Here is a 57,671-nt window from a genome sequence, read left to right on the forward strand (position 1 = left end):
TATTAACCCTGTCCATATAAAAACAAATAAAACCAGTAAGAAGTAAGTTTAAATGACTTAAGCCACAGTCAATTACAGCTAAATATGAAGTCGTGATAGTTTATACCACTCAGATACCCTATAAATAGTGGTTTAAACCTCGTTAAAAACTCCATTAACCTTTAAATATTAAAGCATTAAAAATACCTAGCACTTTAGTGCTAACTGACAAAGTTGGCAAATGATATCCTGTTGATTTATATTTAAATAGGTGTTTTATTTTAGTTAATTATGTTTTATGTTGGCTCGGTAAATAAATTATTAATATTAATTTAAACTCAATACCGAGATAAATAACGGAGAACATAAATGCAAAAAAAACTATTAGTATCTTTAGCAGTTACCGCTGCACTCTCAGCCTCTTCAATACAAGCAACTGAACAAGCAACCTTAGTCGCTGTAGATAAAAGCAGAGTGATTCAAGATAGCTATATTGTTGTATTTAAAACACCGAGCATCTTAGACTTATCTAATCCCATGTCTATTGCAGACTTTGCTAAGTCACAGGCAAATACAATAGCGACAAAATTTGGCATTAATATTAAAAAGGATTTTGGTAGCGTATTAAACGGAGTATTAGTTAATGCAACACCAGAACAATTAAAAGACCTACTTAATGATCCAAGCGTTGATTTTATTGAGCAAGACCAAATCATGTCGGTTTCACCACAAATAGGGGCTTCTGCTGTTCAAGCTGGCGCGACTTGGGGATTAGATCGTCTCGATCAGCGTGCTTTGCCCTTAAGCGGTGATTATAACTACAACTACGATGGTTCGGGTGTCACAGCCTACGTTGTTGATACCGGTGTATCTGCTCACTCTGATTTTGGTGGTCGTCAATCTCACGGTTGGGATTTTGTTGATAATGATGCTGATGCTACAGATTGTCACGGCCATGGTACTCATGTAGCAGGTACCATAGGTGGTGCAGCTTACGGCGTAGCAAAGAATGCCAACATCGTCGGCATCAGAGTACTCGATTGCCAAGGTTCAGGTACAAATTCAGGTGTGATTGCTGGCGTTGACTGGATCACCCAAAATGCCACAGGCCCTTCAGTTGCTAACATGAGCTTAGGCGGCGGTGCTTCGCAAGCCTTAGATAATGCAGTCAGTAACGCAGTTGCTGCCGGCATTACTTTTGTTGTGGCTGCGGGTAATGACAACCAAGATGCGTGTAATTACTCTCCAGCAAGAGAAGCCAGTGCCATTAATGTTGGTTCAACTGACGACAATGATTCGCGCTCAAGCTTTTCTAACTTCGGTACATGTTTAGATATTTTTGCGCCGGGTAGAAATATCACCTCAACCTGGATAAATGGTGGCATCAATACCATCAGCGGGACTTCAATGGCCTCCCCTCATGTTGCCGGTGTTGCAGCGGTATATTTAAGCGAAGACGGCACTCGTACTCCAACTCAAATAGAAACCTTGCTAAGTGACCGTTCAACCAAAGATGTGGTCACAAGTCCAGGTCCTCTGTCGGTGAACAAACTGGCTTATTCATTAACCGACAACGGCGGCCCAGGTGGAGAACCCGTTTGTGGTGATGTTTGTATGGAAAATGGCGTCGCTAAAACGGACCTAAGTGCTGGATTTTTTGGTGCAACCCACAATTATCAAATCGATGTGCCAGCAGGGAAAACACTTACCATTACTGTCAACGGCAGCTCAAGCAGTGCCATCGCATATGCAAATGCAGGCTCTACACCGACAAGTTCGGTATACGATTGTAAAACAAGCAGTAGCGGCAACCCTAAAACATGTACTGTCACTAACACTCAAGCTGCAACTTACCACGTTCAGCTCACCAGCAGCTGGTTCGGTAGCTACAGCGGAGCATCATTAACAGCAAGCTTTTAAACGCTGATTGTTTAAACAGCTATAGATAGCAAAAAGCCCGCATTGCGGGCTTTTTAATTCAATGAGTCCAGTGTGTTAACAATGCTATCACTTCTATATTCGAAGTTCTTGTATGTGAGTTTATGTTCACCATAGAGATAACCCCTTCTTATACTGATTGGTATTATAATTTTGTGCCGCAGCAACTTCATTGAACCTCATTGCTTACATTATATATAGTGGGTATTTTTTTACCCTTAACCTGATAAATTTAGCCATAAAGAGTAAAAGAGTACCCGTTAAGCAAAACCTAGATAGTTGTAATTAATGAGTATATAATTACCCTATAAAGCCATAATTGTCATTAAAGGTTACTTTTATGCCCATTAACAATATTTATGCGATGACCGACGAAGGCATCGCCCAAGAGCTTGGCGCCCGCATTGAACAGATGCGTCTTGAGGCGAACATTAGCCAAGAGCAACTCGCAGAAGAAGTTGGGATCACCCGCAAAACCTATAGGAATCTGATCAATGGCAATGGCAAATTCCAATCGGTGATCGCCGTACTTCGGGCCTTAAAACAACTGCAACTTGTTGATGAGTTCATCCCAGAAAAAACATATAGCCCGATGGCGTTACTTAAGCAACAGGGCAAAAAGCGTAAAAGGGCCTCAACATCAAACCGCAGTTCCACTGCTGACATGAGTCGACACAGTCCTATTAAGGAAGAAGATCAATGGTAAACAAGAGTCCTACCGTTGCGCGAGTCAACATTGCTGATGAACTTGTTGGCGCACTCTCTATCGATAAAGACATATGCTCTTTTCAATACGCTGATGCTTGGCTCAATAAGGGCATCGAAATATCCCCTATTCACTTACCCCTAAGCGATAAGATTTATTCCTTTGCGCGGCTTAACACCGAGACTTTCAAAGGACTTCCTGGAGCATTTGCTGATACCTTACCTGATGATTTTGGTAACGCTGTGATTGATGCTTGGTTGGCGCGACAAGGTCGTACCAAAGAAAACTTTTCGGCGTTGGATCGTCTACTCTACACAGGTAATCGAGGCATGGGGGCCTTAGAATACGCCCCAAGTTATGGTACCGACAAGAGTAAATCTTCAACACCGTTAGCGATCCAATCATTAATGGAGATGGCGCAAACGGTACTGGATCAACGAGCAGGTATTGAACTTGCTTTCGATCAAGACAAGGAAGCCGCATTAACTGAAATGATGCAAGTCGGTACTTCAGCGGGCGGAGCTCGCGCTAAAGCCGTTATCGGCATCAACCAAAACAGAACCGAGATCAGGAGTGGCCAAGTAGCCCTGCCCCAAGGTTTTGAGCATTGGTTGGTAAAATTTGATGGTGTGAGTGAGTCCCAGTCGAGTAAAGAAACATTCGGCGATCCCAAAGGATATGGGAGAATGGAATTCGCTTATTACTTGATGGCAATCGATGCCGGCATTGAGATGCAGCCCTGTGAATTATTGCATGACGGGGATCGCGCTCATTTCATGACCAAACGATTTGACCGTGATCATAATAACAAGTTTCACTATCAATCCCTCTGTGCAATGGCGCATGCAGATTACAAAATACCGGGCGGCTATAGCTACGAACAGCTTTTTTCGCTGATGCGACAGTTGGGTCTTCCTCGGTCTCAGGCTGTGCAGATGTTCAGACGAATGGTGTTTAACATCGTCAGTCGCAATAACGATGATCACACCAAAAACTTCGGCTTTATGCTCAACCACGACAATGATTGGAGCATCGCGCCCGCTTTTGACATCGCTTATTCCTACAGACCAGACTCCTATTGGGTCAGTCAGAGCCAGTTAACGCTTAATGGCAAGCGTGATCACTTTGACATCAATGATCTGATGATCATCGGCAAGTTATTCCCCAAAGAAGCCACTCTGGTGATAGAACAAGTCATCGACTCCGTTTCAAGGTGGAACCACTTCGCCAAAGAGGCTGGATTCTTTACGGATTTTCAAACAATCATTGGCAAACACCACCGCCTTGATATTTAATGCCAATAGGTATAGGGCTAAGAAGGACGGGCTTCGCCCTGCGAGGTCGGTACTTCGTACCTACTAGGACGCTTTGCTGCTAAGTTCTAGGTTAAGAGCCAGAGCCGCTACAAACGGATAATTCCCATTGCCGTCATCCCGGGCATGTTCCGGGATCCATTGTTATTGAACTTTGGTTGTCAGTTACGAGTAGCGAGTAAGCAGTGAACAGAAGTTCTTATTTTGGTATTTTGCTTTTCTCCGTGGCCCTCCGTGTTCTCTGTAGTGGTTGGCTTTATCTTAGTGTAATCCGTCTACCTAAGACTATACCAACGAGCATGCTGAATCCTGCATCTTGAAGTGGTTTGGGTATAAATATGAGTATCAAGATCGAAAGCAGTGCCAAGGTCCCGTTATGCCATAGTGGTGAAAGATTGAATTCAACCAGAGCGATGCTAGGTCCAAATTTAGTCAGTAATATCCAGCCAATTAACCAACCGCACACAGTCAACAACATAGCACCGGTTTTCTCGATATGACACAGACAAAAAATGTGATTGATAAATGCATAATTATCTTGAATACAACAAGAGAAAAAATGATACTAAATAGATGATAATTTTCTTTTTAGTTGATAGTTCAATTCACAATCAGGCCTCAATATATGGGGCCTAATCATACGACTCAGTTCAGTAAATATTTCAGCTATCAAGATTTAATCGAATGTAGTGCAAGCCTTGCACGGCATAAAATCACCAACCTCCCTATTCAAGACGAATCTTGGGAAGCTCTCGAACAGCTTGCTGTTCAACTGCTCGATCCAATAGTCGATCACTTTGGGCCTATCACTCTCACTTATGGTTTCTGCTCGTCTGAGTTAGCAAAAACTATTAGCAAGAATACTAATCCTCATATCGCCCCGAGTCTTGATCAACACGCTTGCCATGAGCTCAATAGCAAAGGTAAATTGATATGCACTCGCTTGGGTGCTGCAGTAGATTTCTATGTCAACGCGATGTCAGATCGTATGGATGAGGTTGTTGTTTGGATTACCGAGAACTTAATGTTTGATCGTATCTACTATTACGGTAAGTCGCGCCCGCTACATATAAGTTATGGGCCCGAGATGAATCAGTTTATTCAGCTAATGAATACCAATGAAGTGACAGGACGAAGAACCCCAGGTAAAAGGGCTTCGGGGATCGAGACATTAAAGCTTGTCAAACAACTAGAGTGAACGGGGAAATGTTGCAGCCAAACATTGTTACGTTTGACTACAGCTGTAACAATCCAAATACTATTGAAAGCAAATGAATCACATGCTAACCACAATGTAGCTATCATGCTCTGCACTTCTGACAGTAAAGTTATTAGATAGGTGCTCTTCCACTTGGGAGTTTTCATCATTGTAGAAGCTGAACCTCTCTCTAGAGTAATAGAACCGCTTACCCCAATAGCCCATCCCTTGATCAAAGGTAACTTTTATCTCCTCACCATTTTTTAAAGTAATAATCAAAAAACGACCATGATTCATGTTAACTGCTTCATCTAGGTCACAATAAATTTCAATACCTAGCTTATGACCTATATTTTCAATAAAAGCTGGTTGTGTACCATTATCTAGAAAGTTATCTGCTATACAGTTAGGCGTCCTCCCTCTGTTATCCTGCTGGGGATACGAAGTTTCTAAGGTTGTTGGAAAACGGCCAAAACGACAATTTAACTCTGCAATAAAGCGAGTAATTAAATGAATAGAAATTGGGCTAACAAGATATTTATCATGATAGGTCACTGTCTCAATATTATTTTTAAGTGATGTAGAAACATCTTCGGCATATTCTTCAATTAGTGATAGCAATTTAGTACCAAAACTAGAAATATTTACATCTAACTTTTTACCTATATCATCAATAAACACAGCACTACCTTTAGTAATACTTGATTCTTTTGCTATTGCCTCAACATCAAACGTTCCCAAATTAAACATTGGTTCTTTGCATTCAGGGGAAATAACTAAGACATCATCAATTTGTGCCCACTTTTCATTTGCTGCAGTGCTTTCTTTAGACAAGGTAGCACAATGAATAGCTTTATCTGCAATATGCATTGTCATAACAGGAGTAGCCTTGCCATCAACAATAAGTTCTTCACCTGCTACCAACCATTTTACTTTATCAGTGAATTTACGTTGAATATCCCATGCTAAATCAGGGTCTATCGACTTAGCAACGTCCTCACTCATAATTACACGAGGTCGCTTATTATCATTAGCTAGTTCATTTATTATCTTAACAAGAGACCAGTCGGCTAAATTCCAATCAGATAAAGTCAAATAAAAATCAACTCCTGAAACATCATTCATTTTATCTAATAACAATTCTTTAGCAGGAAGCATTGATGCTTTAGAACCCAATCCAAAAAACTCTAAATCTTTAGGTAAAGAGGACTTCTCTACAAAATTTGATTGTTCTAAAAATGATAGAAGATTTAACCTATCTAACTCTTTCATATGATGTTGCGTATCGTAATCCAGTAAACACGCATGGCAAGCCGAATTACAATTTTGAGAGCAACTTTCAAGGTATGCTTTTAACTTTTGAATCAAAACTTCAAATAACTCAGGTACTGAAGTTGAAAACCCAGCTCCTTGAGATGCTTGATCATATAAAAACAAGCTTGTTAAGGGTAAACCTGTTTCGCTCACTCGCTCTTTAACCGTAACTCCAACCTCTGAAGTTGTTATACCTTTCGCCTCACACAAAAGCTGTCGTAAGGCGGCACCAAACGTATAAACGAGTTTTTTATCGGTTAACCACGTGCCATCTCTAGGGTCTTTTAACTGTAATTCAAATATCCCTGTACTTTGAGGGTAGCCTAGAATAAATGGAGTACTTACAATGTTGTCAGTACCACTTACTTGTGATTGTTTGATACTCCAAGCTTGATGCTCACTCTCACAAAATAGTGAATCTTTTATTTTGGTACCCTGAATCCTACGGTGCCTCTTGGCAATACTTGCAACCCCTTTAACCTTAATTTTATTATGGTTACCGCATTTTTCCGTATGTAATGCTTCTGCCTTACCACAACACCAACATAGTGCGTAACCTGCTCCCTCTCCATCATTGTAATGAAACAAACTTCCATTGGCTGAAGCTTTGAACCTACCTAACTTTGGATTAGATAAATACTGCCAATCACTATCCATGATAGCTATCTTACCCTCCTTGTATCGCGACACATTGGGTTGGCTATAGTTATTATGTAAAGGTGTGTTGTAATCAACGACAAAACCCGTTGGGACTATATACTCACTCCAAGATAGTTTTTGTGAATTACAATCGGTACAGGTTTGAGTCTTTCTGTCTAACGTATGCTTTGCATAACCAATGTTTGCACAGATATCACATTCCCAAAAGTAAGATAGTAGTTGATCTTCCTTTATGTCATTCTCTCCAAAAGGCATTTTCCAATTTAATTGAAGACCTTGTGATTTATATACTGCTCCATCAACAACAATCTCGGACCCTGGAGCATATTCACGTAAAGCAACATCTAAGCTTCTGCTTGGATAGGACTTTCTCTTATCTTTTGGTTTTTTTCCATTTATAACATTTTCACGTTTTTCATATCTGTTATTAGTTATAAGCGATACAACCCCTGTAGGAAAACCATAGCCTGGTAAGTAAGATGTAGCGGCGAGTTCCGATAATAAATAGTTTTTCTCTAATCGTTGCAATTGCTTTTCTAGCTTACCTTTAGCACCATCTCTATCATTACTCGTGATGTCTAATTGTTGTGACAAGGCATCATATTCATCAAGCCAATGTTTAGCCGAGAATTCCATGGCCTCAACCGTGTTTTCTATTAAAACTATATTTGAATATTCTGCATATGCACTTTTATATTTCAGTGAGTTTATACCTAAGACTATGGTAGGTAGTGATTCAGCTTCTGTTTTACACCACTTTATATATCGATCAGATCTTGCTATATCCTCTTCAGGTTTAAAAAATGCTGCTGCTTGCATTTTTAATACCCCCTTACCACCTAACTTATTTATATTTTTTAGGTAGTTAGCTAATAGAAATGCATTAATATGCCTTTGGACAATGGAGAAACTATCTAATGAAACTTTTGGTACACTAATTGGCGTTTCGAATGGCCATCTAGGATTTTCAAATACACGTTCACCATGAGGAGTAGCTTTACAAAATGTTAAAGCCATCGAAGTAGCTTCTTTACGACGCCCCGCACGACCCGCACGCTGTAAGTAATTGGCTGGGCCTGGTGGTACATTATTCATTGCAACCATGCTAAGAGAGCCGATATCAACCCCCATTTCCATTGTTGTTGAACAACTCAATACGTTTAAATAATCTTTTTTAAATGCTTTCTCAAATGCCTGTAACTTACTAGAATCCTGTTGTGCTGAATGTTCACTTGCTCTTATTAACGGTGTGCCTTTTACAACAGTATCGTTAATGTCCGTCCATGTTCCTTCCTTACGCAAGGTATTAACTTGTTCACTTTGCTCAAGCCAATCAACTAAACTTAACTTGGTCTCATCTTGATATAATTCACTTGGTGGAACAGTCAACTTAACAGGCGTACAAATGCCCTCTTCTGCTGTGGCATTATTAGGTAAATATGGACTTAACCCTTTGAAACTTGTATCTAACCAACGATGTGTAATTGGGCATAACCAAGCATCTTCAATTAATGAAAACTCAACATTATCTGTAAACACAAACTTATAACCAGTCAATTTTTCGCCTGTTACTTTTGCTTCTTTTTCAAAAGGAATTAATAAGTTTAACTTTTTAGTCAATGTGTCCCAAGCTGCTGATAAAATAGTTGTATATAGGGCGCTATTCTCTTTTGCTAAACGCTTTGAGGAAACCTCAAGTAAACGAACTAACCTGCCCTGGCTGCCTTTATTAACGGTTGGCCATTTCCTTATCGCTTTTTTCTCTTCATCAGTATCTAGCTTATAACTCGCCGACTGGACTAACCGTGGCATTATCTTTGCCCCCATCCATTGGCTATAAGAGTCATTTATTTCAATGTAGGTGTTTTCTCTAATAAAAAAATCTATGCTTATTTTTAAATAATCTTGCCAGTCCTGTAATGAAAAGCCTAGTTCGTTCCAATCAGCCGGTAAATCATCAATAGTAAGCGCTTTAATTTTTGGGTAGCTTAATGCTATAAGGCCCATAGACTCCATACTATTTTGCATTTTTGGTCGGCGAGAAAACTCTCTGAATAAAAATAGCTCTGCTAGTTTGATTGGATCAGATAAAACTAGATTTCTATGTTTATATTCACTCGGTAACTTTTCAGCTTCGCGTTCATAAGCATGCTCGCTTAAACCTTCTAATACTTGACCCGATAATAATTGAACATTATAAGTTTTAGCTAAAAGATCACATAAACCAGTCCATGTGATTTTTTTAGGTATCAAACTAGCTAACTCTTTATCAACTAGATCTTGAATTGATTGAATAGCAAATTTATTTAACTCCTCACCACCTTCTTTAAGTATGTTTATTGTGTTTAAATTCGTTTTAACACTTGCTGGGATATCCATTTTATCAGCTTGCTCAAGTACACTTCTATAGACAAAACCACGAACAAAGTTTCGCTCTGAATCAAGTTGTAATTTTGCGGAGAATCTGGCTGTTCCCTGCCGACTATCAGTAAATGTAATTAGCCTCTTGCCTTTCATATCATAAGGGTTATCGCTGGGGATATGACGTAACATTGCAGGAACGATAGAACCCATTAGAAATGGAGAGCCTAGCATTGCTCGCCTAAAAGATGTTCCTGGTACATTTTCTACTTTATTACAACACGCACAACGAGTGCCATCCTGTCTATCATTTTGTATGTAATAGACTTTTAAGGTATTTTCTACTTGATCAAGATGCAACCTATTTTTCTTTTTCTCTATAAAAGCAGGGGTACAGCCATACTCATTATGGTTATTTTCTTTAGATGTTTTTTCACTAAATAATTGGATGTAAGCTTCTATATCAGTTTCTATTGGTGTGTCATCATCTTCTACGTCATTATCAACCTCATCAGCGTAATCATCTAATAAGTCGACATTACGATTAACGATAAACTTTATACCTTTGTCACCTGTAGTTTTCATCGCTGCTAATGTGGGTGTATTACAATCCGAGCAATGGGTTAATTCAAAAACAGGTGCGCCACACTTCTCATCACAGATTGTTTTTTCTTGGTGATAAACTATACCAAATTCCCAACCATTTTCTAGTTGGGTATCTTTTTTATAACAACATTCGGGGTCTATACACGCCCACAAGCCTTTTTGAGCTCGGTGAAAAACATGAGCTCTTACAGGTAAAAATGCTTGTTGATTGTCCTCATCCCCATCTAAATATGCTGTAGTTGCTAGATCAATAAGCTTTAATGCTTGTTCTTGATCTTTTATCGTCAAGTCTGGTTTTTCAGGCCAAACAACTTGGGCAACTTCTTCTAAATTCAAAGGTTTTTTGGTTAACGTCATTCTTAAGGCACGCAGTGTTGGAAATTGAATAAAGTAGTCGAATAGTGCTTTAGAATCCATTTTTCCAGCAAGATTTAAATCAAATATTTGTGACTCCTTGCTATCTGGTAATGGTGGAATGAGACGAGAGCCGTTTACAACAGCAACTTGAGTTGTATCTACACCAGCTAAGTCCGCTAAAAACTTCTGTAATTTTATATTAGTTTCAGCTTGTTTATTTGAATCACCTATTGTCGCTGATGTTGCTATAAAACGAACATTTTTTGGCTCAACGCCAAATGCGTGCATTACCCGGCGAAGTAATAATGATATTTCAGCAGCTTGAGAGCCAACATAAGAATGAGCCTCATCAAGTACAATCCATTTTAGCTTACCTTGGGACTTGTCTAATAAAGGCTGATCTTCTTGTCTCACCAACATATATTCCAACATAGTGGCATTTGTCACTAAAATGGGTGGTGGTGTTTTCCATATTTGCTTTCGGTAATGTAAACATTCAGGCTGATATTTTGCCTTTTCAGCCATTGCTGTTGCACTATCTGACTTTTCAGTTTCTCCATTGTACAAACTAAACTTCACTTTCCCGTTAAAGCCTCGTGTCCAAGCGCTTAAACGCTCTCGTTGAGAGTTAATCAATGCATTTAGCGGGTATAAAAACAGTGCTTGAACACCAATCAGCGGCTCTTTAGCTTTATCAGCTTGTTGTGCTAAATCATTCAATAATGGAACCAAAAAACATTCAGTTTTACCAGATCCGGTACCACTCGTTACAACAACTGACTTAACTTTATCTTCAGTTAAATGCTGCCATGCTTCTAACTGATGCTGATACGGGGGGCGGTCTATAGGCCAAGTGTAATCTTCCTGTATATCATTACACCAACGCGCCTCATCAATCCCCTTAACTAAATACTTTTCTCGCTGCTCTTTGTCTTCCGGCTTTGGCATTGGAGGGTGAGCTAGGTTATTCGCTAAGCTTTGTGTTAAAACGCCTTGCTCAACTAATCCTGCTAAATCATTAGTTTTTTCAGAGGGTAACCATCCAAACGTTGCTTCAAAAACAGGAGGTGCTAAAAAATCATTTCCTTGCCCATATGAAGGTGAAAACTCTTGTTGTAGAAAACCTCGCAAAGACGGATTCTTTAATCTCAAACGGTTTATTACAGCTTGAGATGAGACTGATGATAAATCTCGGTATAATGCTGAGAAATTGATGCTGTTAGACTTTTTCATTAAGACTGAATCCCTTCTTCTTTTGTTAAGTATGCTATTTGAGTGGCATTTGCCATCGCTTGATTTAGCCACTGTCTATCCCAAGACTGCAATCGCGCATAAGTGAAATTAATATTATTATTAATTTCATCCATATCGTATGAAACTGTACTTAACACTTGTTCTAAATTTAAACAATCAAAATTATATAATGCCATTTTAATTGGTAAATCAATTGAAAAAATCTGCCTGTTCTTAACAGCTTCGGGTAGATGGCTTGCTAACATCCCTGATAAATTTGTTGGTACTACCTCATCGGCCAAATACTCATTAATATAACTTTTTAAGTTTTCATCCTTAGCTCTATTCTGAATTTTTAACAATAATTTACCATCCTGTCGCTCAAACAAATCTTTTCGTGAGTTAACATAACGCCCCATTATCGAATTTTCGCCCCAAGCATTGAGTATCATCCACTGTGCTTTAACGTTTAAATTTTTGGCAATAAATATATCAAGTAAAGTGGCGAAATAATCACCTTTAGTGCGTAAGTTTTCGACATCACTTTCAAAGGTAGATTTAAGTAAAGCGGCATAATCTTGTTCAGGTAGAATCTGTGCTACCGGCTCTAATTTAGTTTTTAAACTATCTAATTTATGATTAAAGCTTTTGAACCACATAGCGGCAGGTACGGAAAACCATTCAAAAGGCATATCTTGAGCAATTGACCAAACTAAATCAAAGTCAGCTAAATCATCCTGTTTAGCAAGAAGGTCTACCATTGCTTGTGGTTTTTTGATTAACCTTCTAAATAGATGGAAAGTATCTGCAGCAGCATAATTAAGTGCATCGACTAATCCTTGTAATTTAAACCACTCTGGATTCAAATAATCATTTGATAAATCTATTATTAATTGGTCCATGTATGAAAAGTCAAAACCTTGCTCATCACCACGAGGTAAATAACGGATAGCATTTTCTACAGTTTTGATGTCTGAACATTCATAAACTACTGATGAATCTCCGATGATAACGGCCCTAGGCTGTATTAAGTTTTGTTTATCCGAATATAAAAACCAAGGACCTTGCTCTTCAGTATCAGGAATAGCAAAAATCATGTCATTATATTCATTTTCCACAGTCGGTAATTCTACAGCCTCACGTGCTAAGTCCCACATCGGTTTAGCAAACATTTTAATATTACTGCGATTAGGGTGGGAGCGAGATTTAGTTACCTTGATCCCCTTAAGTTCATTGTCTGCCCAAAAATTTGGCGTAGCGTGCTTAAATACTTCAACACTTGGCACTACAGATTCCATGATATCTTTGCCTAAGAAGAAACGAAACTTAACTTCTGCTCTTAAATCATCTGACTGAGAAAGTAATAGACGTGACATAGTGAGTAAAGTTTTACAGTCTATTGTCACCAAGGCTTCTTTTGGCAAAATGACCGATTCACTTAAATTGGCGACTTGTTGTTTATCATGAAATAAAACCGCCGAAATACTTAAATATGTTTCACTTTGCGCTTCGGGTTTTGCAATCCTTAATTTATGGGTATATAAATCATTTACGGTTAATTTATTTCTTGAATGGATAAAAGGTCGACCTTCTGGCGTTACTAAGCAAACACCAGCTTGCTGAGTTGCTAACTCTAAGGTTACTTCATTATCAAGCCCCCAACTCAAAACAGGGTTCATCACATCCGTTAACCTTCTTGGTAATTGAATTTCACACAAATACATATCATCGTACTTATCAACTTCCCGTAACCACTTTTTTTGCTTTTCAATGAGTGAAATATCTATATCTCTCTCAAAGCCAAGTAATTTAAGTTCAGTCTCACCTTGTTCAAAAGGTATAACATTAAACTGACTTTCAGTAGGCAAAATCGCCAATTTACTTTGCCATTTTAGCTGTTCATCAATAATCCAAGATAAACTGCCATGCCCTTGAATTTGTTCTTTACCCGCAGTAAGCACTGAGTCTAAACAAACCATTAAGTCACTATTTTTTGCTTGCCAAAATAGTTGTGATTTGCAGACTGAAAACTCGTCTAAATCATGCTCTTTGGCAATAATATTAGGCAAACCTCTAAAGACATGTTTAGAAGAAATAGCTTCAATAACCTTATTCCCTTCCATGCGACAGTTAAGCGGTTTAGATTCTTCGCACGCTGTTGCTATTTTAAAGCTACCTTGTAGTGTTTTAGCTAAAACTTCACCTCGAACTCTATATAACTTTATTCCGTCAATACCTAAGCTTCCAACCTCTTCAACGCTTGACGTTACATTGGCAGCAATCACTTCGCCAGAAAAAGCGATTATGGCTTCATCGGCAGCAATGGTTGCGTTACCTTGTGCTAAGTAACGATATTTATCATTTGATGATTGGAAAATCCAAGGTAGGTCATTGTTTAATGCTTCTCCTTGGTAATACGTGGCATTGCCAAGTTCATTTTCATCACTCCATAAAGAATAAGAAATGTCACCTGCAGCATCTAGATTGAAAAACCTATTTTTGTTGGTAACAACTTGCCAACGTTTTGTACTGTTACCTTTTAAATTAAACGCTGCTGAACGATATCGTCCACCACTATCAACATGGCTATATAAATCAAAATAAACTGGCAATGATGATTCGTCTAAACAACGATTTAAATCTTCAGGATGAATGGTCTTATTAATATATGTTTCTGCAACTAGTTGCCAAGATTCAATAGCTGGCTCTAACGTGCGCAACACTCTTACAGGGTTTTGTTCGCGCTTTATTAACTTGGCAGTACTTGATAATAATCGACTGATTAGCTCTTGAGTACCTTGATCGCAGAGTAAAAAAGGCAAATCATCACGCCAAGTAGGCTTTTCCAAATCGAGCTTTAACACTGGCTCCGATGCAGAGAACAAATCAAATTGATCCCTTAGTAACATTAAATGGTTTATCAAACTTACAGCTAATTCCGCAAACGCATTTTGTTGCAGTGTAATAGGTAAATTACCCAATGCTTCATTTGCTATTTCATCAATTGAAGTTGTTAAGTGAAATTGGCGATAATGATCAATAACAGTATTAAGGTACTCAGGAACTTTACCTTTTTGCTCACCTAATAAAGCAAAGTTAGGAAAACCGCCTTGGCAATACAAGGTACTAATAAAGCTATCACCACTTGCTGTGCTATGAACAGAGATCTTCCAAAGTTTCAGGCCCCTCTCAACTGAATTTCTAATTGCGCTGTAGTATGGTCTGTAATCTCTCAGCCCTACACTATCGCAAACCGGTTGCCACTTTGATTTTCCGCCATCGTAATTTCGCTGTAGCCAAGTAGAAACATATAGTGTAAAAATTTTATCGAATGCACTCGACTTGTTGATAACATGCTTAGGGTTTCTAGCAATGAACAAGTTAGTGATTAACTTTTTTAGTGAAATAAACTCTTCATCAGTTACTTTAAATCTCCATAGAGGAGTTACTAAAGGGTGTTCTCTATTTCGAGAAAAATCATTTAACCACTTTTGCATCTGTACTAAGTGGTTAGAGACCAAGACATCTGACATATACATTCCTTATTAAGTGTTCTGATCGTATTTACAAAAAATGAATAACCCGCCAAACATTTAAGTTACATAACTCATACATTTGACAATGATTAACATCATATTATCCATATCTGATGCTTTTTTTGTGTGACTGCTTGAACAATGCACTAGGGCTCTAGTTCAGGAACCATTACGGTTATTATCCTGTAATTAGGAATTTGACTTTAAAGATTTAGCTTTTGTACATAAGATTTAAAGCCTGTATTTGTAATATCTTAAAAGAATCATTTCACACAAGAAGAATGAAACTTTATCACAATAAAGAGCACCCAGCTAGACAGCTGCGTACCAATGTTCATTAATTTGTTTTTAAAAGAACAATGAATGAAATAATAATTTATGGACTGCCTATGTTTTCCTCCCAGTTCTAGAGCATGCTGTTAACATTTTTACCAAGAATTAATATCACCACAACATTCGCAGAATTTTACCCAGTTAAATAGCTGATATATAGTGTTTTAACCTAACTTGTGAATAGGCGTGTATGTGTAAGTATGTAACTTGTGATTGTCACTTAGGTACAGAACTTTTCATTCGGGTATAACATACTAAAACTCTACGCTGACGGTAAGAGCTGAAGACATCAAACATGCTTTTCCGCCGTCATCCCGGGCTTGTTCCGGGATCCATTCTTTGTTCTATATCTTGTCTTTGATTGGATTCTATATAAAAAGAAAGATCATTCTCACCACGGTGAATATGGCGTAGCCATGAGCTAATGAACGAGAAACATGGATGTTGAACTGGCACTTAAACAAGGACGTTGTTGCGCTTCGCTACACAGAGTTCACGGAGAAGAGCTGGAGGTTTGAAAAGCTTGGAGTTCTTGTCTTTCTCCGTGGTGAGCCGCTTTTGTCTTGTACTAGGTTAATTGCTTAATCAGTCTTGGTTTAATGCACTTAATCCACCAGCATAACTGGATTGACCTTTATCCTTTTCGAGCAAAACTTCAAAACGCTTTGCCTGTAACCAAAGTGGTGAACGATTCTGGGCGGCCAGTTGATAGGCCCAGGTTGTTATCGCTTCTGAGCGACCTGATTCACAGACAAAGTAGTTGGCAAGTTCGGTGGTGATCAATATTCCGTTGTTAATGATATTTTGCTCAAACCAGCGGTCTTTATGCTGCTCAGCAGCGAGATGATCACACTTGGCATTATTGCATTTGCTGTGTGCTAGGACGAAGTTATGGCCGAGATCGTTAGGATAACGAGTCCAAGGGATGAAGTGATCTACCACGGCTTTATAATCGCCCTCACCTTTAAACGGTTTATTGCAGTAGAAGCATTGGCCTTTTTGAATATCAAACAATACTGGTCTTGCTTTGATTATCGAATTTCTATCACTGCCGAAGAGGAATTCTGACAAGTTACCCTGCCCACCAATTGCGGTATGGTTTAGTGGAAAGTCGCAGACCTTTTGCGTCCAGTTTGATCTCGCAAGTGACACCACGAGATCGTGAAAGCGACGAAAACAGAACGCGATCCCAGCATTGAGTACAATATGATTTTTTGACTTGTCATGGGGGTAATAGAAACACTCTTCACTGCCTGCTAATAACTGCAAGCGCCACAGTGGGCCATCTTTTAAAGTGGTACGAGTTTTTCTCACCAGTTTATGCCAATCTGGATGCTGCTTTAGTTGACTTAAATTTCTGATCCCTTGACTACGATATTCAGCTAAATTCCTGATTAACGCAGATTGGTTGCCTGAGCTTTGCAGTAGGATAAATGACGAGACTTTTTCATCAGTGCCACTAGCAGAACCTGTATAGGGCAATGAATGTTGCCAATAGAGTTCAATAAACTTCTCCACCAGCTCATCGATGGTGATGACATTATGGTGTTGTTCATGTAGAAGAGCGGTATCGTTATTTAGCGGACGTTCGATACAGATATCGGCGAGTGCATGCAGCAATGCAAACTTATAAGTAGCAACAAAATCCCCCTCTACCAATAATCGTTGCAGGTAAGCGATAAACTCAACCTGTTTAGTGGCATTAACTTGGGAAAATAGATCAGAATTCATTAGGTCTTGTCACTTCTCTTTGGAGCTATCATTTCAGAATAATGTTCATGCAGTGCCTCTTTCACCTTGTATCCCTTTCGCGTTGTAACACTACGGTTTCCCAAAAGATTTGGGTGCGACCGAGTTTGTCGTTTTCTCTGTCGGTCGCATCGACCATGGTTAAATGTGCATCCCCTGCCATGGCTTGCAGTTCTTCAATGCTGACTGGATGCAGCACTCGAATATCGCTATTTGGCCCGTGACGCAGTGAGATGATCAATTTGCCGTGTGGAGCCAGCAGGTGTTCGAGTGTTTGCAGCGCTGTGGCACGTTCATTTTGTGGAATATGCATCCATACAGCACTGAGTAAAATAAGATTGAAACTGTTTTGATAGATGGTCAAGCGATGTAGACACGGCAAGCTGTCATTAATCCAAGTCACGCTCACTCCTTGAGTGTAGTTTTTACCTAATTCCGCCAGAGTATGAGCTGGTTCTACGGCGACTACATCAACTCTTTGTGATGATTTAGATGTTGAAGAGCCAGTCCGCTCTGCTAAGTATTTCGCATCACGCCCAACACCCGCGCCCACGTCTAATATTGATAGAGCTGAGTCGTGACTGTCGAAAATAGTATTAAGGTGAGGCAACCATGAAGCATGCACTTCTTCGAAAGAGGTCGACAGATATTGCCGCGCTAACAGATCTGCATTGTCATTATAAAAATTGTGAGACATCGTTCTCCTGTAGCGAATGCCACTGCTTTTAGTCAATAACACTAATAGTAGTCAATGCTGCTATAAAAGGCTTATAAAACAGCGAGTTTGGATTGCGATAATTTATCATAATGCTTTGTGTCTGAGAAGAGTCTAGGACGGGCTTTGCCCTGCGAGCTGAAGAGCTGAGAAGAACGGGCTTCGCCCTGCTAGGACGGCACTTCGTGCCTGCGAGGGCGTTCGCAAGCTCACTTCTAGGGCGCTTCGCTGCTAGGTTAAAAGATGAGATGAACGTCACAAGTGACTACTGAACACGTCGCTCACAGAATAGCCTGCGGCTACGGGAACGCTGCGCTTACGGTAATGGCAGAACAAGAGTAAAACGGGTCATTTGTCATTGCCGTCATCCCGGACTTGTTCCGGGATCCATTCTTTGCTCTATATTTTGGCTTTTACTGTGGCCTTAATGTCTTCTGTGGTGGATAGCTTTGTTTTGGTTGTATATAAAGGAAAAAGATCAGTCTCACCACGGAGACGCTTCGCTACACGGTGAATATGGTGTAACCATCAGCTAATGAACGAGAAACAGGGTCGTTCTCGGACTCCTGTCCTTCACGACATTGAGACTTTCTGTCTGGCAGAGTTGAGTTGGCACTTAAACAAGGACGTTGTTGAGAACATGGGGGTAGAGAGCATTAGGTCTTTTGCTCTTATCCAAGCCCTGGTGGTAAATAGGTTTTCTTTAGCTAAAGTAGAGAAAGATGGAGGTAACACTTACCCCCTATTCTCAACTTTTTGCTTTCTAGAATGGCTAAAATTGACTAGATGAAAATAAGTTATTTATGAAGTGCGTTGGACATGGCGACTATGTCAGCCATCACAGTCTTTTCGCCTAAGTCTGCAAGGAATGTGAGGTGTTCAATTACTTTCACTTTCTGAAGATTTTCAAGCTTGGGAGCACCACCGATTGCGAGTGCTGGAACAAAACCATACATCTCATCAGCATCAAGAGGACCCAATTTAGCCATCGCACGTTGGAAAAGCGGCTTTTCACCAAGATCTTCTTCTTCCATGTTTGATTTTCTTTTAGAAGAGTAAAATTTTTCAATTAATTTCTCTGATCCAATTATCTCAAGCTTTTCACTTTGATCAGAAGGAAAAAGCATACTAAAATTACAAACTATATCTAATGACGCACCAGAGCTTTCTCCCCATATAAAAAGCTTCCCAAATGCACTACGGCCTATGACATAATACTTATCTACTCCATCTATTTCTCTTTGCTCAAATGAAGTGCCAGACAACCACTGCGCTAAAATATCTTTATAGTCATCAGGATTCACTGTCCAGAAGATACCGTCCCCCCAACCGCAAAAACCATATTCCTGCCAATATTCTAATAGGCGGGCAGGTAATTTATCTTCAAACAACTTAAGCTCTTCAACCGTTGGTTGTACAGATTTTGTCGCGGGGCCAAAACCCTTAAAATTATAGAAATTATCAAAAAATTTATTCATGTTATCTACAGATAGAAATTTACAGGTTTATAGAACTTGAGTCCGGTGATGTTATTATCTTCAAATGCTTTTTTTATTTCATTGTTAACAATAACTAAAGGCAAAAAGCTGGAAAGTCTAAAAATTGGGGGCAGATCCATTTTGCTCGTATCGATGAAGGTTAATGAATCAATTTGCTCAATTTTTCCATTTGGCCATAATTCTACTTCAGAATTGTCATAATCAACGCATTCAAACGTGCCAATGATGTTAGCGATATAATAGTTTAGACAACCACCATTTTTTACATTGATTAAATCGACCTCGTAGTAATCAATATTTTTGACATCTAAGCAATCTAATGTATTTTTAATTTTTTCATTAAAAAACAATGACTTTATCCCATAACACATTAGGTTGTCTGTATATATATTAGTACCTTCACCTAACTGATAATCTATAACAATGTTTTCATTAGTTACAATTTTGCTTTCTCCACAAGCAAAATTAATACTTTCATTTCCAAAGGAACTAGATTGAATCTCTAAAACAGCTTCATTATTTTCTGATCGTTCGGTAGACATAATCCAGTACATAAAACCCTCCTCTTAAATTGTTGTACTTTTGTGAAGAATATATTGCTTCTTCAATATTCTTCTTTCAATTAGTTTTGATTTTTTATCTAAAATATCTATTAGTTCTTTTTGGCTTCTCATATTCCCTGAATCATCTTTCTTACACATATCCATAGATTGTTCTTCAAGATCATCAAATATTAGTTTTAATTTGTCATAGTAGGTATTATTAGGATGATTACCACGATGGCACTGTAAACCATGTTGATTAGTGTCAACAACAAACCCTGGTAAGCACATCCCGTTGTTTTCATTATTAATATCATAACCAATTAGCTTTGCATTTTTACTTAAAGTCTTATATTTTTCAAGCAATGAAACAGGGATTAAATGATGTTTCTCTGTATAATATTCAGGATAAGTCTTACTTAAAGCTGCTTGTATTCTCTTCTCATCTTTTACTTCTTTACGGTAATCAGTTTCTGTGGCTTGGCTATCCACACCAGGCCCGTATAGCACCCAAGGTTCTAATCCTGCCGCAACCCATTTCTTCGCATATTTACTTTTTTCCTTATCTAATTTGCCATTATTAGGATATTTAATCTTTTTCTTATGACCGCCTTTACAATTTTTCCAATCACATTTGTAGGTTTCATCTTTGTCGTCAGAACGCTCTCCTTTACCTGTAGCGAGCGGCAAAGTGTTCTGTTTTTTATAAGGCCTAATGTCATGCTGATTATTAATTGTTTTTAGCGATTTAGAAATATCAGTGACGATGCTAATCGTACTTTCTAGTATTTTACCGCTTTTACGGGTTGTGGTGGCGGTAAAGAGTATTCCCGCAGCCACAGGGCCACCGACGCCGCCGGCTAAAGTACCGATAGCGGTGCCGCCCGCAACAACTGTGGTGTCCATGCCCATTTGTGTGGTTTGATAAGCAAGGATCTCTGCCATTTGGTCATCAGGAAGTGCTGCTAAAATACGTTTTGGCACACTGGCTAACATTTCACGGCTAGTAGGATCACTCAAGAGAAGTATGAGTGTTTCCATGGTTTTACGGGCTTGTGTATAACCCTCTCCACCTCTAGTTTTCCATTGTTGTAACTTTGCTTCTAAGGCGTTGATATTGCCGGTACTGATGGCTTCTATCAGCATGGTTATGTCTATATCTGCGGCATCCATTAATTTACCGAAATCACCTAAGTCAGGGAGATATTCAGTAAACCCGTTTGAAGCGCCCTCTTTTGTTGCCTTAGCGATTCCCCATACCTGTGACAGATAGGAACGATTATCGAACGCTTCACTTTGGACATTTAACTCTGCAATCTTGTTATTAACTGCGGCTTCAAAGGATGCAGTCACTTCAATGCGCTTTGACTGCTTTGCTGTATTTTTGGCGTCAATGGCATGCTGAGCGACTTGTTTAGCTGTGTCATTGAGCGCTTGGTCAAGCTGCTGATATTGCGCTTCTATCGCCAATTCAGCGGCGGCCTTTTGCGCTTCATCACCGAATATAACTTGAGCGGAGTAGTTCGGGCCCCCTTCGACTACGCCCCAGCCTTTATCATTAAGCACACCTTTAATGACCGTTTTTCCAGGATCACTGAAAATGACGCTATAGGGCACATCACTGGCATAAGTCTTTTCGCTATCATCGTAACAAAGCTGAAGCTCAAGTTTAGGCGGTGGTTTACCAAAGTTATCACTGATGAGTGCGGCTTTAGGTTCCTCTTTAGCGACTTTTACTTGAGATGTGTCAGCAATGTAATCAAGCGGCGGCGCTGGAGCGAGATTACCATTATTGTTACTGGCAATGGCCCCACCTGCAGATTCAAAACGGCTGGTTAGCTGTGAGAGGGTTTGAACACTTATCCCACTGGCAAACGTTGAACTGGCGAGAGGCGCGCCTTTTTCCATGGTAAAAGCGGGCGTGCGCGGATTATCTCGTAGAACGACATAAATTCCTTGTTCTAGCTCACTTTTAACTCTTTCCTTGCTTCGGCCTGTTGGTGTAATGGCTTCCCATTCACTGTCACTAAGCTGCGATAAGTCAGACTCAATGAGTATGGCATCCTGAAGCATTAATGAATCAACTGAGGCTAGACGTATCGACATACTGCGTGACTTCCTGTTACGGCATTATTGAGAACGTATTTTTTTTAGAACCTTCGGCACAAAGCAAAAATCGCACCAATGCGGCTTCTTCAGCGTTTATCAGACGTTCAGAGTTGTCAGCGATAATGTTGGGCAATATATGGCCCAGCATTGAGCAATAAGTTGCCCAACGAGCAATAAATGGCCCAGAGAATTTGTGGGACTTTGTCTTTCTAGTACAGATTAGGGATTTGAGGTAAGGCATTAAGCAGATTAATAAACATTCTAAGTCATATCTCTTCGCAACACGGAGATAGCGAAGGTTTACATGGAACGTCTTCACATAGGTATTTAGTTCTACCCGTTACACCTCCCCTAGAATTGCTAGCTATAAATCTGATGAAAACTAAGTGATTTTACTGACTGTCGGTGCTGCAGAAAATATGTATATAATGCTGTGCAGTTTAGATATGTGATATTTTATGGAATGAACTGTTAATTAAAGGAATAGCTTAGTGAAAAGGCTTGTTGTTCTAGGTGGTTATGGAAACTTTGGCAAAAGAATCGTTGAAAACCTAGCAGGAGTTGAAGGGATCACTCTGGTCATTGCTGGCCGAAATATGAAAAAAGCATCGAGATTAGTTGAAAACCTCAAATTAACGGCGTCCGCAACTCTACATCCCTTAGAAATCGATATATACGCTGAAGATTTTAAAGCGCAATTAGCAGACCTTTCACCATTTCTGGTTATTCACACTAGTGGGCCGTTTCAAGGCCAAGATTATCGAGTGCCTAAAGCATGCATTGAATGTGGTGCTCACTATATTGATTTAGCTGATGATCGACGATTTGTTTGTGATATTTCGTTGTTAGATGGCCAAGCAAAAGAGAAAGGTGTGTTCATCGTTAGTGGTGCCAGCTCTGTACCAGGTCTATCTTCAGCCGTTGTCGATCATTATCAGAATCAATTTAGCCTTATTGATTCAATCGACATTTCCATTGCGCCTGGTAACAAAGCTGAGCGAGGGCTAGCAACCGTTCAAGCTATATTGTCTTATACTGGTCATCCGATAAAAGTCTTTAAAGAAGGTCATTGGCAAGATGCATATGGTTGGATGGATTCCAAGCTTGTTGATTTTGGCCAGTTTGTTGGTAAACGTCACTTAGCAAATGTAGATGTACCAGATTTAGAGTTATTCCCTCATCGTTATCATGTATCACAGCAAGTTAGCTTTCAAGCTGGTTTAGAGTTGCCATTATTGCACTTAACGATGGTAGGAATGGCTTATTTATCAAAAACAGGCCTAGTAAGAAACTGGGCACCATTATCAAAAATGATTGTAAACACCAGTGATCTGTTTCTCTCTTTTGGTAGTGATGAAGGGGCTATGCAGGTACTTATTAGCGGTAAGGACAATAATGATGACCACAAAAAAGTAAAATGGATTTTATTCGCGCCTAAAGGAAATGGCCCTTATATTCCAACCCTTTCCACCATCATCTTGGCAAGAAAACTACTGTGCAATGATAGCTTAAACTCCATGCTAGCAACTGGGGCTACTCCGTGCGCAGGGTTATTGAAATTACCTGATTTCACCTCATACTTTGATGCACTTAGTATCTTTTCTGAAGAAACCACATGTTGAATAAAGTGCTCTTAGAGAGCAAATATCGGAGAGAAGAGTGGAATATTATCTAGTCGTTAAATTAATTCATATTCTTGCCGCTGTTGTTGTAACAGGTACGGGCGCAGGTATTGCTTTTTTTATGTTCATGGCTAATCGTTCTAATAACCCACAAGCTATTTATGTTACTGCTAAACACGTTATCTTAGGGGATTGGATTTTTACGACACCTGCAGTTATTACTCAAATAGTATCCGGTGTACTATTAATGAATATGCAAGGGTATTCGTACTCATCAGATTGGTTTTATTGGGTGTTAGGATTATTTGTTTTTATTGGGGTATGTTGGCTACCGGTTCTGAAAATCCAATACAGACTGCGAGAACTGGCCAAGGTATCTGTCGAGTTAAACCAAATCACTCCCGAATTCAGATCGCTTATGAAAATATGGACCCTACTCGGTATTCCTGCATTCACTGCTATTTTGGCTATATTCTGGTTGATGGTTTTCAAACCCTTTTCTGTCGCTTAAAAGGACTTGCTTTGAAAAAGATGAATCAAGACAATTTATTGGTAGCCGCCAAATATTCTATTGCCTTCGTTTGGGTATTCACAGGCTTAACTTCTCTTTTTTTCTCCCCAGAAATTGGCTATGAAATACTCGCTGGGGGTAATATCTCTGGCTCGCTTGCCGACGTTGCAATCTATGCTGGTGGTTTTTTAGATATTGTACTTGGTCTATGGTTACTGACCGGGGTTAAAACCAAGCTATGTTGCATGGTGCAGGTCACAACTGTGGCCACTTATACTTTGCTACTTACGTTTATCGACATTGGCTTTTGGTTACACCCATTTGGGCCAATTACCAAGAATCTTCCAATCATCGTTTTGATTGGTTACATTTACGTAAATGACGTGCACTCAACTTCAGTCTCAAACAAAAATATCCATTAATGGAACTAACGTTGCGATTAATACACATCGAACTCTTCATCTAAGCGAGTTTGCTGTCCAGCTTATCTAAAATCTGCATTAGCATTTGGTACTCTTCTTCACTTAACACTTCTAACAGCTTTGCTTCCCACTCAAGTGCTTTGGGTGCGATGGTGTGGTAAAGCTGTTTGCCGGTTTCGGTGAGTGTTAACAAGGAGGCGCGTTTATCGAGTTCATCAAGATGTTTAGCCAAATAGCCTTTATCTAGCATGAGCTTTACAGCGCGTGAGACTGTGGACTTGTCCATGGATGCCAACACGGTTAACTCTTTAGCGCTTATCCCCATTACGCTTGTAGCACTTTCCTCTGGGACAACATGCTCAGCAAGGTTAACTAAAATGCGCCACTCTGGGATGGTGAGTTCAAACTCAGTTTGATAGACCTCTGCAAAATTGATGCTGACACTTTGCGCCAAGTTCACCAATCGATAAGGAAGGAACTGCTGTAACGAGAGTCTGGATTGCGTATTGTTCGATGTTTGATAAATGTCGGCCATCTTTTCTTCTCTGATCTCTGTTGTATTTTTTTGATTTTACGCTTCAGCCTCTACTCACATAGTGACTCTGATGAGTATTGGCATTCTCACATGAGAGTAGATTATTGCAAGCAGAGTTTCTGCCCGCTGTTGAGTCGTCTGTGCCTAGGTTTGTATCAAATGATTTACAGCTTTGCATGAAAATCGACTTAATTTAACGCCCAAACTGGCCTCTGAAAATGGCGAAACCTTGAAACTAGTCTCAGTTGAGAGTAGTTTTGTTAGTAGCGATATTTATTGAACAGATAAGATAGTCAGATTAAGGACAAGAGAATATGACCGTAGAACTGCAATATATGAACGGCTTTGGTAACGAGTTTGAGACTGAAGCACTCGTGGGAGCATTACCTATTGGCCAATTTAGCCCACAAAAAGTTAATTACGGCCTGTATGCCGAGCAGTTCAATGTCACCGCTTTTACCGCGCCTCGTAGCGATAATCGTCGAAACTGGTTCTATCGTATCCGTCCGTCAGTGGTTCAAGGTGATTATGAAGCCATAGATAATGGCCTTATTCGTACAGCCCCAATCACTGAAGCCATTACCCCGCCAAATATGTTCCGCTGGGATCCTGTGGATTTACCCTCAGAGAAAACAGATTTTGTTGATGGCTTAGTGACGATGGCTGCAAATGGTAGCGCAAGCAGTCAAACGGGTGTTGGTGTACATATTTATGCGATCAACAGCTCAATGAAAGATCGTTATTTTTACAATGCCGATGGCGAGATGTTGTTCGTACCAGAGCTAGGTGAAATTCTGTTAAATACAGAATGTGGCAAGTTAGCGATTAAGCCCGGTGAAATTGCTGTTATTCCGCGTGGTATTAAGTTTTCGGTAGAGTTGATCACAGCTGAAGCTCGCGGTTATATCTGTGAAAATTACGGCCACCCCTATGTATTGGCAGAGCGCGGACCTGTTGGTGCGAATGGTTTTGCTAACGATCGTGATTTTCAGTATCCCGTTGCGAGTTATGAAGACATTGAGGGTGATTTTGAATTGATCGCCAAGTTCAATGGCAACATGTTCCGTTGCGACATTGGGCACTCGCCATTAGATGTGGTCGCCTGGACAGGTAACAGTGCACCGTATAAATATGATTTAGCACGTTTTAATGTGATCAATACTGTCAGTTTCGATCATCCCGATCCTTCAATCTTTACCGTACTTACCTCTCCCTCAGGCACACCTGGTGTGGCTAACTTGGATTTTGCTATCTTCCCACCTCGTTGGATGGTGGCAGAGAACACCTTCAGACCCCCTTACTACCATCGCAACATGATGAGTGAATTTATGGGGCTCATTGAAGGAGTCTATGATGCTAAAGAGAAAGGATTTGTCCCCGGCGGCTCTAGCCTGCACAACTGCATGTCGCCACATGGTCCAGAAGCTGATGTGTTTGAGAAGGCATCCAATGCCGAGCTTACTCCCCAGCGTTATGAAAACACCCTCGCCTTTATGTTCGAGTCACGCTACATTTTCGCACCCACTAAATATGCATTAGAGGGTAAAGAGAGGCAGGCAAACTATACAGACTGCTGGCGAACGATTAAGAAGAATTTTAAAGGCTGAGAAGATTAAGAGCTGAGAAGAGCGGGCTTCGCCCTGCGAGGACGGCACTTCGTGCCTGCGAGAGCGTTCGCAGGCTCACTTCTAGGTTCTAGCTTAAGAGCTAAAGCAAAACTAAAAACTGAGATCAAACATGATTTTCTTCCGTCATCCCGGGTTTGTTCCGGGATCCATTCTTTTTGTTTAAATGATTAAAGCAATTAAGACCAGGCTAATCAAAACGAGGGAAAAGCAAATATTAGAGCTGAGGAGCATCTTCACGGCTTGGAAAATATCAAGAGCTGGATCCTGAAACGAGTTCAGGAAGACGCAAAAAAGAGTCATACCCTAATTAGATAAAAACTGAAGGATGACGAGAATATTGTCATCCTGCTAATAACGAGCAAGATACAACTGAAACCTTTTAGACAATATTTGAAACTATTCCGTCATTCCGGCGAATGCCGGAATCCAGCTTTACTTCTATACTTTTACTTTTTGAATAGCTTCATGGACGAACGTTATGCAGCCTTGTATTTATATCCTAGCAAATAAGAGAAATGGAACCTTATACATTGGGGTTACCAGTGAACTTGTTAAACGCGTATGGGAACACAAAGAACATTTGGTTGAAGGATTTACAAAGAAGTACTCTGTGAACTTGCTAGTATATTTTGAAGCGACAGACACAATGTACAGCGCAATAACTCGCGAGAAACAACTCAAGAACTGGTGTCGTCAGTGGAAAATAAACCTCATTGAAGAAACTAACCCTGAATGGAACGATCTATTTGATCAGATTCGATAGCATTTATATACAACAAGATTTCGAAATTAACATCAAAAGCTGGATCCCGGAACAAGCCCAGGATGACGAGAAAGGAGCTGGCTTCGCCTTCTTAGTGTCTGCGAGAGCGTTCGCGGGCTCACTTCTAGGACGCTTCGCTGCTAGGAAGAGCTAAGACGAACGTCACAAGTGACTACTTCACAGAATAGCCTGTGGCTACGGGAACGCTGCGCTTACAGCAAGAGCGAGAACAATTTCAAGACGGGTCATCGTCATTGCCGTCATCCCGGACTTGTTCCGGGATCCATTCATTGAGTCAATCCGACTACTGATAAACTTACGCTTATTTCAATATATGCATAAATTTGTTACATTTTGTTGATGCATTACTGCCTGTTTATTTAGTCATTCCTACTGTAATTTAACACGATGGATATCAGACTCTTGGTTATCAACCGTTTTAGTCTGTTCTTGAGTACGACAATGAGTCGTTTTAACTTGATTAAGTGCTTCTCATTTAGCTCAGAGTGGCTGATATTGATTAGACCATGAGAAAAATGTTACTCGTCATTCTGACTAAAAGTTGAATTTAGAGTCAAAATATTTGATAGCAAATAATTAATAACATATAGCCAATTTCGACGACGTTAGTAGCATTTGCAAATACAGATTAAGTAACACATTTAGAATTGTAAAATTTAAAGCTAAATTTTTCACAGGAAAATAATAATGAACTTATTAAAAATAAGTCGTAAATATCATCGGTACCTGATGTTGTTTTTAGGTATTCAGTTTGTCATCTGGACAGTGTCTGGCGCGTATATGGTGATTTTCGATATCGACTATATTCATGGCGACAGCTTGATCCAAAATCATCAGAGCAAAATCAATCCAGATAAGATTCACTACCCCCTGACCTCTTTAGCTCAAGACTCATTAATACAAGACTACCCAAACGCGCAGCACCTCACTTTGGGCATGTTCATTGACCGTGAAGTCTACCGCTTTAAACAAGATGACATTCAATTCATGGTCGATGCTAATACAGGCCAGCAACTGTCACCGTTAGATGAAGCCGCTGCAACGGCGATGGCAAAACATGAATACACTGGTCGTGGTCAAGTGCTTACCGCTGAGCTTATCACTGACAACCCGCCATTTGAACTAAGCTCACGATACCTACCCGCTTGGCGAGTGAACTTTGATGATTTCGGCAGTCCCTCACTCTATATTTCCGCACAAACAGGCCTGCTAGTGACCAAGCGACATGAGTTTTGGCGTACGTTCGATTTAATGTTCAGTCTGCATGTGATGGATTATGAAGATGAAGATCCCAGTAACTGGCTATTGTTTTGGGTTGTCCTTTTCGCTCTTATCGCCGCAATTTTGGGCTTAGTCCTAACCTATTACCGCATCTTTAAAAAAGAGCCACTCCAAGTAGATACCTCTCTGATTAAGGAGAGCAACTGATGTCCTTAATTAAGACGATACATAAGTGGTTGTCACTCTTGGTGGGTTTACAGCTGTTAATTTGGTTAGGAACGGGCTTGTACTTCAATTTGATGGATCCAGTTGAAGCCTCTGGAAATGAATATCGCGTAAGAGTGGTTGAACCGAATGCAAACCTAAGCCAACTTATTGAACCTAAAAAGGTATTACAAGACTTCAACCCTGCGGTGACCTTGTCTCAAATCTCATTGCTGTCAAAGCCATACTACTTGCTAACTCATGATAAGGCCCTGTATCCCTATTTTAAGAATCAATACACGTTAGTCGATGCCCTTAAGGGGCAACAAGTTTTTATTAATGAAGCCATGGCAAAGCAACTAGCCATTGCTTCCTATAATGGAACAGGAAAAATCGTTAGTGCCATCAAGCAATCACCACCTTTTGATGACAGATTAAAAGAGAAAAACCCCCTTTGGCGAGTGGATTTTGATGATGATATTAATACTAGCGTTTATGTCGATGCCGGCTCTGGGCGATTAGCAGCCCATAGCAATGATGATAAGCGCTTTGTTGATATCGCGTTTATGCTTCACTTTATGGATTACACTCAGGAAGGCAGCTTCAATAACGTTCAAATTATTGTATTTGCCATCTTTACCCTCTTCTTCGCCTTAAGTGGTTTTATCTGGACTATAGAACTTGGTTTTAATGGCCAGTACTCGTTGTCACACCTATTACCCAAACGATTCATAAAAAGCAAAGCTAAGATAGTACAAGTGTTGGATTTGAATGGTGAGCCATTGCACAACATCTCCCTATCTGATCATGAAAATTTGTTAGATGGTTTGATACACCATGATATTGCCCTGCCTTCAAGCTGTGGTGGCGGTGGCACTTGTGGACGATGCAGACTCAAGCTGACTCCTAGTACTAGCACGAGCGTTAAGATCACTGCCGCTGATCATCAGCAATTCACTCCAGAAGAGTTGGCTCTAGGCTATCGATTGGCCTGTCAGCATAACAGTGATGAAATCGACAGTTTACGTTTGCTTGATGTAATTCAGGCGGAAAAACATCAGCTCGTGTTAACCAGTAGTGAGTTTATTAGTCCTTTTATAAAAGAGCTTAAATTCAAAACAGCTTCAGGTGAGCCAATAGCGTTCAAAGCTGGCGCCTTTATGCGTTTCTTTATCCCTGCAGCCAGTGGCAACACAATGCCAACGGCGCTTCCGCTGGCACTGAGTCAACATTGGGAGAACGTAGATCAAACTCAATACCAGCATGATTCCTGCAGCCGTAACTATTCATTGGCAAATAGTGATTTACCACTTGATGGCAATCACAGTGAGCTGCATTTCACCATTAAGTTACATCAAGCACCTAAGACAACGACTGACGATATTATTAATCCAGGTGTAGGTTCCCATTTTATCTGTAACTTACAACCTGGTGATAGTATCGATGCGGTTGGTCCGTTTGAGGAGTTTTATGCAAAACCTTTAAGCGATAAGTCCATGGTGATGATAGGTGCAGGCTCAGGTATGGCACCATTGAAATCGTTAATCGAGGAGCAATTATTTAAGTTTGAAACGACTCGCCCAATTCATTTTTTCTTTGGTGCGCGCAGCGAAGCCGATCTGATCTACCAAGATCACTTCACTTCGTTGGCAGCGAAACATGACAATTTTTTCTACCATCCAGTGCTTTCAAGGCCGACAGGTGAACTGGCAAGTCGGTTAGCAAGTAGCGATGCACTGCAATTAATCCCCTCTACAATGACCCAAGGATATGTTCAGGACAGGTTAGCGGCAGAGTTCGGTGGCATAACTGATAACGCAGCAGGGTTAACAAACATCGAGTTTTATCTTTGTGGCCCAGCAGCCATGATGACATCAACCATCGAACAGCTTAATGCTTATGGTGTCGCGAATGATGCCATCGCGTTTGATTCATTTGTTTAAGGGCTGAGAAGGACGGGCTTCGCCCTGCGAGGTCGGCACTTCGTGCCTGCGAGGGCGTTCGCAGGCTCACTGCTAGGGCGCTTCGCTGCTAGGAAAAGCTGAGACGAACGTCGCTGGCGACTACAGAAGGCTACGCTGACGGAATAGCCTGTGGCTACGGGTATACGGGTAATAGCTGAGAAGGACGGTCTTCGCCCTGCTAGGACGGCACTTCGTGCCTGCGAGAGCGTTCGCAGGCTCACTGCTAGGTTCTAGGTTAAGAGCTAGAGCCACAACAGTAAAAACTGAGATCAAACATGCTTTTCTGCCGTCATCCTGGGCTTGTTCCGGGATCCATTCTTTGCTCTATATTTTAGCTTTCTCCATATTTGCGGTGATAAATGGCTTTGTTTAGATTTGCAAAGAGACGATGTTAGAAAGCAAAAAATCCGCCTGATACTCATTGGGATCAGGCGGATTTTGTTAGTCACTGTATTCTAAACCCATGTAAAAGCTGGGATAGTAAGCCGTGTATTAATTAGTAATTAAATAGAGAAGTCGTAGCGCACACCTAAGCTGATGATGGTGTCATCAAAGTCGTTGTACTGCTTCACATCAAATTGACCTAATTCAGTGTGTACTAGCGTTGATTTTGATAAGCGATACTCAGCTCCGACAGCCCAAGTGGTGACTTCAGGCACTGCGAGTGCACTCTCACCCATTGCATTGTAGACTTTGCTGGCGATGCGGCCAGTACCTGAATCGTCTTGGCCATATTGCGCTTTAAGCATCAAGTTATCGATTTTGTACTTAGCACTGGCGATAAAACCAGAACCATCGCGTTGCTCCCAGTGAGCCTTAGATGGATTGACCATCTCAGAGCTTTGGAACATGGTGCCTAACATCAAGTTATCAATTTTTAACTGCGCCACAGCGCGGAAGGCTTTTACATCTTCGATACCGTCAGAATAAGCACCTGCAAGGTACACATTGCCGCTCTTAAAGAATTTATCACCGTAAGTTAATGCAACTTGATAATTGCCATTATCACGGCGTGGGTCTTCTTCTGCGTAATGGTTGTCTTCCATGATGTAACTGGCACCCAGTTGCAACTTATTCCATTTAGCCGTTTTATATTCTAACGAGTCGCCCCAGCGCTTATCACCAGTAAACAAACGGTCATGCTTGAGCGAATACATGTCCATGGCATCAGCGCCGCCTTTCGCCATTTTAAACACAGGATCGATACGTCCCGCGGCTAACTGGCCTAATGTCGTGTGCTTAAGGCCAATGTAGGTAGGTCTTGCAGAAAAAGGATTGTTACTTTTACCTTCAGACGCCCCATTAACCCCAACTTCTATTCGATAAAACAGCTGCAGGTCAGTCGCCAATTCACTGCTGCCTTTAACGCCGATGTTGCTCCAGTTGTTTTCTAAAATAGTGCCACTCTTACCATCGTGAGTAGCTGTGCCGCTGTCAGAATTAGTCACTGAATAATCGATTCGACCGTAAACCTGATATTCATCGGCCATCAATTGTGGTGACAGTATTATTGCACTGGCGAGTAGCGTTAATTTGTAGCTTTTCATCATCATTTCTCTTAACTGTATTTTTTATCAATGCTTAGATTGGTTTTTTATGTTCGCTAATCACGCCATCAAGACGCATCTGTTTGTACAGAATCTCCGCTTGATTGAGGTAGGTATCCCACGAGTTTGAGCGCTTAGTGAAACCTGTCGCTGCGTAACTGCCCGTGTCACCTGTTGCAGGCAGGTCATTGATATCGAACAGTGAGCCACCAGCTTGTAGATGTGTCTCAAGCGCATCGATCATGACATTAAAACCAATACGGGCAGGTTCCACATAATTAATAGACGCGTACTTAGATTGGCGATAAAACTTCTTCAGTGAAGCATCTTTGATTTGAACCGCTTCGTCAGCGAAGATCTCATCGTAATAAGCTTTCGTGATCGCCTTAGTATTGGTATCAACAACCAGTCTTAATACCGCGGTGATCCCTGTCCACTTCCCTTTGCTGTCGAGTAGTTTTTCAGCATGTTGGTAAAATAGCTCTTGAGTGCCTTCGCCATTAATTTTGGCGTGGATCTTTGCTGTTAATGGGATCATTGATTGCTGAATACTGTTAGATGCACCGGCAACCACATCGATACCGAGGTATTTGAGACGATTAGGCTCTTTTAACTTGTTGGTTAGTTTTGGATCGAAGTCGGGGTTAACATCAAACGTGATCTTATCCTGCTCAACCATCAATTTTTCCATGGTCAGTGGTGACTGAACCCAGGCCGTGCCCTTTTTCTTACCCATTGAGAAGTTGTATTCAGACATACGCTTAGGCACATCTTGATAAAGACGAGTGTAGTAATTAGGACGTCCACTTTCATTAAACTCAGCAAAAATCACATCTTTGGCGTTATTGCTATCGGTGACAATGATCATGCTGCCTTTATGGCCTTGACGGAATCTTGCTTCTTCGAAGTAAAAATCACCGCTGATCATGCCAAGCTGTGGCTGTATAGACCATTTGAGTTTGAAGTCATCACTGCTTGAATCATCTTTTGAACCAACGGCCACGAATTCAGGTTGGATCCCATTCGCTCTTGGAAGTGAATTTATTGCTTTTAAAATGCCATTAGATGAATAAGTTGCGCCAGATACCGCATCGATACCCTCATGGCCATTGCTAGCCAGTATTTTTGCAAGCAGGCGTTCAGCGTTCAGAAAAAGAGATTCGGTTTCATTATGAGATTTGGTGGTGATCTCTTTAATGCTGCCGTTCGCAACTTCGACAGTAAGCACGATCTGGCTTTTCTTGCCTTTGCCGCTGACTTCATGATCGCCGTCAACATACTTGCCATCTGGCGTTGAGGTGGCACAACCTGCTAGCGCTAATGTAGCCAGCGTAATTGCACTGCAAATAAGACTTTTTTTATATCGTTTACATTGTGTCATCTGGCTCTGCCTTTGGACTTAATTCAAGTTTTATGCAGCATAACGAACCGTAATATTTTAACTATTGCGGAAAACCGCAGGTTAGCGATATTTCGTTCGATTGTTTGAGCCAGTTAACAATTATTAGTACCTGATTATATTCACAGCCAAGCTTGTGCTAATTATTTAAATAGTCATTCCTATGTCCATATTATTGAACCCGGTGCCATCGATGAAATCATTTATCTCTAAGTTGTCTATTGTTAGTGTCGCCTTGTTAGGTTTATCAACTTCTTTTGCGATACAAGCGGCAGCTGATGTCGTAGACCCCTATCAATGTGAAGGCAATGGGCTTATCACCCATCAAGAGGGTGTGACGAGTTTACATACCCTTAAATATTTTGGCACTTCGGTGACGATTGACCTTTATGGCGTGGATGAAACAAAAGCGAACACGGCACTTTGTCGTGCGCTTAATGTCATTCAGGAATACCACTATCAGGCATCCAACTACAGCACTTATCCACATGTCACCAACATCAAAACCATCAATAGCGCACCAGAGAAAGTCCATCACATAGATGAAAAACTCACTGAAATTATTGCCTCAAGTCTGAATTGGCACACCTTGAGTAACGGCTATTTTAATATTGCACTTTCACCAGTGATTGACCTTTGGCGTCAGCATAGAGGGCAATGTAAAGGTGATACTAAAACCTTGGGATTATGTACGATCCCAAGTAACGCAGCGCTAGCACACGCTGCAAAACTGACTGATATTAACGATATTAAGTTAGACAGAACCCTTAATACCATTCAGATGAAACCAGGCATGAGTATCGATTTAGGCGGAATTGCAAAAGGCTGGATGGCTGAAAAAGTGTATGACTCGCTCAAAATCGATGGCATTAACGCATTTATGATCAATGCCGGTGGCAATATTCGTCATTACGGACTGCATCCAGAGCAGCGTACCTTTGCCACAGCCATTGAAGATCCTTTATGTAAAAAGTCAGAGTATCAATTGCCTCAGTGCCAGACATTCGAAGGGCAGTTTCATGAAGTGGTGCAAGGGCAAGATTTAACCATCGTATCCAGCGGTAACTATCTGAACTACTTTATTGCTGGTGGCGTTGAATATCACCACTTAATTGATCCTAAAACTCTGCACCCTAAACCCACAGGGATCTCAACCACTGTCGTCATGAATGGCCAGCAGATCTTCGCTGATGTGATTTCCACCTCTTTGTTCCTCATGCCGATTGAAGAAGCGATGACATTTGCAGAAGAACACGATGAACTTGAAGCAGTTTGGTATTTAGATGAGAAAGGCAGTAAACGTAAATCATCTGGCTTCGATAAATATCACCTAACAAAAGGTAACATCAGCCAACAATAACGACTAAACGAGTGTTTAGCCCAATGAGTAACACTAATTGGGCTGATTTAAGCATCAATCCTCAACCCAGCTTATTTGTGACCGAGATCCCCTTCCATTAGGATAAATCATTACCTATCCCTAAAAGACGGCATAATAGCGTTCCGTTTTTTATCGCTCATCTCAAATATCATCAGTATGAATCGACTGCTATTGGCGTTAACTTTATTCTTCATTGCCTCGCCCTCACACGCCAAAGACCCAATTCGAGTGGGCATTCTTTCTTTCGCGACGCCAGAGGTGGTATTTCAACGGTGGAAACCCACCTTCGATCGGGTTGGATCTGAAATAGATCAACGCTTCACCTTACTCGCGTTGACGCCTGTTGAGTTACAGGAGCAAGTTGCACAACAAAAATTAGATTTTATCATCAGCAATGCGCTCACATCTGTGACCCTAAAGAAGGATTATGGTGCGAGTAGCCTACTCACTTTATTACCGCTGCACAGTGTTGAGCCTGATGGAGCCGTTGGATCAGCTATCATCACCCGAGCAGATATCGCAATTGATCAGCTCGACGATCTCACTCAATTTGCCGTGGTCTCATCGGATCCTAAAGCCTTTGGGGGGTTTCAGATCATGGCTGGTGAATTAGCCTTGGCGGGGATTAATCCATTTAGTGATCTAAAAGATCTTAGTTTCGTGGGATTCCCACAGAATAAACTGCTCGACCTGGTGGTTTCAGGTGAAGCCGATGTCGCTATTCTCCCCAGCTGTGTACTCGAATCAGCGATTAATTCAGGCCACATTGCTGCGGGCAAGCTTAAGGTTGTACTGCAACATGATCATCAAAATTATGACTGTTTGGCATCAAGTGAACTGTATCCTTCATACGCCTTTTCAAAATTAGGCTATACAGATCATAAACTCGCCACTCAAATTGTTCGCGCGCTTCTTTCTATTGATAAAAATGATAAAGAAGCTCAGTTAGGACGCTATCAATATTGGTCAGCCCCCGTTAATGACAGTCATGTTTTCGGATTGCTCAAAACCCTTAATAAATGGCCGTTTGTCACTAACTGGGCATTTTTGCTCAAAGGCGCAATACCTTGGGTGATTGGCAGTTTTATCTTTTTGCTATTGGGCTACTTGCATCACTTAAGGGTAAAACGCCTTGTGGTGTTACGGACTCACGCCCTATCGGCTGAAATAGAGTTGCATCAGCTCACCCAAAAAAGCCTTTATGAACAACAAAAGCAGTTTTATAAAGCGCAGCGCATACTGCTGACTGGAGAGATGGCATCCGGCATTGCACATGAGCTCAATCAACCTCTGGCTGGGATCCGCTATTTGACTCAAGGTTGCTTATATCGATTAACCCCAGAACAAGGTGAGCTTGATACTGCTCTGAATAAAGTGATTCAACAGGTTGATCGCGCCCAAAGCACCATAAAACGATTTAGGCAGTTTTGCCAACAACCCAGTGTTTATGAAACTTGCGATCTGGTCATGCTAATCAACGAGACACTCAACTTGATGTCACCAGAGCTTAAGCGGGTGCAGATAACAGCATTACTGACCTTAACAGAGGTGAGCACAGTAGCCGATATCAGTTTGCTGCAACAAGTGCTGGTAAACCTTATTCGCAATTCACTCGATGCCATGGAAAACAGACCAACCCCAGCATTATCGATCACACTGTCTGAGCACAACCAACAAGCGATTATCTCTATTCAAGACAATGGCATTGGTTTGTCAGAAGTTGCGTTAAGCCGATTATTCTTCCCCTTTGAAACCTCAAAACAAAATGGTTTGGGGCTCGGGATGGTGATCTGTAAACGTATTATTGAAGAGCATCGCGGCAACATTTTTGCGACCTTCCTTAATGATGACAACACACAAGGATTGAACATCACATTCTCACTGCCCATAAACATCCACAATGCCACCATTGAAACAAGCAGGAAGTCAGCTCATGTGTAACATCTATTTAGTGGACGACGATCAAGATGTGCTCGATTCCCTTAGTTGGATGTTAGGCGGTTTGGGCTTGTCTACCCTGAGCTATTTAGATGCCAACCAATTTTTAAGTGCTGTCGATCTGAATAAACCAGGGATTGCTATTTTGGACATTCAAATGCCGAACATGGATGGTCTAGCACTACTTAATCATATAAAACAATACAATAGCCCCTTGAGTGTGATTATGCTAACCGGCCATGGAACCATCTCTATGGCTGTGCAGGCGATACAAAACGGGGCGATGGATTTTATCGAAAAGCCTGTCGATGGCGGCAAGCTCTGTCAACTGCTGCAAGTAGCCAAACAGCAAACCCTAGCGTCGTTCAATCGACAGGATCATGACAAAGAAGTGAAAATACGTATTGCGAGTCTCACCCCTAGAGAGCATGAAGTGATGCTGCAAGTGTTAGAGGGGAAGCTGAATAAAGTGATTGCCGCAGAACTTAACATCGCTCAGCGAACCATAGAGTTACACAGACAAAAAGTATTGTTGAAGATGAAGGTCAGTAACGCAACTGAGCTGGCAAATTTAATGGCAATGTCACGCCATTCGACTCTTGGAGTATGACCAGCCGGTGCAAAACTCCCAGCCACGTTCCCGGCAGACAAACCCTGCCTGATAACGATTGAAACTCACTTCATGAATAGACTCAGTAGTTGAACGCTCGTCGTTTAGAAGGCCCGACAGGGAAACACAAAACAACCAAGCACTCGTCACGAATAATAGTGCCGTCATGGCTAGTTTTAGGTTAGCACTAGCATATTCAGTCATAGGCCGTTCCTCTGAGTTAAGCTAGCGGGTATTGACGAGCGATATTGAATAAATAGCCCCGCTATCTATTCAATATAGGGAAAACGCCTCCATTAAGCAAAAGCTTAATCTAGGCCGTAGTCCCTATTTTATCGGTTTAAATGGTGGCCTGTCGTGGAAAATCAGCTTTTAGCTAACTGCTGAATGAATATCTCCATATTCAGAGGTTTCTGCATGAAGAACACATCAGGGTATTCTTCATGAAATGAGATCTCCTCTTTATCATTCGCTGACAAAATAAAGAATTGCGTTCTTTTTATTTTATCGCTTTTAGTAGAGCGAGCTTGAATCTCCATAAGATCATCGATAAGGGCTAAACCGTTAGACGCTTCAAGCTGATAATCCATTAATACAATTTCAGGTAATGCGTCAGCAAAGTATTGCTTACTCGTTTCTGCATCACTTCGAGTGGTGACATCAAAGCCCTCTTTCTCCAGCATCGCCTTACACACCTCAAGATTAAAGACGTTATCATCGACCAATAATATCCGCTTGAGTTGATGTGGATGACACTCATCCATTTTGACAGAAACAAGCTCAGTTTGGTTATTGGGCTTTAGGCTCGCCTGAGCTGGTCCAGCATTAAGCGAATTATTCAGTATTGTATTTAACGGCATACTGAACTTGTTACTTTCTGTAGTCTGTTCTAGATACTCAATAGGAAAACGTATGATAACTAAGGTGCCCTGACCTGCCCGACTGCGGATCGAAATTTTACCTCCGACTTTCTCAATCACCTGTTTGCACGTATAGAGACCGATCCCTATTCCAGATTTTAGTGTCGAACTGTTGTGCAATTCGGTTGTAAAAGGCTGTGTTATCGCTTTCATAGAGGCCGCTGACATCCCTTTACCAAAATCTCTAATTGCCACTCTCAAGAAAGGACGACTGCGATAATGTTTAAGATCTAGATGGCAATTAACCTGTTTGCCAGTACTGTATTTAAAGGCGTTGTTGATGATATTGGTCACCAATTGATACAGTTTAGTGCTGTCTATATTCACCTTAATCGGTAAAGGCTGATTGATGATGATACTCAAGGTTTTGTCATGGATCTCACTAAACGTAATGTAGTATTCTTCAATGTTTTCAATTAGCTGACGAAGATCGGCTTCTTTATTATCTAAGGTTAAATTATCTGTACTCGCTTTACTAAAGTTCAAGGTATTTTCAGCAACACTATGAAGCAGATTCGCGGACCATATAATTTTATTAATGGTCATCTCACCCTGAGGAACACAGCAGCCAGAGTCTTTAAGCATGCGGCTATAACCCAGAACAGCATTAATAGGAGTCCGTATTTCATGGTTAATGGCCGACAACACGGCTACTTTTGAGTCGGTTTCAATTCGCATCTTGTAGAGCATGTTTCTCTGTTCAACTTTTAGGTACATAAGAACAGAAAAGCCAATCCCGCTTATTGAGAAAAGGAACATGGTTAAGAGCACTTCATTTATCTCTTCCGCAGGAGGTGAATACCAGGTTCTAAGGGTATAACCTTCAGCATTAAACTTAGATCCGTAATAATGTTCTTGGCTATCAAAATAGAACAACGCACGTTGAAGATAGGGTAATTTGGTTTGGCAGTACTGATTGCTGAGCACTTTTCCAGCCACTGTGAATTCGAGGCAGATATCCTGTTCATTATTCAATCTCTCCAACACTTGCGCATGGGAAATCACATACACCATATAACGTAGGTCAGGTTGATCAACAGGGATGATGAAAGAGGAGTAGTTAGGGAGTTTAAAGGTTAACGAGCCAGCGCCGTTAACGATAAACTTACCCTTTTTAATGTCATTTTCAAAAGCGGGATTGGATATAAACGCTAGTTTATTATCAACACCAATCGTGAAAGCGGTTGCCGACGTTATCTTAAGTAACTCTTGTGTAAACTCAGTAAACTCATCATTTGTCACGAGCTTGGACGCATTAAAGAAAGAGTGAATCGATCGAATGATTATTTGGTGCTGTAACAGCATATCGTGGGCTGAGATCTCGGCAGCAGCTGATTTTTTCTCATGAAGCTCACTTAACTCTCTTTGGGAGTGACTCCAGAACAACCAATTAACACAAAAGGTTACCGTCAGACCAACAATGAGATAACACACTGAATAAGGTTTAAACTTCATCAAATATAACCAAAATTTTATTTTTCAAAACCCAAGCCGTTAACATTAACTTATGTTTTATATCAGAATAGCTGGGTGCGAGGCGCTTTGTGACACAATGTAACAGCATATTTCATTATGTCTATATCTAAAAAGGGAGTAAGTGATTTTCATCAACGCACCTTGAATTGAAAAGACAGAGCGTCTCTGAACTGATCTCATAGTTAATGAGATCAGTATCATACCCATTAAAGATTCTTTAGCGGGTTAATTTACGTTTCATAACTTTTCCAAGAAAAAGATCGAGAAGTATGTCAAACAGGAAGGAGCTGATAACACAGCTAGATGCGTTAGCATTATATAATCGCAATAGCGGTACACAGAGACCACGGATTATAAGCCGTAATGCCTGTGTTTTATCGATACAAGCAGAGGTTATTCGTTTCCGTCTTTAGCCAATGTTGATAAGAACTTTTTCTTTAATAACGCTAACGGTGTTAAATCATGGGTACTTTTGCGACTACGGCTGAAAATTGAAGATTCGATAAACAATTCAAACCAAGTATTAAGAGACGCAGCATTATCAGGCTCACCAGATGCGCCTAATGCCAGTGCGGCAACTTCAGCTGTTCCCAGTTGAAAGTCACGACTGCCCTTTCGTAGTCCATATTTAGCCACAGTATCAGGCGTAAACGATAATAGAGGAAGGTGATGCAGATAAGGGCTCTTACGAAACATCCTTATCGCCTCACGCCAACTACCATCGAGTAAAATAAACAGCGGTGTTTTTCCTTCAGGTAACTCAGAGGGTTCAACTTTTGCTAAAACCTCCTGACCATCGCAGGCGTATTCACTGGGAAAAATAACAAAAGGTTGGTATTTAGGATCTTCAATCACTGCCATCATTTTGCGGTTAGCATGAGTTCGTGACCAAATATAGGCGTGTGTGTCAGGGATTAAATCTGCAATTAAACGGCCACTGTTGCTTGGCTTTAATACTTCATCATCATACATCATCAATAAAAAAGCATTATTTGAAGTTAGCTGTCGACGAAATTCACAGGTGCAATATTGCTCAGCTAATAGACAAAGCTCACATCTAATCAATTTTTTCCCCCGCGCACCATAGGGTCTGGTAGAAATGGCTTTACGGTATTGGTAAAGCTTGTGGATCGCATGCTGTTTAACACTCATATATTTACTTTGCGCTTTAAAAAAATTGATGGCAGAACATAGCTCAATTTTAACAGGCGTGGTGAGTTTGGGTAAAGCAGAAGCTTGGAAAAATGAAACCTCAGTAAAAAGACCGAAAAAAGTTATTAATTAAGCAAAGTCGAATTTTAATCAATTTAGCTTAATTTTTGAGATCTCGGTCATAAAAACATGTTACGAGTTGGAGAAAGCAGCAACATGATAAATACAAGACGTAAAAATAGCTTTACGCACTTTACACTAAAGGAAAACTCATGAATAAACTGACTATAAAACCATTACTTTAAAATAGTTACGATTTGTAATTGTATATTAAATGAGTATGATGCGCGCTGCCTACATTAACCCATATTCTTACATTTTCGGAGACACCATGAGCGGCCCTCAGCAGAAGCCAAACCTTAACAGTCAAAACCAAGGTTTCTCTTCACTCATTTTATTAATTGTCATCATGGTAGCCTGTGGACAGATGGCGCAGACTATCTTTGTGCCAGCATTACCGGATATTGCCAACAGTTTCAGTGTTAACCCTGGTCAGCTTCAAGCCATTATGGCTTGTTACCTTCTCTCTTATGGTTTACTTCAGTTTGTCTACGGACCTGCATCAGATAGACTTGGACGTAAACCCGTACTGATTTTTGGTTTATCTCTGTTCGTTGTAGGTGCTGTCATTGCCAGTGTTGCAACCAGTTATCATGCACTTATTGCTGCCACTTTGTTGCAAGGGGCTGGTACAGCCAGCGCTGGCGCACTGTGCCGTAGTATTCCAAGGGATCATTATTTTGGCGAACCCTTGGTTAAATTCAACAGCTTCGTGTCTATGGCTGTGGTGTTCTCTCCACTGATTGCTCCGTTTGCCGGAAGTTTAATGACCCATTATTTCGGCTGGCAATCCGTGTATGAACTCTTAGCAGTATTCGGTTTATGTGTCGTGCTGCTGATCATCTTTAAGTTTAATGAGTCTCTGCCAGCTATTAAGCGTAAACCTGAACCCGTTCTACAGTCTTATCGCTTTGTATTAGCCAATAAAAAATTCAAAAGCTATCTTATCTGCTTAGTCGCGACTTTTGCCGGTATCGCAGCTTTTGAGGCTGTTGCTGGAGTTTTCTATGGCCACGTCCTTAAACTGTCTCCGTTTTGGGTGAGCTGCTATTTTGTAGCCCCAATACCGGGTTATTTAGCGGGAGCTTATTATGCGGGCAGACTCAAGGATAACACTAAGGGTATGTATCACAGTGTCGCTCTACTTGGCGCTGGTGCACTCTTTCTATTGATCCCTGGTTTTTCAAGCTTAGTCATAGGCTGGAGTTTATTGGTGGGATCGGTACTCTTCTTTACTGGTGCAGGCATATTGTTCCCTGTATTAACCTCAGCAGCCCTTGAGCCCTTCCCTACTCATGCTGGAGTTGCGGGCGCTTTGTTAGGTGGATTGCAGAATTTTGGTGCGGGCCTGGCAGCACTCTCTATGTCGCTCGTGCCCATGCATGGTCAGCTAAGCGTTGGCGTTTTGTGTGCCATGATGGTGATTTTGGTAATTCTGGCCTTGAACGCGGCAAAATCTGGTGTCGATCTTGATAAGACAGATGTCGCAGCAATCTAATTTATAAGTGACTTATTCAGACATAAAAAAACCTGCTTACGCAGGTTTTTTTATGTCTGTACTGTTTCTACAGAATTCGTCTAAGCAGGAAGTCTGCTTTGAGGCGACGAATTCGTGTCATAATCTTACGTACAGGCGCTGGATAGCTATGTAAAGTATCGATTTGGCTATAGTGATACAAGCGTTCAGTGTGCTGCAGAATATGTGTCTGTTCAGTTTCGAACTGCTCTTGCCAACACCCCGTTTCATCCTGAAGCAATAAACCATTTTCAAGATCTAACGACCAGGCTCTTGGGTTTAAGTTGCTGCCGGTGATCAAATGTCGCCTGCCATCAGCACTAATGCCTTTGAGGTGGTAGCTATTGATCCCATCTTTCCACAGATGAATGTTCAACTGACCGTTTTCAATGGCCCACTGTTGGCGCTTGGCAAACTTACGTAATGATTGCTCATACATGTAGGGCAAAGCGCCGATGGTTGAAAACTCTTCTTCTGGCGGAATATAGAAATCGTTTGCGGTTTTGTCACCAACGACGATATCAATACGCTTGCCATCACGAAGATGCTTAGCCAGTGAACGCGCTAAGATATAAGGCGGATTGAAGTACGGAGTGCAGATAAACAGTGACTCTTTTGATTGTGCAACCAAGTCGACAACCACTTTATTCAGTTTGTTCTTCTTGCGACCGAGACCCATAACCGGCGTGATTCGATTACCGATACGCGTCTCTTCAAACTGGTAGCTGGCTTTACCCAGCCGAGTTTTCAAGCTGCGTACGTCAGCTTTTTCAGGTAACTGTTCGGATTCTTTGTCTTGAGTCAGTGAGCAAACTGCCACGTCATCGACGAGATACGTTTGGATCATCTGTCGCATCGAGCGCGCAAGTTCAGCAGACTCAATGACATGATAACGATCGAATCGATACTTTTCGTGCTCATGCAGATAGATATTATTGAGACTGGCACCGCTATATATCACAGTGTCATCAATCACAAACCCTTTAAGGTGTAACACTCCCATAAACTCACGGGACTTAACTGGCACACCTAAAATCTCGATTGGGTGTTTAGCCTCTGCGTTAACCTTACGATACATAAGGTAGTTACCACTGTCGCCCTTATGGCCGATTAAACCTCGACGAGCACGATGAAAATCGACGAGGACTTTAACATCCAATGCCGGATTTTGATCTTTAGCGAGCATCAATGCAGCCAGTATTTCACGGCCAGCATCGTCGTCTTCTAAATACAGGGCTGAAATATAGATAGCATGCTTTGCACCTGCGATAGATGTCAGCAATTCAGCCTTAAGGCATTTTGGGGTCAGCAACCAACGAATAGCTTCTGGCTGTAACGGTATTCCACCAAGCTTATCCAGCAAGGATATCTCCTTAAAAATGCGCACCATTGCGGAAGTAAGTACTGGGATCTAATTCGATAAACATTACCGATAGACTTTTAAGTTCCGGATATGCCAAAGTCACAGCCTCACGGATAGTACATTCAACCAATTGGTGCGTATGGGGATCTTTTGGAAACCAAAGCATCTCAACTTGTGTGATACTCAGGTCTGGCATGCCGTCACGATAACTGACACTCGGTACCCAGTCTAATGTAAACCCTTGTTGGTCCACATTACAGATCTGAGCTAGGTCACGGAGTAAGCTGCGACTAAGGTCAATAACAGCTGCTTCTGGCAGCCCACGAAGACGTAGATGAGGCATGTCGATCCCTTTAATGAATCATAAGAGAAAGAAATTACCGATTTACGGCCGTTTCAGCAAGGCTTTTCTGTAAAAATCCAAGCTAACACCTTAAGTTTCGTACTATTTCCGTACAATAACTATTCATAATTATAAAAGTGTATTGATTTGCGGATTATCACGGCTTTTGATCACCGATTTCGTTAAACTAGCCACTATTGAGCTATAAAGGCCTAACTTATAGAGTTGCATCATCAACTATGAACCTGAAAATTTTAATCACTTTGGTATTGACTCTCCTTATCGCTTGGGGAATATTTCATTTTAAAGCTGAGTTGGGCCTGTTCATTTTACCACTATTTATTGGACTGGTTAGCTTTGTGACATTACGTCTGTATCGCCTAATGGAAAAAGATGAATAGAGGCACGACCACATTGAGTAGGGCTTTATCTTTCGCTGTTTAGCGGGTTACTCTTCCCACGTAGCCCCTCGCCCCACGTTATTTCTTGTGCCAATATGCACTACGACATCAACCATCATTTAGAGTCTAACTACTATGTGCGTCATTCGAAGTCTGCCCACCGTCGCCCTGCTTTCATACTTGTTTACATCAGCAGTACTCGCGAATGATTATTTCAGCAATATTCTTGGCAAAATTAAACCACCTCATTCCCATACTGCGCTCTATGCAAAGAACTTAATCACCGGTGAGGTGATCTATGAAGAGAATGCCGACACCTTACTCTTACCCGCGAGTACACAGAAGCTGTTAACTGCAGTGGCCACAACTGCATACCTTGGACCGGACTTTAGGTTTCATACCAGACTCTATTCTCATTTTCCCATTCGCGGCGGTAAAATCCCTGGTGATGTTTACCTCAAGTTCAGTGGCGATCCGACCCTGACCAGTCAGCACATTAGTCTTTTGCTAAAACAGTTGTCAGATCAGGGCTTGAGCCGAATTGAAGGTAACTTCTATTTGGTCGGTAACGGCAACGAGCAACAACAAGCACCGGGTTGGGTATGGGATGACTTGGGGATCTGTTTCGCTGCACCAGTCTCAAGTTTTGTTATCAATCAAAATTGCGTTCACGGTAAGCTCAAAACAAAGCTTGCTAGCGAGACAAGCCAACTTCAATTCTCACCTTATCTACCGATTAAAATCCATAACACTGCCGTTTTCGATAAAAGTAAAACAGTAACGTTTTGCGACTTAGATCTGAAACGTTTGGCCAATAATGAGTTTACGCTCAGTGGTTGCTACCCAGGAAACAAGGGCATTAAGCTCGCCATTGCTATCACAGATCCGGCATTATTTGCCAAAGATACTGTCGAACGGCTAATTAAGAACAGCCAAATTAAAATTTCGGGTGGCATTTTTGTCACTCATTCGCTTGCTCAACATACCAGCTTGATTGGCCTGCACAGTTCTAAAGCCCTCCCAGAACTCTTAGATATCATGTTATTGAAATCTGATAACTTGATTGCTGACAGTTTATTAAAACAGCTTGGCCAAGCCTATTTCAAACAAGCCGGCAGCTTTACCAATGGCAGTAGAGCAATGCGAGAAGTGCTCACTCAAGCGGGTGTTGACTTAGCTCATGCACAAATTGTCGATGGCTCAGGTTTGTCACGCTATAACTTAATCAGTGCAAAACAGCTCAGTCAGGTACTGAACCTCATTTATACTGATCAACGTTTTAAGGGACTGATTGATTCTTTACCGATATCTGGGGTTCGCGGAACGTTAGAATACAAGTCGTATTTCAATAAAAAACCTTTGGTAAACTATATCTATGCTAAAACAGGCTCTATGCAAGGTGTGGACAATTTGGCTGGTTTTATTAAAAAGCCATATTTTGACGATACCTTATTTGTGATCTTAGAAAACGGTCAAAGCCCGCTTGAGAAAAAGCAGCAAATAGCCCCTTTCAGTGCTTTGTTCCTGCAAACAATTCTTGACTATAAACCTGCGCCATTGGCTTCATCGAAAGTCGCAGACAAAACTAAAATACAATAATCTCGTTATCGTTTCGATGAAAAAGGCGAACCTTTCGGTTCGCCTTTTTATGTCTGGAACATTTATGACTATCGCCCATGGATGGGTAACGATAGGCGTTATTTTAAAATAGGTTTTCAGGCATGCTCATTACAGTGCTGTCGCCTTCACGGACCTGTGCTAAATGATATTTGGCTTTAGGTAGCATTTTAGCAATATAGAAATCACTTAAATAGCGCTTCTGGCTAGCAAATTCAGCATCAGGTTCGTTCGATGCTGCATCTGACATTAATAACCAGAAATATCCGTAAAGTATGTGGCCAAATGCATCAAGGAAATCAACGGCACTGGCATTAACAATCGCAGGTTGAGTTGATTTGTTGTCATTGACCATCTTGGCTGCTGCCAACAGTTCATCAAAAAGCACAATGACTTTAGCTTTATGGCTTTCATCTACCTGAGTTAATGAAGTCAGTTTGTCAGTGCATTCAGTCACAAACTCGGTTAACGCAACAAGGTTATCGCCAGTGACTTTGCGGCCAAGGAAGTCAATCGCTTGAATACCGTTGGTACCTTCATAGATCTGAGCGATTCGTGTATCGCGCACTAACTGCTCTATTCCAGTTTCACGTATATAACCATGTCCACCAAACACTTGTTGTGCCGTTATTGCAGCATCAAGGCCTCGGTCACTTAAGAACGCCTTTGAAACCGGCGTTAATAGACCAACATATCGACTTGCTTTAGCTTGTGCGTCACCTTCACCAAATTTAGCAATATCGAGTTGTTGCCCTGTTAATACTGATAAGGCACGACCCGCTTCGGTTAACACTCGAATATTGAGCAACATACGGCGCACATCGCCGTGAACTAAGATAGGATCGCTTGTTGCTCCCGTTGGCGAGCCGCCAGCGGCAACACCTTGCACACGCTCTTTGGCATAATCAGCCGCCATTTGATATGCCGCTTGAGATGTTCCTAAGCCTTGAATACCAATGGCTAAACGCTCATAGTTCATCATAGTGAACATGCACACTAGGCCGCGATTAGGACTGCCTATCAAATAACCTTGTGCGTCATCATAATTCATCACACACGTCGCAGAAGCTTTTAGTCCCATCTTATGCTCAATAGAGCCGACAGTGACTCCGTTGGATTCACCTAAGTTACCTTGGTCATCAACCTTTATCTTCGGTACTAGAAATAGCGATATGCCATTTGAATCTGGCAGTTTAGCCAGTACCAGGTGGATAACATTTTCCGTAAGATCATGATCACCACCAGTGATGAAAATTTTGCTACCACTAATGTTATAACTACCATCATCATTCGGCGTTGCTTTGGTGCGAATGTTACGTAGATCCGATCCCGCTTGAGGCTCAGTCATGTCCATGGCACCAGCCCATTCACCGCAGTACATCATAGGGAGATACTTTTCTTTCAACTCTTCGCTGCCATGGGCGTTGATACACAATGCAGCACCCGCGGTAAGTGAGCCATAGAGCGTAAATGAGTTACAGGCGCTATACGCCATCTCATCGACTAACACACCAAGCATTTTTGGCATTCCCATGCCACCAAACTCTGGATCACCACAGAAACCTACCCAACCACCTTCGGCATACTGGTTATAAACCTCTTTAAACCCATCAGGTGTGATCACCTTAGCATCTTGGTGTACAACACCTTGCTCGTCACCGCTTCGGTTAATAGGATGGATAAGTTCACGACTAATTTTGTCTGCTTCGTCCATGATAGCAATAGCGGTATCGAGATCGACAGTTTCGGCTATTTCAGGTAACGACGCCCATGTTTGAGGTGCGTCAAACACCTTGTCTAATAGGAATTTCATTTCAGCTAACGGAGCTTGGTAAGGATTCATTATTAATTCTCAAACGTAGGATTAAAACAGTTGTTTAAATCTACACCAAATAATAGAGTAAATGAAGGTTTTATTTACCTATTTGGTGACAAAACTGACTTAGAGGCTGTATATACACAGCAATAGCTTATGTTTGTCGTAACTCTCGGCGTAAAATTTTACCCACGGTGGTTTTTGGTAGCGACTCCATAAAGACAATTCGTTTGGGAATTTTATAGGCTGTTAACATTTCACGGCAGTAATCGAGCAAGGTATTAATCTTGATATCTCTATCTAAAACGGTGACATAGGCACACACTCGCTCTCCCGATTTTCCATCCGGTTCACCGACTACCGCGGCTTCATGAACACTCGGATGACTCACTAGTACCTCTTCCACCTCATTGGGATAAACATTAAAGCCCGATACAATGATCATATCCGTCAGGCGATCAACGATTTTAATACAACCATTAGGTCGTATTTCTCCCACATCACCGGATCGGTAGTAGCCATCCTTAGTCATTGCTTTCTCAGTCTCTTCTGGCAACAACCAATATCCTTTCATTATTTGTGGCCCTTTGATCACAATTTGCCCCTGCTCACCAATCGCCACCTCGTTATCTTCACTGTCCCAGATCTCAACCTTAGTCTCCATCAGTGGCCTACCAACGGAGGCTAATTGCTCATTCCCTGGCTCGTTCATGCAGACAACGGGTGAAGCTTCAGTAAGACCATATCCTTCACTCACAGTACAGCCAGTTAACGTTTCCCACGTTTGAGCCGCATGCATTGACAAGGCTGAGCCTCCGGAGAAGGTCATCTTTAGCGAGGTGAAATCTAACTCTTTAAATCCTGGGTGCTGACATAGGCCAACGAAAAGCGTATTGATGCCACTAAAGCCGGTGATCTTATGTTCACCAATGCTTTTTACGAGAGCATCAAGATCCCTCGGGTTGGGAATTAGCAGATTCAAATTGCCTTTGCTAAACAACATGATCATATTCACCACAAAAGCATAGATATGATAAAGCGGTAAAGGGCAAACAAAGATCTCATTTTGCTCGACTAATTTGGCATCGATACGCTCAAGAAACTGACCGACATTACTTAGAATACTTCGATGAGTTAAACAAGCCCCCTTCGAGACTCCGGTTGTACCACCTGTATATTGAATCACACAGGTATCATCTAAATTTTTATGAAATCTAGGCTTAAGTTGGTAAGTTTCTCCAACAGAAATGGCGTCCATCAAGCTCACTCCCCATTCTGGGGTGACATGCTTTTTAGAGATAAGATCCAGAGAGTGAGTCACTACCACAGTTTCAATGTCACTCTCCTCAATCACTTCAGAAAGCTTACCCAGCAGCTCCTGTAAAATAACGATACCTTTTGCGCCTGAATTTGAAAACTGATGCTGCATTTCACGTGGGGTATAAAGCGGATTGGTATTAACAACAACGAGCCCTGCACGTAATGCTGCAAATACAGCGATAGGAAACTGGTTAATATTTGGCAGTTGTATAATGATTCTGTCGCCGACGACAAGGCCTGATTTATGCTGAAACCAAGAAGCCAATGCCCTAGATAAGCGTTCTAATTCGTCAAAAGAGAGTGTTTGTCCAAAGCATTCAAAAGCGGGTGCTTTACCGTACTTCTTCATACTCGACTCTATTAGGTCAGCTAAATCTTCAATCTTACTGTCGAATAACTCGCTCATTCTGTTTCCTTTGTTCAAGACAATTATTGAAATATCTCGTTTACTAATTAAAAATTTATTCGTTATTAATGTTTTTGAATAAACAAGATTAGAGATTCATTAGAAATACCAGTTTGCAAAACAAACGGTGTAATTGATACGCTAAACGCGCCAAATGCTTGTCACCTATTGGTGAGTATGAGAGGGAATAAAAAGATTGAATAGTGGAGTGTAAAATTAACGAATTTTAAGTAGATAGAGACTACCCAGATCATTTCTTTGAAATATATTGCCTACGATACTCACCAGGGGTTGAGTTAGTCCAACGTTTAAAAGCTCGGTTAAAATTACCTACACTCGAGAAGCCAACTAAATAACCGATTTCACTCAAACTTAAATGAGCTTGCTTAATATAATCTAAGGTAAGAGATTTACGGGTGTCTTCTAAAATAGTTTTATAGCAAGTGTCCTGCTCCTGTAGCTTTCTCTGTAAATTACGTAGACTCATTCCCAGCTTTTCGGCTATTTCTTGCTGTGAAGGAGCTCCCAAAGGCAGTATTTCATAGATTTTATTCTTAATCACATACGTTAAGTCGTGCCTGTCTATACGGCTTAAAAAGTCAGTTAGCATTTTTTCGTGTATGCCGTTTATCATGGGATTGGCTACAGTCAGATACTTCTCAGCATGCACTTTTTCAAAAAACAGGTAAGAGTCACCATCTGAGAATTCGACATCACAATTAAAAAAGGTGCTTAAATACTCGCTATAATCTGCTGGCTTGTCATAGCCAATGATCAACTTTTGCGGATGAAAGTTTATGCCTAAAAGTTCTCTGGTAAATTTGACTACGATAGCCATGAATGTCTCAGTCGCCGCACGGCTAAGCACTTTTCGACCTGTGGTATCAAAAGTACTGACCATCATTTTCAACACTAAGCTTTCGTTTGTTTCACTCAGTTCAAGAGTGCAAGCATTTGATACAACACGCTTATAGGTAACGATTCGAGCCAAAGCATCCTTTAAGGTACTCGATGTCATCATGGCGTAACCTAATGCATGAAACATTCCCGGATGAAAACACTCTCCGACCTGAATAGAAAAATCCCCGGTACCTCTTAACTTGTTACAGTAATCTAAAAGTTCAACAAACCTTTGTGTGCCGATTCTGGCCTCAGGATCTTTCACGGAATTAGGATCGATTCCACACTGTATGAATGCTTCATCAGTCTCGATTCCACAGACATCCATCGCTCTGGTAAAAGGAATTATCCATCCGCTTAGTGTTGAGTAGTACTCTGCCAAAATCAGCCTTCTTTAATTATTTTTAATGGGCTTAGATACTTATTTGTACCGATTGGTATGACTCAAAAAGATAACAATAAGAGACACTTTACATCTCTGGTGCATTGACCTCTCTTAGATTATAGACACTAGCCACACTACCGAGTGCTCTTGATTGAAATCAGTTCCTCATCCTGTACTACTATCCCCCATGGATGACGTCATCGAACCAAGATGCCACACACCACAAATAACTACAACTCGATAACATTTGAGCTGAAAAAGTGACAAATCAACTTGAAAGTAGATAGATACAATGACTTATCGACGAATATTAAAAATATTCCCTCGCTGTCTCTTTGATAAAATCAAACAGCTGTATGAATTGATAACAGTTTGGCGCGGATTGATATTTTATTTAAATTTTAAACTCGTATGTTGTTACAGGTGATAATAATAACAAGGTAATTAACATGAAATTTAAAAAATCTGTATTTTTCATATTGACCAGTATGTTATGCAGTTCGGCTAATTCTGCTGATTTCTATTTTGGTGAAAACAATGACACTGCGCTGCAAATTAACTCTCAGCTTTCATTAGGTGCTAGTTGGCGAATGTCTGAAGCTGACCCCGCTTTTATTGGCAAACAAAACGGGGGAACCGGTGCGACAATGACCACCGATGATGGCAATTTAAACTTTGATCAATATGATGCGTTTTCACAAATAATTAAAGGGTCAAACGAGTTTCTACTCACCCATAATAATTTTGGTGCATTTGTCAGGGTAAAATATTGGTTTGATAATGAATTAAAAAACGGTGATAGGCCTCATGGTAATTCTCCGAACGGTTATATTCCCAATACTCCCCTTAATGATGATAATGCTGCTGATTACGCAAAATTTTCTGGTATAGCGCTGCTTGATGCATATGCATTCCTGCAAACTGATATAGGTGAAATGCCACTTGATCTTCGACTTGGTCGCCAAGTGATCAGTTGGGGAGAAAGTACGTTTATTCAAGGCGGAATTAGTTCAGTAAACCCCTTTGATGTGAGCGCTTTTCGTCGTCCAGGTGCGCTACTTAAAGAAGCATATCTCCCCGTTGGAATGTTTTACGCTGCACTAGGTGTGACAGAATCAGTCTCGTTAGAGGCTTTTTATCAATTTGAATGGGAAAAAACTCAGATTGATGGTTGCGGTACCCTCTTCTCAAGCGCTGACTTTGTTGCTGATGGATGTAATGCCGTCACCATCAGTGTGAATGATAAAGCCGCACTTGATGGTGGTTTCTTTGCAAAACGACGAGATGATGTTGAACCTGATGATGGCGGCCAGTATGGTTTATCGCTTAAATACTACTCAGAAGCCCTGAATGATACAGAATTCGGGCTCTATTATCTCAATATCCATTCACGCGTACCTATGATCAATGCTGTACGCAGCGCAACATCCAACATTCCCGGCGTAACAAGTGTCTTTGTACCGAGTTCGCTCGATCCAACAGGGGGAGCGATTTCTGCTTTAAACCCTGCTTATCAAATAGAATATCCTGAAGATCTACAGTTCTATGGAGTGAGTTTTGCGACCAATGTTAAGGGTGTCGCTTTATCAGGGGAGATCTCTTACAAACCTGACACTCCTGTGCAGATAAATGGTGCAGAGATCCTTAATGGCGTGCTGAGTGAATCACCTATTTTCCGCTACACACCAAGAGTGTTAGCAGCTGAAAAAGGTGGAGTGGTAAAAGGCTATGATGAATACGACGTGACTCAAGTGCAGTTAACAGCGATACAGTTCATCGAGCAATTCATGGGCGCCTCAAGATTAAGTTTAATTGGTGAGATCGGGTATGTTCACACTGATGGCGTTGAAGACTCAAACCAAAGATATGGCAGAAATACGGTATTTGGTCTCGCTAATTTCGATTTAGGTGGTGGCGTTAACTGTACCAATTTAGTCGCTGCTGGCGCCATTGGTTCTGACTGTCAAGATTCAGGCTTCACAACAGAGAATGCGTGGGGATATCGTCTTAATGCAGTGTGGGAGTATCCTGATTTAGTTGCTGGTATCTCTTTCAAGCCCACGATTTCTTGGTCACATGATGTTGAAGGTAACTCACCGAGCCCTGGAAGCCAATTTAATGAAGGAAGCCGTGCTATTGGCGTTGCAATAGAGGGCTCCTATCTTCAAAAGTACGCCACCACATTGAGTTACAAATCCTTTTTTGGTGGCGGTCATAACATCTTACAAGATAAAGACTTCTTAGCGCTTAGCGTTGACATTTCATATTAATTTTGCGTAAAGGAGTAAGACGATGAAATACCACAATTTAATGTTAGTCTCATTAGCCATAATGAGTCTTAATGCGACGGCTAAAGTGTCACCTGAAGAGGCCAGTAAAATAGGCGATCAACTCACCCCTTTAGGGGCTGAGAAGGCAGGTAATGAGTCCGGCACTATTCCAGCATGGACGGGTGGCCTCAACAGTAACAACACAGCCAAGAGCGGTGACACAGGCCGACCCAATAACCCTTTTGCTGATGAAAAGCCGTTATTTACCATCACAGCAAAGAATTTAGCGGATTATAAAGATAATCTCACGCCTGGTCAGTTAGCCATGTTCACTAAATTCCCTGACTATACGATGCCTGTTTATAAAACACATCGCAGTGTTGCCTATCCGGAGTCTGTCTATCCTCTGATCAAAAATAATGCAGTAAACACAACACTGGTAGAGAGTGGCTATGGCTTGTCTGACTTTGACACAACCATTCCCTTCCCTATCCCTAACAGTGGTTTAGAAGTTGTTTGGAACCACATCACACGCTTTAGAGGTGGTTCAGCCGTCCGTGTTGCAACCGCTATCCCAGTTCAAGCTGGCGGTGCTTTTGTCCCAGTTAAAATTACTGACAGACTCGTGTGGCCAGAATACTTAGAGGGCGGTCGAGATGCAGATAAAGACGATAATGTGTTGTTCTACTATCTACAAAGCATCACGGCTCCAGCGAGACTCACGGGCACAGCGTTGCTGATCCATGAAACCATAGACCAATATAAGGAAGCGAGACGTGCTTGGGTGTATAACTCTGGTCAACGTAGAGTAAGACGTGCCCCTAATGTGGCGTATGACGGACCCGGAGCTGGAACTGATGGCCTAAGAACCACTGATAATTACGACATGTATAACGGCTCACCTGATAGATACGAATGGACGCTAAAAGGCAAAAAAGAGATCTATATTCCTTATAATGCGTATCCGTTACTCAATCCCGATCTAGAGTATGATGAAATCATCGGCGCAGGGCATCTTAACCCAGAGCATTTGCGTTATGAATTGCACCGTGTATGGGAGGTGGAAGCGAATGTGAAATCTGATTCACGCCATATCTACTCTAAACGAACCCTATTTATCGATGAAGATTCTTGGGGTGCTTCGGTGATTGACCATTACGATAATCGTGGTCAGTTATGGAAAATGTCAGAAGCGCATAACATTCAATTTTACGATGTAGATACACCTTGGATGGTGGCTGAGACATTACATGATTTAGATTCTGGTCGTTACCTGGTGACAGGACTGAGTAACGAAGAGCCTAAATTTATGGAATGGGGTGGAAAAGCCACTCGTCAAGACTTTACCTCTGCTGCATTAAGACGTGCTGGCCGCTAGGAACAGCCATTCCTTCAAGTCTAGACACGCATAAAAAAAGGGATATTCAATCAATGAATATCCCTTTTTCATTCGCACTAATTTACCACATCAGATCATCTGGTATCACATAATCAGCGTATGGATCATCCTCTTCGACAACTTGAGCTTTATCATCTTTAATCCACAAGTAGCCACACCACTCAGGTACAAGCAAATTGACCCGTTCAGCCAATTTATGAGGAACAAGGTAACTCGTCTCATCATGACGTACGATACCCAGTTGCCCATTTAATAGCTGGCTCTGTAACTTATCATCGACATACAAAGAGAAGATTTTATTATCAAAGGTAAAGTTGAATTTTACTTCAGCATGTTGAGGCAACTTAATCGCAAGACGTTTAAATTCCGTCACAAGGCCACGGACTTGCCCTTTCTCAGATGCTTCCTCAAAACGTTGCTCGTTAAGCGCCTTATCTTTAGCCGCTTGCACAATTTTTTGTTCTGCTATCTGTTGCTTTAATTCGGACGAGCCATCATCAACTTTAGCTTTACGATCGCGCCGCTTCTGTGTTGTTGCTTTCTGTACTTTCTGTTTGCTGACCAAACCCGCTTTGAGTAGCTGATCTTGAAATGCATTTGCCATCATAAACTCGCTTAAATCGATTGATGAATAGCCGTCAGTGCCGCTAACGGATCTGAAGCTTTGGTAATAGGTCGTCCAATGACTAAATAATCAGAGCCTGCAGCAATTGCTTGTGGCGGCGTCATGATCCTGTGTTGATCACCTTTGTCAGCACCCACTGGGCGTATGCCAGGAGTAATGAGTTTAAACGACTCACCTAAAGACGCTTTTAACACTTCAGCCTCATGAGCCGAGCATACCACACCATCAAGTCCTGCTCTCTGAGTAAGTTTAGCCAAACGTTGAACATGCTCAAACGCTGGCACATCAATGCCGATAAGTTTAAGATCTGCATCGCTCATTGATGTCAGTACCGTCACAGCGATCAGCATAGGGGCGTCATCTCCATAAGGTACTAGCGCTTTTTTCGCCGCTTCCATCATCGCAAGCCCACCACTGGCATGAACATTGGTCATCCACACACCTAGCTCAGCAGCTGAAGCCACGGCCTTCGCGACAGTATTTGGAATATCGTGAAATTTAAGATCTAAAAAAAGATCGAAACCACGGCTGTGGATGTCTTTGACTAGTTGTGGCCCAAAAAGAGTAAACATCTCCTTGCCCACTTTTAAGCGACACATTTCAGGGTCAAGCTTATCGACTAATTGCAAAGCAGCATTTTTATTATCAAAATCTAAGGCAACTAAAATCGGTTTATTACTCATTATCTCTCCATTAACTTTGCGCTATATTGTTCATTGTTCTTTTACTTCATGAATAGACTTTTAACATCGCTTAATCGTAAGGATTAAAGAGTCTTACTCGCCATCTAAGCCCCGAATGCGCTTAATGCTCCCCCAGTTTTTACATGAAGGACAGTGCCAGTAAAGACTGTGAGCGGGAAACCCACATTCACTGCATCGATAGCCTGGTCGGTATTTGATCTGCTGCTCAACAAGCTTCTCTAACATGGTTAAACTTTCTTTTGCTTGTCCCTCTTCCGCTTGTTGCACGTGCATCTGCATTAAATGTTGGAAGCTCTTCATGGTCGGGTGGCGGTATAGTCCATCCAAAATCAATTTTTCAGCTTCTTTGTTATCCCCCTGCTCTATCAACTTGTGAGCCAAGTTAATAGCAACACTTGCCCCCGCACCTAGTGCTAGGGCTTGGCGAAGGTACTCACAATATCCGGTGAGATCCTGTCTTTGCTTAAACGCTTGGTTCGCGATAGAGAGTGCATCCGGCACTAACTCAATATCGGCTGACAAGAGCTTGGTCAACATCTCGTTGCACTTAGATAATTCCCCTTGGTCAAGGAATAATCCTGCAAGAGTAAGTATCGCTCTGCCACAATCAGGGTCTTGTTTAATAGCCAATAACAGGGTTTTCACTTTAGCGCTGTTATCAGTCTCTTCACCCGCAAGTTCACAATAAAAATGGGCAGTATTTTGTCGTAAAGTTTGCTGACGCTTGCGTTTGAGGGTTTTAATGATATTGATCGCTTTCTGCCAATCCTTAGTGATTTGGTAGATATCGATAAGGTGATCTTCAGCCTCTTCACTATGATCATCTTGTTTAACAAGGTTTAGGAATATCTCTTCAGCGCGATCGTAAAAACCTGCGGCCTGGTAATCTTTACCTAGTTCCATCATCGCGATATCTCGTTGCTCAGTACTTAAGCTGGGTCTGGCAATGAGGTTTTGGTGAATGCGAATAGAACGGTCAACTTCACCGCGCTTCCTAAAAAGGGAGCCCAGAGATAAATGAGTG

The 57,671-nt window shown here is 41.3% G+C and carries 39 protein-coding genes (1 of these 39 cut by a window edge); 19 read left to right on the forward strand and 20 right to left on the reverse strand.

The annotated features are described in order from the left end of the window. Window positions 1-348 precede the first annotated feature (348 nt). The 4 genes from FN961_RS07110 (at window position 349) to FN961_RS07125 (ending at window position 5,134) form a co-directional block, all read left to right on the forward strand. Entirely contained in the window at window positions 349-1,899 is a 1,551-nt protein-coding gene (locus FN961_RS07110; RefSeq protein WP_143563856.1) for a S8 family peptidase, read from the forward strand. A 358-nt stretch (window positions 1,900-2,257) separates the two neighbouring features. Then, complete coding sequence (locus FN961_RS07115) at window positions 2,258-2,623, forward strand: helix-turn-helix transcriptional regulator (RefSeq protein WP_221936106.1); 366 nt, start codon at window positions 2,258-2,260, stop codon at window positions 2,621-2,623. Next, window positions 2,617-3,918: a type II toxin-antitoxin system HipA family toxin gene (locus FN961_RS07120; RefSeq protein WP_143563857.1), complete on the forward strand. Its 1,302-nt coding sequence runs from the start codon at window positions 2,617-2,619 to the stop codon at window positions 3,916-3,918. The genes FN961_RS07115 and FN961_RS07120 overlap by 7 nt, the downstream gene beginning before the upstream one ends. A 643-nt stretch (window positions 3,919-4,561) precedes the next feature. Beyond that, complete coding sequence (locus FN961_RS07125; RefSeq protein ID WP_143563858.1) at window positions 4,562-5,134, forward strand: hypothetical protein; 573 nt, start codon at window positions 4,562-4,564, stop codon at window positions 5,132-5,134. A gap of 78 nt (window positions 5,135-5,212) precedes the next feature. Here FN961_RS07125 and FN961_RS07130 read toward each other — a convergent pair whose 3' ends face one another. From FN961_RS07130 to FN961_RS07160, 7 genes are all read right to left on the reverse strand, one after another. Next, window positions 5,213-11,665: a DEAD/DEAH box helicase gene (locus FN961_RS07130; RefSeq protein WP_143563859.1), complete on the reverse strand. Its 6,453-nt coding sequence runs from the start codon at window positions 11,663-11,665 to the stop codon at window positions 5,213-5,215. Next, window positions 11,665-15,198, reverse strand: coding sequence for an STY4851/ECs_5259 family protein (locus FN961_RS07135; RefSeq protein ID WP_143563860.1), 3,534 nt, complete (start codon window positions 15,196-15,198; stop codon window positions 11,665-11,667). The genes FN961_RS07130 and FN961_RS07135 overlap by 1 nt, the downstream gene beginning before the upstream one ends. 921 nt (window positions 15,199-16,119) lie before the next feature. After that, window positions 16,120-17,265: an HNH endonuclease gene (locus tag FN961_RS07140; RefSeq protein ID WP_143563861.1), complete on the reverse strand. Its 1,146-nt coding sequence runs from the start codon at window positions 17,263-17,265 to the stop codon at window positions 16,120-16,122. A gap of 61 nt (window positions 17,266-17,326) precedes the next feature. Further along, entirely contained in the window at window positions 17,327-17,980 is a 654-nt protein-coding gene (locus FN961_RS07145; RefSeq protein WP_143563862.1) for a class I SAM-dependent methyltransferase, read from the reverse strand. Between the two features lie 815 nt (window positions 17,981-18,795). Beyond that, window positions 18,796-19,476 (reverse strand): GAD-like domain-containing protein, encoded by a 681-nt coding sequence (locus FN961_RS07150; protein WP_143563863.1) that lies wholly within the window; start codon window positions 19,474-19,476, stop codon window positions 18,796-18,798. Window positions 19,477-19,481: 5 nt separating this feature from the next. Continuing rightward, window positions 19,482-20,051 carry an imm11 family protein gene (locus FN961_RS07155; RefSeq protein ID WP_143563864.1) on the reverse strand — a complete coding sequence of 190 codons (570 nt, stop codon included), beginning with the start codon at window positions 20,049-20,051 and terminating at the stop codon, window positions 19,482-19,484. A 12-nt stretch (window positions 20,052-20,063) separates the two neighbouring features. Next, a complete protein-coding gene (locus tag FN961_RS07160) occupies window positions 20,064-22,145 on the reverse strand; it encodes an AHH domain-containing protein (protein WP_143563865.1) in 2,082 nt (693 codons plus the stop codon). A 494-nt stretch (window positions 22,146-22,639) separates the two neighbouring features. Here FN961_RS07160 and FN961_RS07165 point away from each other — a divergent pair, with 494 nt between their 5' ends. The 3 genes from FN961_RS07165 to FN961_RS07175 are packed head-to-tail and all read left to right on the forward strand — an operon-like array spanning window position 22,640 to window position 24,703. Further along, window positions 22,640-23,770 (forward strand): saccharopine dehydrogenase family protein, encoded by a 1,131-nt coding sequence (locus tag FN961_RS07165; protein WP_143563866.1) that lies wholly within the window; start codon window positions 22,640-22,642, stop codon window positions 23,768-23,770. Window positions 23,771-23,807: 37 nt separating this feature from the next. Further along, on the forward strand, window positions 23,808-24,281 hold the full coding sequence (locus tag FN961_RS07170) for a DUF2269 family protein (RefSeq protein ID WP_143563867.1): 474 nt from the start codon (window positions 23,808-23,810) through the stop codon (window positions 24,279-24,281). Window positions 24,282-24,301: 20 nt separating this feature from the next. After that, the gene (locus FN961_RS07175; RefSeq protein ID WP_143563927.1) at window positions 24,302-24,703 is read left to right on the forward strand and encodes a DoxX-like family protein; all 402 of its coding nucleotides are present in this window, start codon (window positions 24,302-24,304) and stop codon (window positions 24,701-24,703) included. A 40-nt stretch (window positions 24,704-24,743) separates the two neighbouring features. On the opposite strand, the gene FN961_RS07180 is transcribed toward FN961_RS07175, so the two are convergent. Continuing rightward, window positions 24,744-25,238, reverse strand: a complete 495-nt coding sequence (locus FN961_RS07180) for a MarR family winged helix-turn-helix transcriptional regulator (protein WP_143563868.1) — start codon at window positions 25,236-25,238, stop codon at window positions 24,744-24,746. A gap of 314 nt (window positions 25,239-25,552) precedes the next feature. Between FN961_RS07180 and hmgA the strand changes: the two genes are divergently transcribed. The 4 genes from hmgA to FN961_RS07200 all read left to right on the forward strand — a co-directional run bounded on the left by hmgA (window position 25,553) and on the right by FN961_RS07200 (window position 31,018). Then, complete coding sequence (gene hmgA, locus FN961_RS07185) at window positions 25,553-26,845, forward strand: homogentisate 1,2-dioxygenase (protein WP_143563869.1); 1,293 nt, start codon at window positions 25,553-25,555, stop codon at window positions 26,843-26,845. A 499-nt stretch (window positions 26,846-27,344) separates the two neighbouring features. After that, window positions 27,345-27,629, forward strand: coding sequence for a GIY-YIG nuclease family protein (locus FN961_RS07190; RefSeq protein WP_143563870.1), 285 nt, complete (start codon window positions 27,345-27,347; stop codon window positions 27,627-27,629). Between the two features lie 708 nt (window positions 27,630-28,337). Next, on the forward strand, window positions 28,338-29,078 hold the full coding sequence (locus FN961_RS07195; protein ID WP_143563871.1) for a PepSY domain-containing protein: 741 nt from the start codon (window positions 28,338-28,340) through the stop codon (window positions 29,076-29,078). Then, on the forward strand, window positions 29,078-31,018 hold the full coding sequence (locus tag FN961_RS07200; RefSeq protein WP_143563872.1) for a 2Fe-2S iron-sulfur cluster-binding protein: 1,941 nt from the start codon (window positions 29,078-29,080) through the stop codon (window positions 31,016-31,018). The genes FN961_RS07195 and FN961_RS07200 overlap by 1 nt, the downstream gene beginning before the upstream one ends. A gap of 524 nt (window positions 31,019-31,542) precedes the next feature. Here FN961_RS07200 and FN961_RS07205 read toward each other — a convergent pair. Then, on the reverse strand, window positions 31,543-32,586 hold the full coding sequence (locus FN961_RS07205) for a porin (RefSeq protein ID WP_308426201.1): 1,044 nt from the start codon (window positions 32,584-32,586) through the stop codon (window positions 31,543-31,545). 34 nt (window positions 32,587-32,620) lie between these two features. After that, a complete protein-coding gene (locus FN961_RS07210; protein WP_143563874.1) occupies window positions 32,621-33,967 on the reverse strand; it encodes an FMN-binding protein in 1,347 nt (448 codons plus the stop codon). Between the two features lie 211 nt (window positions 33,968-34,178). Between FN961_RS07210 and FN961_RS07215 the strand changes: the two genes are divergently transcribed. From FN961_RS07215 to FN961_RS07225, 3 genes are all read left to right on the forward strand, one after another. Continuing rightward, window positions 34,179-35,345 carry an FAD:protein FMN transferase gene (locus FN961_RS07215; protein ID WP_229814631.1) on the forward strand — a complete coding sequence of 389 codons (1,167 nt, stop codon included), beginning with the start codon at window positions 34,179-34,181 and terminating at the stop codon, window positions 35,343-35,345. 177 nt (window positions 35,346-35,522) lie between these two features. Next, on the forward strand, window positions 35,523-37,307 hold the full coding sequence (locus FN961_RS07220) for a sensor histidine kinase (protein WP_185972743.1): 1,785 nt from the start codon (window positions 35,523-35,525) through the stop codon (window positions 37,305-37,307). Further along, window positions 37,300-37,914, forward strand: coding sequence for a response regulator transcription factor (locus FN961_RS07225; RefSeq protein WP_143563876.1), 615 nt, complete (start codon window positions 37,300-37,302; stop codon window positions 37,912-37,914). Before FN961_RS07220 ends, FN961_RS07225 begins: the two co-directional genes overlap by 8 nt. Window positions 37,915-38,279: 365 nt before the next feature. Here FN961_RS07225 and FN961_RS07230 read toward each other — a convergent pair whose 3' ends face one another. Together FN961_RS07230 and FN961_RS07235 are read right to left on the reverse strand one after the other, a co-directional pair. Continuing rightward, entirely contained in the window at window positions 38,280-40,289 is a 2,010-nt protein-coding gene (locus FN961_RS07230; RefSeq protein WP_143563877.1) for an ATP-binding response regulator, read from the reverse strand. Between the two features lie 414 nt (window positions 40,290-40,703). Continuing rightward, window positions 40,704-41,462, reverse strand: a complete 759-nt coding sequence (locus FN961_RS07235) for a tRNA-uridine aminocarboxypropyltransferase (protein ID WP_143563878.1) — start codon at window positions 41,460-41,462, stop codon at window positions 40,704-40,706. Between the two features lie 391 nt (window positions 41,463-41,853). On the opposite strand from FN961_RS07235, the gene emrD reads away from it, so the two are divergent. Further along, the gene (gene emrD, locus FN961_RS07240) at window positions 41,854-43,080 is read left to right on the forward strand and encodes a multidrug efflux MFS transporter EmrD (protein ID WP_143563879.1); all 1,227 of its coding nucleotides are present in this window, start codon (window positions 41,854-41,856) and stop codon (window positions 43,078-43,080) included. A 67-nt stretch (window positions 43,081-43,147) separates the two neighbouring features. Here emrD and pssA read toward each other — a convergent pair whose 3' ends face one another. Together pssA and FN961_RS07250 are read right to left on the reverse strand one after the other, a co-directional pair. After that, on the reverse strand, window positions 43,148-44,461 hold the full coding sequence (gene pssA / locus FN961_RS07245) for a CDP-diacylglycerol--serine O-phosphatidyltransferase (protein WP_143563880.1): 1,314 nt from the start codon (window positions 44,459-44,461) through the stop codon (window positions 43,148-43,150). Between the two features lie 10 nt (window positions 44,462-44,471). After that, window positions 44,472-44,804 (reverse strand): DUF1904 family protein, encoded by a 333-nt coding sequence (locus FN961_RS07250; RefSeq protein ID WP_143563881.1) that lies wholly within the window; start codon window positions 44,802-44,804, stop codon window positions 44,472-44,474. 239 nt (window positions 44,805-45,043) lie between these two features. On the opposite strand from FN961_RS07250, the gene FN961_RS07255 reads away from it, so the two are divergent. Both FN961_RS07255 and dacB read left to right on the forward strand, forming a co-directional pair. Next, complete coding sequence (locus FN961_RS07255) at window positions 45,044-45,205, forward strand: hypothetical protein (RefSeq protein WP_143563882.1); 162 nt, start codon at window positions 45,044-45,046, stop codon at window positions 45,203-45,205. Window positions 45,206-45,340: 135 nt separating this feature from the next. After that, a complete protein-coding gene (dacB, locus tag FN961_RS07260; protein WP_143563883.1) occupies window positions 45,341-46,804 on the forward strand; it encodes a D-alanyl-D-alanine carboxypeptidase/D-alanyl-D-alanine endopeptidase in 1,464 nt (487 codons plus the stop codon). Between the two features lie 103 nt (window positions 46,805-46,907). Here the strand turns inward: dacB and FN961_RS07265 are convergent, their stop codons facing one another. From FN961_RS07265 to FN961_RS07275, 3 genes are all read right to left on the reverse strand, one after another. Beyond that, window positions 46,908-48,665 carry an acyl-CoA dehydrogenase gene (locus FN961_RS07265; protein WP_143563884.1) on the reverse strand — a complete coding sequence of 586 codons (1,758 nt, stop codon included), beginning with the start codon at window positions 48,663-48,665 and terminating at the stop codon, window positions 46,908-46,910. 127 nt (window positions 48,666-48,792) lie between these two features. Continuing rightward, window positions 48,793-50,364, reverse strand: coding sequence for an AMP-binding protein (locus FN961_RS07270; RefSeq protein WP_143563885.1), 1,572 nt, complete (start codon window positions 50,362-50,364; stop codon window positions 48,793-48,795). Window positions 50,365-50,614: 250 nt separating this feature from the next. Next, the gene (locus FN961_RS07275) at window positions 50,615-51,646 is read right to left on the reverse strand and encodes an AraC family transcriptional regulator (RefSeq protein ID WP_143563886.1); all 1,032 of its coding nucleotides are present in this window, start codon (window positions 51,644-51,646) and stop codon (window positions 50,615-50,617) included. 452 nt (window positions 51,647-52,098) lie between these two features. Here FN961_RS07275 and FN961_RS07280 point away from each other — a divergent pair, with 452 nt between their 5' ends. Both FN961_RS07280 and FN961_RS07285 read left to right on the forward strand, forming a co-directional pair. Beyond that, complete coding sequence (locus FN961_RS07280) at window positions 52,099-53,919, forward strand: DUF1302 domain-containing protein (RefSeq protein ID WP_143563887.1); 1,821 nt, start codon at window positions 52,099-52,101, stop codon at window positions 53,917-53,919. Between the two features lie 22 nt (window positions 53,920-53,941). Continuing rightward, a complete protein-coding gene (locus tag FN961_RS07285; protein WP_143563888.1) occupies window positions 53,942-55,297 on the forward strand; it encodes a DUF1329 domain-containing protein in 1,356 nt (451 codons plus the stop codon). 82 nt (window positions 55,298-55,379) lie between these two features. Here the strand turns inward: FN961_RS07285 and FN961_RS07290 are convergent, their stop codons facing one another. The 3 genes from FN961_RS07290 to lapB form a co-directional block, all read right to left on the reverse strand. Further along, complete coding sequence (locus FN961_RS07290) at window positions 55,380-55,922, reverse strand: DUF2058 domain-containing protein (protein ID WP_143563929.1); 543 nt, start codon at window positions 55,920-55,922, stop codon at window positions 55,380-55,382. A gap of 11 nt (window positions 55,923-55,933) precedes the next feature. After that, the gene (pyrF, locus tag FN961_RS07295; RefSeq protein ID WP_143563889.1) at window positions 55,934-56,626 is read right to left on the reverse strand and encodes an orotidine-5'-phosphate decarboxylase; all 693 of its coding nucleotides are present in this window, start codon (window positions 56,624-56,626) and stop codon (window positions 55,934-55,936) included. A 93-nt stretch (window positions 56,627-56,719) separates the two neighbouring features. Continuing rightward, on the reverse strand, window positions 56,720-57,671 hold the 3' portion of the coding sequence (gene lapB / locus FN961_RS07300; RefSeq protein ID WP_143563890.1) for a lipopolysaccharide assembly protein LapB. The gene runs 209 nt beyond the window's last position; 952 of the gene's 1,161 nt are visible here — the last part of the coding sequence; the start codon falls outside the window, past its right edge — the gene reads right to left on this strand; the stop codon is at window positions 56,720-56,722.

It is taken from the genome of Shewanella hanedai (assembly GCF_007197645.1).
In the GTDB taxonomy this organism is placed as follows: Bacteria; Pseudomonadota; Gammaproteobacteria; order Enterobacterales; family Shewanellaceae; genus Shewanella; species Shewanella hanedai.

Bases quoted from the DNA above. Each gene is read 5' to 3' on its own strand.
- FN961_RS07230 (WP_143563877.1), bottom strand. From the start codon at position 40,289: ATGAAGTTTAAACCTTATTCAGTGTGTTATCTCATTGTTGGTCTGACG.
- FN961_RS07110 (WP_143563856.1), top strand. From the start codon at position 349: ATGCAAAAAAAACTATTAGTATCTTTAGCAGTTACCGCTGCACTCTCA.
- FN961_RS07195 (WP_143563871.1), top strand. From the start codon at position 28,338: ATGAACTTATTAAAAATAAGTCGTAAATATCATCGGTACCTGATGTTG.
- emrD (WP_143563879.1), top strand. From the start codon at position 41,854: ATGAGCGGCCCTCAGCAGAAGCCAAACCTTAACAGTCAAAACCAAGGT.
- dacB (WP_143563883.1), top strand. From the start codon at position 45,341: ATGTGCGTCATTCGAAGTCTGCCCACCGTCGCCCTGCTTTCATACTTG.
- FN961_RS07270 (WP_143563885.1), bottom strand. From the start codon at position 50,364: ATGAGCGAGTTATTCGACAGTAAGATTGAAGATTTAGCTGACCTAATA.
- FN961_RS07235 (WP_143563878.1), bottom strand. From the start codon at position 41,462: ATGAGTGTTAAACAGCATGCGATCCACAAGCTTTACCAATACCGTAAA.
- FN961_RS07150 (WP_143563863.1), bottom strand. From the start codon at position 19,476: ATGAATAAATTTTTTGATAATTTCTATAATTTTAAGGGTTTTGGCCCC.
- FN961_RS07175 (WP_143563927.1), top strand. From the start codon at position 24,302: ATGAATCAAGACAATTTATTGGTAGCCGCCAAATATTCTATTGCCTTC.
- FN961_RS07145 (WP_143563862.1), bottom strand. From the start codon at position 17,980: ATGTCTCACAATTTTTATAATGACAATGCAGATCTGTTAGCGCGGCAA.
- FN961_RS07180 (WP_143563868.1), bottom strand. From the start codon at position 25,238: ATGGCCGACATTTATCAAACATCGAACAATACGCAATCCAGACTCTCG.
- FN961_RS07200 (WP_143563872.1), top strand. From the start codon at position 29,078: ATGTCCTTAATTAAGACGATACATAAGTGGTTGTCACTCTTGGTGGGT.
- FN961_RS07280 (WP_143563887.1), top strand. From the start codon at position 52,099: ATGAAATTTAAAAAATCTGTATTTTTCATATTGACCAGTATGTTATGC.
- FN961_RS07155 (WP_143563864.1), bottom strand. From the start codon at position 20,051: ATGTACTGGATTATGTCTACCGAACGATCAGAAAATAATGAAGCTGTT.
- FN961_RS07210 (WP_143563874.1), bottom strand. From the start codon at position 33,967: ATGACACAATGTAAACGATATAAAAAAAGTCTTATTTGCAGTGCAATT.
- FN961_RS07160 (WP_143563865.1), bottom strand. From the start codon at position 22,145: ATGTCGATACGTCTAGCCTCAGTTGATTCATTAATGCTTCAGGATGCC.
- FN961_RS07290 (WP_143563929.1), bottom strand. From the start codon at position 55,922: ATGGCAAATGCATTTCAAGATCAGCTACTCAAAGCGGGTTTGGTCAGC.
- hmgA (WP_143563869.1), top strand. From the start codon at position 25,553: ATGACCGTAGAACTGCAATATATGAACGGCTTTGGTAACGAGTTTGAG.
- FN961_RS07115 (WP_221936106.1), top strand. From the start codon at position 2,258: ATGCCCATTAACAATATTTATGCGATGACCGACGAAGGCATCGCCCAA.
- FN961_RS07205 (WP_308426201.1), bottom strand. From the start codon at position 32,586: ATGAAAAGCTACAAATTAACGCTACTCGCCAGTGCAATAATACTGTCA.
- FN961_RS07120 (WP_143563857.1), top strand. From the start codon at position 2,617: ATGGTAAACAAGAGTCCTACCGTTGCGCGAGTCAACATTGCTGATGAA.
- pyrF (WP_143563889.1), bottom strand. From the start codon at position 56,626: ATGAGTAATAAACCGATTTTAGTTGCCTTAGATTTTGATAATAAAAAT.
- FN961_RS07125 (WP_143563858.1), top strand. From the start codon at position 4,562: ATGGGGCCTAATCATACGACTCAGTTCAGTAAATATTTCAGCTATCAA.
- FN961_RS07130 (WP_143563859.1), bottom strand. From the start codon at position 11,665: ATGAAAAAGTCTAACAGCATCAATTTCTCAGCATTATACCGAGATTTA.
- FN961_RS07250 (WP_143563881.1), bottom strand. From the start codon at position 44,804: ATGCCTCATCTACGTCTTCGTGGGCTGCCAGAAGCAGCTGTTATTGAC.
- FN961_RS07255 (WP_143563882.1), top strand. From the start codon at position 45,044: ATGAACCTGAAAATTTTAATCACTTTGGTATTGACTCTCCTTATCGCT.
- FN961_RS07135 (WP_143563860.1), bottom strand. From the start codon at position 15,198: ATGTCAGATGTCTTGGTCTCTAACCACTTAGTACAGATGCAAAAGTGG.
- FN961_RS07285 (WP_143563888.1), top strand. From the start codon at position 53,942: ATGAAATACCACAATTTAATGTTAGTCTCATTAGCCATAATGAGTCTT.
- FN961_RS07215 (WP_229814631.1), top strand. From the start codon at position 34,179: ATGAAATCATTTATCTCTAAGTTGTCTATTGTTAGTGTCGCCTTGTTA.
- FN961_RS07220 (WP_185972743.1), top strand. From the start codon at position 35,523: ATGAATCGACTGCTATTGGCGTTAACTTTATTCTTCATTGCCTCGCCC.
- FN961_RS07265 (WP_143563884.1), bottom strand. From the start codon at position 48,665: ATGAATCCTTACCAAGCTCCGTTAGCTGAAATGAAATTCCTATTAGAC.
- FN961_RS07225 (WP_143563876.1), top strand. From the start codon at position 37,300: ATGTGTAACATCTATTTAGTGGACGACGATCAAGATGTGCTCGATTCC.
- FN961_RS07140 (WP_143563861.1), bottom strand. From the start codon at position 17,265: ATGAATTCTGATCTATTTTCCCAAGTTAATGCCACTAAACAGGTTGAG.
- FN961_RS07190 (WP_143563870.1), top strand. From the start codon at position 27,345: ATGCAGCCTTGTATTTATATCCTAGCAAATAAGAGAAATGGAACCTTA.